Origin of the sequence: Spongiibacter taiwanensis (genome assembly GCF_023702635.1) — a bacterium.
GTDB classification, from domain to species: Bacteria; Pseudomonadota; Gammaproteobacteria; order Pseudomonadales; family Spongiibacteraceae; genus Spongiibacter; species Spongiibacter taiwanensis.
Genome location: NZ_CP098455.1, coordinates 684303 through 741507, shown reverse-complemented (window position 1 = coordinate 741507; position 57205 = coordinate 684303). Strand labels below are relative to the sequence as shown.

The following is a 57205-nucleotide window of genomic DNA, read 5'->3' as shown; positions in this document are numbered from 1 at the left end:
ATCAGCGCTGACGACCCAGCGCATCGCCAGCTGACCGACCGAATTGTCGGATCGGCCCGATACATTGCAGAGGTCACTGGTGCGACCCTGCACGGCGCCAATGCCTATAAGGGCTCGTTGGGCTTTGTCCATCCGCCAGAATTGGCCGCCAAACTTGGTATTGAGCGCCAGTGTGCCCATGTGGCTGACACCAGTCCGGAAGCGCTGCTGCAAACCATTGAGAAGGGCCTGCCCAACCCGCTGATTGTGGTGGGCTCAATTGCCCGCAGTGGTGTGTCGGGGCTGGTGGTTGGCAATACCGCTGAGCGGATTCTGGATTCAGTCTCAAGCAATGTGCTGGTAATTATCCAGGACGAGCCGGCGGTATAGCCGGCTATGTCTCGGCAGTGGTGGGCGCATTACGCTTCGGAGACCGCGTTTTAGTGTCAGCATGCCTTTAGTGTCAATAGGCCCTAGGAATAGCGCTTCAGTAGCCAGGGGATCAGGTAGCGAAGCTGCTTCAGATGGAACCAGGCGATGCGCCGGGTCTTGCGCACACCGCGCAACTGCACCGGCACGTCGACAATGCGAGCGCCCTTGGCGGCTGCCTCCAGGGACAGTACGCCGCAGATGCAGGCGCCTTCGATGTTCAGCGATTGGGCCAGCTGCCAGTGCAGGGCGCGCAGGCCCGTGCCTGAATCACCCGCCGGGGCACGGCGCCGGGCCAACCAACTGATTACCCGCTCTGAGGGGCGAGGCACCGTCGGGCGTCTTCCCTGAACCATATCGGCCCGCCCCGCCATAATCGGAGCGACCAGGGCTGGAATATCACTGCCGCAAAATTCGCCGTCGGCGTCGATCGTGACCACGATGCCGTCGTTGACCGCGGCAAATCCGGATTTGATCGCCGCAATGTAGCCGCCATTGGTCTTGTGCTGGATCACCTCCGCGCCGGCGGCCGCGGCCAGGGAGGCAGTAGCGTCCTGACTGGCGTCATCTACCACAATGATGCGCTGCACATGGGGGTGGACATCGGCGATGCTGGCCGCGATGCGCGGCGCTTCGTTGTAGGCCGGGATGACGGCGGTGATGGTGGGCCGCGATTCGGGCGCGAAGTGATACATGGTGGCCGATCCTGTGGTAGTAGATACCTGCGGCATGGGACCACAAAAGGGGGCTGAATGCTCCCATTGATCTTATCGGACGGGTTGCTGAGCGGAGGGGACCGTAGTCGGGGGCATTAGCTTGCGCCTCTCGGCGGGTACCTTTAGGCGAGCCCCTCTGGTCGAGCACCTCTAGCCGAGCGCCTCTAAGCGAGCCTCTCTAGCCGAGCGCCTCTAGGCGAGCCCCTCTAGCCGAGCGCCTCAAAACTCATAGGAGAGATCGACACCGAAGCTGGCGGGCTCGCCCCAGATGACTGAGCGATCGGCCTCGGGCAGATTGTCGATGGCACTGAGTTCGTACTCTTCGTCGAAGACATTTCGGCCCCACAGGGCCACTCCCAGGCGGCCATCGCCCAGAGGGACTTCCGTCAAACTCAGGCGGGCATTGACCAGGTCGTAGGCGCGCAGCTCGGTGTTGGCAATGTTCTGCTGCAGGGTGCCGCCATTGCGTTCATCGGTGTAGTTCCAGCCCAGATTCAGCGAGATCCGGCCCCAGGGGCGCGCCATGACCGTGTAATCGGCCGCCAGGGAAAAGGCGTTTTCCGGGGCAGAGAAAAAGACAAACTGATCGGTGACGTCCTGACCGTTGACGTCAGTTGCTTCAGTGACTTCGGCGTCCAGCCAGGCATAGCTGAGATTCACCACCAGGTCCCGGGTAATCAGGTAGGTAATGTCGGTCTCAAAGCCCCACATTTCTGCTTCGCCAGCGTTGGCGACCTTGGTGTCGGCCACGGTGCCTGCCAGCAGGAAGTTGAGTTGCATGTCGTCGTATTGGGAAAAGAAAACGTCGGCGTTAATGCGCAGGCGGTGGCGCAGCAGTTCGGTTTTGGCGCCAAGTTCAAAGGTGGTGACGAATTCGGGGGCGAAGCCCTCGGCGTAGCCAAAGCCGTAATCATTGCCATCGCTGGCGGCGCCCTGGTTGCCGTCTCGCTGTGGGTCCCGGGTGTTAAAACCACCGGATTTATAGGCCTCGACCATTTTGAAATAGACGGTGCTGTCTTCGCTCACATCCATGGCCACGATGGCGCTGAGGGAGTCGTCGCTGAAGTCCTGGGTGGCCTTGAGGTTGTCAAAGTTGCGGCAGGTGCTGGTGCCGTCGCTGCACAGGGCCATGGAACCGTCCACTGACAGGGCAGCGGTTTCAATAACGGTGATGTCGGTCTGGTTCTTGATTGCGGTGCGGGTGTCTTCGGAGTGCCGCGCGCCCAGGGTCAGATGCAGGCGATCCTGCCAAATGGGCGGGGTCCAGGTGAACTGTCCGAAGGCGGCAACGGCCTCGTTCTCTATGTTGTAGCGCTGGCTGAGCAGGTTGACCGCGCGCAGGGTGGTGTTGGGGCCGAGGAGGTCACCCAGCACACCGCCAAGAATGGGCAGATCGCCAAAAGTGTTCTCAAAATTGGGTGCGCCGAGATTCGCGGGGCCGCTGAGCTGGTGATGGAGGGGGCCGTTGTCTTCCACCGCCTCTTCCCGAAAGTAGTAGAGACCGGCGATGTATTCCAGGCGCTGATCAAAGGCCTGGCCGGTGATCTGAAATTCGTGGGACCACTGCTCCTGTTCGACAATGGGGCGGACCGTCGGGGTGCATTGGCCACTGCCCAAAACAAATTGGGCGGCCTGGCCACAGTACTCGCCGGTGTCGAGGCGGAACACCCGCTTGCTGGCATTGCTTTGGCCGTGGGGGTCCTGTCCTGGGGCAAGGCCCGCACCGCCACCCAGATCGGCATAGGATTGATCAAACAGGCTGCGGTAGGCGCCGAGGTACTTTATTTGAAAACCGTCGAACTCCTGGGTGAGGGTCAGCGAGTGGCCTTCAATCTCCGTGTAGGACGGCAAAAAGGGCATGATCGTTGCCAACTCATCGGCAAAGCCGGTGGCGTATTTGGTGTTGGCGCTGGAGTCGATCAAGTCGGCCTGGCTGCCCTGCACCGGGGTGCGGGGCCGAATATGCTGGTAACTGTTGTTGGTGTAATCCACCTCTGAGCGGTCGTAGGCGTAGTCGACGGTGAGATCGTCCGTGGCCTGCCAGCGCAGGTCCAGGCGGTAGCCGGCAACCTCCCGGTCGCCAAAATCCTCACCGGGTCCGGTATTGTCCACATAGCCATCCTGCTGTTGAAACAGGGCGCCGAATTTAATCGCCAGCTGATCGGTGATCGGCACATTCACGGTGGTTTTGCTGCTGGCCAAATTGCGGCTGCCAGCACTCAAGGTCTGTTTCACGGTGACCGCTTCGGTGCTGGGCCGGGCGGTAATCAGGTTGATGGCGCCGCCGGTGGTGTTGCGGCCGTACAAGGTTCCCTGGGGACCGCGCAGCACTTCCACCCGGCTCAGGTCGGCAACATCCATGGCGGCACCGGTGGAGCGGGCAATGTAGACCCCATCAAGGTAGACCCCAACCGGCGGGTCCTGGGTGATCTGCGCATCGGATATGCCGATTCCCCGAATAAATACCCGCAGGGTGCCATTGTTGATCGGGAAGGGGTCAATGGTGAGCCCGGGCACCAGACCGCGAATATCTTCAAGTCCGGTCACACCTTCGACCTCCAGGCGTTCCTCACCAAAGGCGGCCAGCGAAATGGGGGTTTCCTGCAAAGGTTCGGCCCGGCGCTGGGCCGTCACGGTCACCTCTTCCAGCCTGGGCAGCGCTTCCTGAGCAAGCGCGCCGGGGCTGACCAGTTGTAGCAGTGCCGTGGCGCCGCCGCTGAGCAGTAGTGTGACGTTATTTGGCTTGTGTGTCGTAGTGGGGCTGAAGAGGGGGGTAAGGGGTGTTGCCGGCGTGCTGCTGCTGCGGATCAGTGACCGCAAAAGTGCAGGGAGTCGTCGCATACTAATGCTGCTAAACCTAGTTGTTTTTTTGATCGGGGCGGCATTTTTCGCCGGGTGTGGCGACGTTCTTGGCCCGCCCTCCTGTTTTTCTACAGGGCGTTATTGTGTCCTGTTGCTGCAGGGCTGCCAATGATTAATGCCGCAAAACACGCAATTTCTTCCGCGCGCATTTTTGCCAGTTGCGTGCAGTAGTCTCAGTAAGCCGGAAAAGCCCGGCGGATAGAATAGGGGTAAATACGCTATGTTGACGGCGAGTATTAGTGGCTCCGCCTAGGGCTGGGTATAATGCCGGGCACTAAAAATTCCACTTTGACAAATTGAGAGCAGAGAGACCCTATGATCATCAAGCCCCGAGTACGCGGTTTCATGTGCGTAACCACCCATCCCGTGGGTTGTGAGGCCAATGTCAAACAACAGATCGACTACGTGAAGGCCAAGGGAGCGATTGCCGACGGCCCCAAGCGGGTCTTGGTGATTGGCTCGTCGACGGGCTACGGCCTGGCCTCGCGCATTTCTGCCGCCTTTGGCGCCGGTGCGGCCACCCTGGGTATTTTCTTCGAGAAAGAAGGCTCCGAGAAAAAGCCGGGTACCGCTGGCTGGTACAACTCTGCCGCGTTTCACAAGTTTGCCAAGCAGGAAGGGCTCTACGCGAAAAGCATCAATGGCGACGCCTTCTCTGATGAGATCAAAGAAAAGACCATCGCCCAGATCAAAGCGGATTTGGGTCAGGTAGACCTGGTTGTCTACAGCCTGGCGGCGCCGCGTCGTCAGCACCCCAAAACCGGTGAAGTGCACATGTCCACCCTCAAGCCCATCGGCAAGGATGTGACCCAGCGCGGTATCAATACCGATAAGGAAGTGATTGAGTCGGTCACCCTGACCGCGGCCAATGACGATGAAATCGCCAACACGGTGGCAGTGATGGGCGGCGAAGACTGGCAAATGTGGATAGAAGCCCTGGACGAGGCGGGTGTGCTGGCCGATGGCGCCAAGACGACCGCCTACACCTACCTCGGCGATCGCATTACCTGGGATATTTACTGGCACGGCACCATCGGCGCGGCCAAGAAAGACCTGGACAAGCGCGTGCTGGATATTCGCGAGCGTCTGGCGGCCAAGGGTGGTGATGCCCGGGTATCAGTGCTGAAAGCGGTCGTGACTCAGGCCAGCTCGGCGATTCCCATTATGCCCTTGTACCTGTCATTACTGTTCAAAGTGATGAAGGCCGATGGCAGCCATGAGGGCTGTATCGAGCAGGTGGATGGCCTGTTCCGCAACAGCCTGTATGGCAGCTCCCCGATCCGCGATCAGGAAGGCCGCCTGCGCGCCGACAGCCTGGAGATGCGGCCGGAAATTCAGGCCGCGGTGAGCGAAGCCTGGGAGAAAGTCGAGTCAGACAACATCCACGAGCTGACGGACTTCGCCGGCTATAAGCGCGAGTTCCTGCGCTTGTTCGGATTCGAAGTTGAAGGCGTGGATTACGACGCCGATGTTGATCCAGTGGTACCGATTGACGAGCTGGTGTAGTCAGTAGCGCAATAGTGGAGGGAGCCTGATTGGCTCCCTTTTTTGTGTCTGGGGCGCTAGACGGGAGACGCAAAAGCTTGACACTGCCAGCCATGCAGCAACACTAATCTGCGTTCTGCGTTCTGCGTTCTGCGTTCTGCGTTCTGCGTTCTGCGTTCTGCGTTCTGCGTTCTGCGTTCTGCGTTCTGCGTTCTGCGTTCTGCGTTCTGCGTTCTGCGTTCTGCGTTCTGCGTTCTGCGTTCTGCGTTCTGCGTTCTGCGTTCTGCGTTCTGCGTTCTGCGTTCTGCGTTCTGCGTTCTGCGTTCTGCGTTCTGCGTTCTGCGTTCTGCGTTCTGCGTTCTGCGTTCTGCGTTCTGCGTTCTGCGTTCTGCGTTCTGCGTCTTTCCAACCGCACTTCTTGCGAGCACTTTAAATCGTGGGCGGAAACAGAATCGGTCGGGGGCGAGACGGGATTTACGAAAGCCTGAAATATTGTCTTACCCGCGAACGCGGGTACCCAGTATGTTGCTAACGTCGCTGGGTTTATGGATGCCGGCTCGGGGGCCGGCATGACAAGGGTGGAAGTATTCCGGACAGCAGTGCGCGTTCGCGAGCAAGACGACATAAAATATTTCCTTACATTGTTGGGCTCGGAAGCCGGGGCGACGGCAAAAAGCGATGTTCCCAATCAACGGGAGGTGGACGCTAACCACTTAAATCGCGCAGGTTTCCACGCGGTGCTTTTGCGTCTGACGTCGGACGTTCGACCAAAAAACAGCCTCGACAGACCACCAAGCCTCGTCGCATCTGCTTTCTGCGTCTCCCATCCAGCGTTCCCCCCCCCCCCAGCGTTGCGGTAGCCCGCTGGCTGGGCTAGAGTGTCGCCGCTTTTTCAGTCGAGATCGGCATGTCACCCCAAACCCGCCAAGAGCTCAATATCCAGCTGCGTATCGCGCTGCCGATCTTCGGCGGCCAACTGGCCCAGTCTGGCAACGGTTTCGTTGACACCGTAATGGCCGGCCGGGTATCTGCGCTGGATCTGGCTGCGGTAGCGGTCGGTGCCAGTATCTGGGTGCCGGTGTTCCTGTTTATGACCGGCGTGCTGATGAGCGCCACCTCGGTGTTGTCTCGCCACCTGGGCGCGGGCCGGGACGAGCGGGTGAATCCGCTGGTGCATCAAACCGTGATTCTGGCCACATTTGTGGGGGTGGCGGCTTTTCTGATCCTGCGCAATACCGGGCTGCTGTTGTCCTGGATGGATGTGGAGCCCTCCCTGCAGCCCATGGTCAAGGCCTATCTCGATGGCCTGAGTTGGGGGATGCCTGCCATCGCGCTGGTGTTGGCACTGCGAAGCTACACCGAGGCAATGGCCCACACCCGACCGGTGTTATGGATCAGCGTGATCGGCTTGCTGGTGAACATTCCCGTCAATTACGTCCTCATTTACGGCAAGCTCGGTTTTCCCGCCCTGGGTGGTGTGGGCTGCGGCTGGGCAACCTCGGTGGTGATGTGGCTGATGGCCCTGCTGATGGTGATCTACATCGCCACTCACAAAGCCTATAAGGAAGTGCCCCTCAAGCCGACACCGGTGCATTGGGAACCCGATCAGCTGTGGTACTTATTCAAGCTGGGGCTGCCGGTGGGACTGGCGATTTTCTTCGAGGTCAGCATTTTCGCGGTGATCGCCCTGCTGATCAGTCAGGAGGGGGCAGAGGTGGTGGCTGGCCACCAGCTCAGTCTCAATTTCACCTCACTGGTGTTTATGCTGCCGCTGAGTTTTGCCCTGGCGGCCACCGCCCGGGTGGGTCGTGCCCGTGGCACCGAGCGACCGGGAGAGGTGAGCCTTGCGGTAGAGGTGGCGCTAAAAATTACCCTGGTAATTGGTGTGGTATCGGGTTTGCTATTGGTCCTGTTTCGCCATCAGATACCGCATATTTACACCGACAATGTCGAGGTCATTGAGCTCGCTTCCTATCTGCTTTTATTTGCTGCCCTGTACCAGATTTCCGATGCCCTTCAGGTCACCGCCAATGGTTGCTTGCGTGGTTTTGAGGATACCGCGGTGCCGATGGTGCTTACCCTGATTGCCTACTGGGGGGTGGGATTACCCACAGGCTATGCCTTGGCGATGACGGACTGGGTGGTGGCACCGATGGGGCCCAGCGGCTTCTGGCTGGGTTTGCTGGCCGGATTGAGCAGCGCCGCAATGTTGCTGGGGGCGCGTTTGTATTGGCGGATGCAACAGGGCCATTCCACCGCCTGCAGCAAGGCCCAGGACAATTGTTAGCCCAAAGCTGGAAAATGCCCCGTATACTACAGTTGTGTTAAGGCCCACCGGCAAATCGTTAGTGCTCAAACTGAGTCACTGCGGCTGGCGGGGTCGCGAAAAATAACGGACAGTTCAGGTAGGTGATATGGGAGCAAGGCCAAAGCAAGGTGTGCTGGGCGCATTGATTCGGCAGTGGCGTCGTCAGCGCCGGGTTTCACAGGTCGCACTGGCCGAAGAGGCAGGGATTTCTGCCCGTCACCTGAGCTTTATTGAATGCAATAAAAGCTCCGCTTCCCGGGAGGTATTGGAACGCCTCATCAGCAGCCTGCAATTGGCGCCGGTGCAGGCGGAACTGCTGATTAGCCTGGCCGGTTATTCGCCGCCGCTGCAGAGCAAACTCAACGGCGAACGGGACGAGGTTGGCGATGCCTGGCAGCTCAGCTACTCCCTGGCCTTTTACGAACCCATGCCCGCCATGATTATGGACGGCTCTACCAACGTGATTCTGGCCAACAAGGTGGTTGCCAGCCTCTGCGAGCGCTTCAATGTTGTGCCGGTACAGTTTCAGGGGAAGGACAATGTTCTGCTCACCCTGGCTTCGCCCAGTGGTCTGCGCCAGCACATTCTGAATTGGCAGGAAATTGTCCAGTTTCTGCTGTGGATTCTGCGCCACCAGAAGGACGGCAGTATTCACCCCCACCTTGAACGCTTGGAGTGGGAGTTGGCGCAAATGCCGGGTTTGCGTGAAGTGCTGCGGGGGGATCTGAGCCCTCGCAGTCTGGCGGGCTGTTTGTGGGTGGAAGTGGCTGCCGAGGATGGCGCCCAGCCTGCGGTGTTTGCCCATACATCGACTAGCTTCAGCGGTCGGGAGTTTAAGGGACGCTCTCAGCGCTACCGGGTTGAATCATTTCTACCGGTGAATCCGGCAGCCAAAAAATTGACCGATGCGATGAAGGGGTGTCCCGCGTCCTGATCCGGTTTATTTTCCTGTTTTAGTGCGGTATCGCTCCCCTTACTCTGTGGCGGTTACCGCAATTTGCGCTCCCCGGCCAAGTTACCTGACCAGCGACAGGGATTTTTCTGGAAAATCTGTGCCCTAAAGAGCGCGGCCCAGTACCATCTGGCATCAATGCAGGTAATTTTTTGCTTACCGAGTGCCACTTAACCTTCAACAAGAGCGACCACAACCATGACCGAGCTGATCGCTGGCGAACTTGCGCCGCTGCGCCCCGGGGTGCACCGAATTTTGGCGCCCAACCCCAGTGTATTGACCGGGGAAGGGACCAACACCTACCTGATTGGCCAGCGCAACATCACCTTGCTTGATCCCGGACCGGATATGCCCGAGCACCTCGATGCCATCGACGCCGGCATTGCCAAACTGGGCGGGCAGCTTGAGCGCATTGTGGTGACCCATACCCACACCGACCACTCCCCGGGGGCGGCGGCCCTGGCAAAGCGCCACGGGGTGCCGGTGGTGGGCTGTGATATTGATGATGACGGCTATCAGGATGCGAGTTTTAAGGCCGATGTTTCCCTGAGTCACGGCATGCAAATTGATGTCGACGGCGAGGTGCTGGAGGCGATCCACACGCCGGGGCATGTCGGCAATCATTACTGTCTGTTGCACCATCCCAGCGGGGTATTGTTTACCGGCGATCACATTATGCAGGGCTCGACGGTGGTGATTATTCCGCCATCGGGGGATATGGCCGATTACTGCCACTCCCTGCGATTGCTCCTCGACTACCCGCTGGCCGCGCTGGCACCGGGTCACGGCCACTTGATCGACCGCCCAAGGGACGAGATTGAGACGCTGCTCGCCCATCGTCAGGGGCGAGAAGACAAAGTGGTGGCTGCCATGATTTCGGTGGGCGAGGCCGATCTGGATACGCTCTTGCCGGTAGCCTATGAGGACGTGCCCGCCAGTATTTGGCCAGTGGCGCGCTTGTCGCTGCTGGCCCATGTGCTGAAACTGCAGCGGGAAGGGCGCGCTGTCTGTGCAGCTGATCGCTGGCGCTTGAAGTGAATAGGTCTGAACCGATGGTGGTGAGTGTGGCGACTGACCTTAGCACCGTGCAGGGGCGCTTCTGATGCGTATTTTTCTTTGCCAAAACTGCGGCCAAACCCTGTTGTTTGAAAATACCCGCTGCCAACGCTGCGGTGCGGCGTTGGGCTATCTGCCCCATGTGGGCGAACTGACGGCCCTCGACAGCGAGCCCGAGGGTTACCGGGCACTGGCGGCACTGGACGAGGGGCATTGGCGTTATTGCGCTAACTTTCAAAACGGGGTTTGTAACTGGCTGCTTCCCGCAAGTGAGGAGGCGACGCTGTGTGAGTGCTGTGAGCTCAATCGCCATATACCTGACCTGAGTGTGCCCGATCAGGCCGATGCCTGGCGGCGCCTCGAATTTGCCAAACATCGCTTGGTGTATAGCCTGAAGCGCCTGCAGTTGCCCTGGGAGTCTGATCTGCGTTTCGATTTTATTTCCAGCGATGCGCCCCTGCCCCCCGGCGCGGTGGCCAGCACCGGCCATGCCGCCGGGCAAGTGACCATTACCACCGAGGAGGCCGACCCCGCCGAGCGCGAGCTGCAGCGGCAGAATATGGAGGAGAGTTACCGGACCCTGATCGGTCACTTTCGTCATGAGGTGGGGCATTACTACTGGGAGAAACTGGTTCAGCCCGAGCCCGCCTGCCTGGCGAGCTTCCGGCAGGTGTTTGGCGACGATCGCCAGGATTACGCCCAGGCACTGCAGCGCCACTATGAGCAGGGGCCGCCGCCGGACTGGCAGCAGCACTTTGTCAGCGCCTATGCCAGCAGCCATCCGTTGGAGGATTGGGCGGAATGTTGGGCCCACTATTTCCATCTGATCGATACCCTGGAAACCGCCCAGGCCTTCGGTCTGTCAATGCAGCCTGAGAGCGCGCCGGAAATGGCCATGCGCGCGGATATTGATCCCTACTGCCACACCAGCCTGGAGGACATTCTTGCCCGGGCGTTGCCGCTGACCTTTGCCGTCAACAGTCTCAACCGCAGCATGGGGCAGCCCGACCTCTACCCCTTTGTGTTATCGCCCAAGGTGACAGAGAAATTGGGCTTTATTCATCAGCTGCTGTTGGCCTTGCGCAATTAGGGTGGCGCAGCGAGGCTGGTTCTCCAGGATGGCGATACAATGAAGCACGACCAGACTGCCCTACGGGGCTGCTCTGCAAAGCTTCTCTACAAGGCTTCTCTACAAGACAACGCAGGGATGGCAGTGTAAGGTAGCCAGCAAATTTTGAGCCTGCCGGTCGATGACGGCAGGGCAATCGTTGATCCACAAGGAGAATTTCGACAATGAATTTTCGTATGTTGGCTGCAGTGGCGCTGTTGGGTGTAAGTGGCACCGCGAGCGCGGGCGGAGTGGCATTTCAGTTTGGTGAGGACACCTTCGGCGTGTCGGTGGCGGGCGATCTGAATTCGGACACCAGTGCCCAGTTTGACTGGCTGCACCACGAGGATGGCGCAGATATGGCCGCTCTGGGGCTGTTTGCCAACGGCCAGCGCGGCACCCTAAGTGGTCGTGTTGGGGTAAAGGCCATCGGTCTGGATGGCGGAGATACCGATCTTGATGGCGGTGCGGTGGCCTTCGGTGGCGACCTGAGCTTCCCCCTCAACGAGATTGTTAATCTGCGGGCAGGCCTGTACTATGGTCCCGATGCCACCGCTTTTGGCGATGTGGACGGCTACCAGGAGTGGTCGATGAGTGCCGAGTTTGCAATTTTCCAGAATTCGGCCCTGCAAATTGGTTATGCCGAATATGAATTCGATGCCGACGAAGGCGGTAAATTCGAATTTGAGGATGGTCTTTTTGTCCGCCTGCAGCTGCGTCTGTAATCGCGGTTGGGGTGTCCGGCCCGGGCACCCCCTTCTTTGCTCAAACCCTGTCTTTGCTCAAACCCCGTTTCTGCTCAAAAGGTATAGCTGATCCCGGCGAGAGGACCCTTGCCTCGGAGCTTCAGTTCAACCTCGTTGCGCCCCCCCGGCTCGGCATCAAAATCCGACTCCCGATACCCGGCGGCCACGGTCCAGCGATCACTCAGGCGGTAGTGCAGCACGGCGATGCCGTTCCAGTATTGGTTGTAGCCGATGCCCAAACCCGCGGCATCCACCTTGGTGATAATCTGCCAGTTGTCCGACAGGGAAATTTCGGTGACCAAGCCCACGGCCGGGTCCAGCCAGCGCTCAGTGGCGGTAATCTGATCGGGGATGCCCATTGCCAACAGTAACAGGGCCTCTACACCCCCTTCGTTGAGCTGCACGGTGATATCGAGAATGGTGCGACGAAGGCCGATATAAGGGCTCAGTTGGATCTTGCAGTTCGGTGCCGGGCCAAGGCAGTAGTGCCGCCCGTAACCCAGCTCAACCATGCCGACCCGGGCATTGAGCAGCTTGTTCTGCACAGCCTCGACCCGATCCTCATATTCAAAGCCCAGCCCTTCGAGATAGAAAAAATCCTCGCCATGATGCCACTGCAGGTAACCCATGGCGCCGGCGTTGAGCCCGCCGATGAGCTGCTCGGCGCTGTAGTCGAAGGCGGCCTGGGTGCCGGCCAGTTCGGCTTCTCCCTTGATACCCGGCAGCCACAGGTAAGGTGCAATGACGAACTGATTGCCCTTGTCGACATTGCACAATTTGCTGTCACAGCCGGGCTCGGCGGCGCCGGCATTAAGTGGTACGACGATCAGTGGCACGGCAATTAGCGCCAACAGGACAATGAAATTGGACCGCATATCCATGAATACCCCATTTCTTATTATTGACTCGCGCGGGTCGGCGCGGGCGATGATCAGATAATAGTCGACTGGGGCCGGCGATGGGGTTAAAGGTTTGTCATTTGTCCCTGTGTGCCGTGCTGCGGTGCGGCTTAGGTCCCGCAGAACGTTCTCTGCACGGCCTCGTCGGGGCTGGCGGGGGCGGCGTAGGCCAGCCACTCGGTGCGCGCGTCAAAGGGTTGGGTGACCACGGCGAGCAATTGTTGGAAGGGGGCCAGGTTGTTCTCCCAGGTAGCGGCGTGAATGGCCTGCTCCACCCGGTGATTACGGGGAATAAACAGGGGATTGGCCTGCAGCATGGCGCGGCGCACTGATTCGTCCGTGTCGGGCTGGCCATCCCTGCGGCCCTGCCAGCGGCTCAGCCAAGGTGTAAACGCTTCGGGAAATGCAAACAAATCGCTGAGGGGCGCTTCATACTCCGGGTGGGCCAACTGGAACAGTCGCCGGAAGGCCAGAGTAAAGTCACATTGGTGCTCGGCCAGCAGGTCGAGAAAATCCTGGTAGAGCTGTTCGTCCCCCGCTTGCCATTGGCTGATGCCCAGCTTGGCGGCCATGCGCTGATGGTAGGCGGCAAAGAATTTATCCGGGTATTCGTTCAGCGCTTGCTGGGCCATCTCCACCGCCATATTGGGGTCTTCGTCGAGCAGTGGCAGCAATGCCTGGGCCAGCTGGGCGAGATTCCACTGACCGATGGCTGGTTGATTGCCAAAGGCGTAGCGGCCGTGGCTGTCGATGGAGCTGAACACCTTGCCGGGGTGATAGGCCTCCATAAAGGCGCAGGGGCCATAGTCGATGGTCTCACCGCTGAGGAGCATGTTGTCGGTATTCATCACCCCGTGGATAAAGCCGAGGCTTTGCCACTGGGCAATCAGTTCTGCCTGGGCGGCAACTACCGACTCAAACAGCGCCAGCGCCGGAATGGCTGCCTGGGTGGCGGCCGGGTAGTGGCGATTGATGGTGTAGTCGACCAGTTGGCTCAGGGCCTCATGGTCTTGCCGGGCAGCAAAAAACTGGAAGGTGCCAATGCGCAGGTGACTCTTGGCCACCCGGGTCAAAATGGCACCGGGCAGGGCCTGTTCCCGGTAGACTGGCTCACCGGTGCTCACCGCTGCCAGGGCCCGGGTGGTGGGCACACCCAGGGCATACATGGCCTCGCTCAGCAGGTATTCCCGCAGTACTGGCCCCAGGGGCGATTTGCCGTCGCCGCCACGGGAGTAGGGGGTGCGTCCGGCGCCTTTGAGCTGCACATCGACTCGCTGGCCATCGGGGCGGATAACCTCGCCCAACAGCACTGCGCGGCCGTCACCCAGCTGGGGGTTATAAGAGCCGAATTGATGACCGGCATAAACGGTGGCGATGGGCTCGGCGCCGGCGGGCAGTTGGTTGCCGGCCGCCATGGCCAGCCCCGCATCGCTGGCCAACCACTGTGGGTCGATCCCCACGTCTTTTGCCAGCTCAGTGTTACAGGCAATCCAGGCCGGGGCCGGGACTTGGGCGGGCGATAGGGGCGAATAAAAACGATCCGACAGTTTGGCGTAGCTGTTGTCGAAGGCGATTGGGGTCATGTGGGCCACCTGATGAATATGTTGCGCCATTGTACGCAAACCCGGCCCGGGCTGTATCGCGATGGGCTCCAGGCAGCGGAGACAGGGTTGCCTGCAGAGGATCATAAACGTGCCGGACGCGACCTGCCCGCCGATAACGGGTAAAATTCGCGGCGAGAAGGTGGCTACTCCCATTCGCTCGGGGCATATTGATAATTCGCCGGCCACCACGCGCTTACCAATCCGCCCGTCACCAATGGATGTGCACAATAATGACCTGGTTTACCCGCCTGTATTTTCTGTTTTGCCGCATGATTGCGTCACCAGTGGTGGGCTTGGTCAGACCGAGCCTGGTGCAGCTTGATGATCAACTGAGTGAAACCCTGGCGGGTAAGCCGGTGTGCTATGTGCTGCGCCAGCATAGCTGGACGGATCGGTTTCTGCTCGAAAAGGTGTTGCGCAAGCAGGACCTGCCCATGTTGCGGGCCCGGCCGGGAAAACTGCCCGATGCCGAGCGGGCAGCCTGCCTGTATTTTCCCTTGCTCAATGGCGACCTGGGTAGCGAGCGCCGCCAGCAGTTGATTGATAATTTTCTCAATCGCGGCATCGCAGAAGACGACGACTACCCCCTGCAGATGGTGCCGGTGTCGATTTTCTGGGGGCGGGACCCCGGCAGTGAGACGTCCTTTTGGCGGTTGCTACTGGGCGATGGCAATCGGGGTGGGGTGCTGCGCAAGCTGCTGGTGATTATTGCCCAACGCAAGAGTGTGATTCTGCATTTCGCCGAGCCGGTGGCCTTTGACAAACTGTTCGCTCGCAGCGAATCCCCGGAGCGGGCCGTGGCGCTGTTGGCCCGAACGTTGTCCTTTTATTTCAGCCGCAAAAAAACCGCCACCCTTGGGCCGAGCCTGCTATCCCGTCAGCAGATTATCAATGTGGTGCTGCGTCGGCCCGCCGTGCGCGACGCCATTGCCGGCGAGATCGCCAGCGGCAGCGATGCCGCCAAGGCGGAGAAATCCGCGCGCAAAATGGCTGAAGAGGTGGCGGCCAATTTCGACTCTCGCTTATTGCGGGTGCTGGAACTCATACTGGCCTGGGTGTTTCGCAAACTGTTCAGTGGCATCCGGGTTCACCATGTCGACCGCCTGCGCCGGGTCGCCAATGATCGTCAGATTGTGTACATGCCCTCTCACCGCAGTCATCTGGACTACCTGTTGATTTCCTACTCCCTCTATATGGAGGGTCTGGTGCCTCCCCATATCGCGGCGGGGGTGAATTTGAATTTTTGGCCGGTAGGCGGGCTGCTGCGCCGGGGCGGCGCCTTTTATATCCGCCGCAGCTTTGGCGGCCAACGGCTGTACTCCGCCGTTTTCAAGGCCTACCTGGATGTCTTACTGGGGCGGGGCTACCCGGTAGAGTTCTTTCCCGAGGGTGGCCGTTCACGCACCGGGCGCCTGCTCCCACCAAAAAAAGGCATGCTGCGCATGGTGCTGGAGAGCTATCTGCAGCAGCCGGCGCGCAAGGTGGCGATTGTGCCGGTCTATGTGGCCTACGATAAATTGGTGGAGGGCACCTCTTACGCCAAGGAGTTGCGCGGTGCGGCCAAAAAGAATGAATCGGCTGGCGGCCTGCTCAAGGCCCGCAAAATCTTTAAATCGTCCTACGGTAGCCCGCACGTTTCATTTGGTGAGCCGATCAGCCTGGATGAATCCCTCACTCAGGTAGCGCCCCAGTGGCGGCGCCGGGCCCAGGGCGGCGACAGCGCCTTTCTCAGCGAGGTGGTCGACGGCATCGCCCAGCAAAACATGGAGCGCATTAATGCGGCCGCGGTGGTCAATGCCATTGGCCTGGTGGCGATGATCCTGCTGGCCAGCCCCCAGCGGGCCATGGCCAAGGACGAGTTACTGAGCCAGATTGATCATTTTATTGTGCTCCTGCGGCGCCTGCCCTACAGCCATGATGTGATTTTGCCCGAGGGCAGCGCCGAGGAAATTTTTGACCAGGCCGCCCGCACGGCTGGCTTGTCGGAGATCGCTCACCCCTGGGGGCCGATCATTACCGCCACCGGTAATGAGGCGGTGATGCTGACCTACTACCGCAACAGTGTGATGCATGTGCTGGCCCTGCCCAGCCTGATCGCCCGTTTTTTCCGCCACAGCTATCAGATTGACCGCCGCGAGCTAATTGATTCCTGCGCCATGCTCTATCCCTTTTTGAAGCAGGAGCTGTTTATCAACATTCCTGAAGATCAGGTGGCAGGGGCAATAGCCGATCACATCGACAACCTGGTGGAGATCGGTCTGCTGTTCGATACCCCCGACGGCGCGCTGACCCGAGCCCGAGTCGGTAGTGAGGCCTATGCGGTGCTGACCGGACTGGGCCGCATTTTGCGGGAAACCTTTGAGCGCTACACCGTCAGCAGTCTGTTTTTGGTGGAAGATATTCGCAGTCAGGGTGCAGCCCGGGCGGAAATTGAACGGCACATCATCGAAATGGCCCAGCGCCTGGCGATTGTCAGCGGCCGCGAGGCACCCGAGTATTTTGATAAAAATCTGTTTCGGGGCTACCTGGACACCCTGATTCGCCAACGACTGCTGCGCGTTATGGAGTCTGAGGCTGGACAGTACCTGGAACTTGATCCACGCTTGGGTGACCTGGCTCAGCGCTGGGTGGCGCTTTTGGGCCCCGATGTGCAACAGAGTATGCTGCAGTTGATCCGCAAGCCAGAAATAAAGGCAAAAAGCGGCGAATAGCCCGCAGCATAACCTCCTGCATTCGTGCTATTACCTATGGGCCCTGGCGCCAAGCCTCTCTACACTTTGATGCAGAATCTAAGGTTGTTGACTGCGCATGCCCTCCAAGCCAAAGACATCTTTTCATTGGCGTGCCGGGATCACGATCCGGCTCGTCGTGCCCGTCATCGGCTTATTGGTGTTCAGTAATGCGTTGCTGCTCTACCTGACGCTGGCCAACAACCGCCAACAGCTGCTGCAGAACACGGCGACGGAGCTCGCTGCCAGTTCAGCGCTGCAGATGCAGTACTTTCAGAACTCAATGGAGGAGTTGCAGGGAGATGTCCGGTTTTTAGCGCGCACACCGCCCATTGACGGCATGATGCGAGCGGTAAAAAACCAGGGTTTTGACCGTGACGATGCGTCGAGCCTTGATGCCTGGCTGGGGCGGCTGACCCATATTTTTGTCGAGATGCTGAAAACCAACCCCCTCAGTTCCCAGTTGCGCTTGCTCGATGCCAATGGTGCTGAACTGATCCGGGTGGATCGGTATGGCCCCGGTGGGAGTGTGCGCGTGGTGCCCAAGGCCGAGTTGCAGAACAAGTCCGCGCGCTCCTATTTTTTGGTGGCCAAGACCATGGCCGAAGGGGAGGTCTATCTTTCTGATATCGACTTGAACCGGGAACATGGTGAAATAGTTAAGCCCTTTGACGCAACGATTCGGGCCTTGACTCCGATCCGGACTGACGAGGGTGAGCTGTTCGGTGTGTTGATCAAAAATCACAACCTGAATGCGACCTTTGCTGCCATGAAAAGGTTGGATCTGGACGCGCGCTACCTGATCATCGCCAACCACTGGGGCGAATACCTCGTCCATCCCAGCCCGGAGCATGAATTCCGCTTCGAGTTTGGTGAGCGCGACAATATCGTCGACCAGATTCCGCCAATGGCGCCGATGTTTGAGAATCGGGCTATGGAGGAGATCCAAAACGTGCTTGGCTGGGAGGGGACGGATTACCACTTTCATGCCCGGCGGGTGGTGTATGGCCCCGACCCGGAACGAAACCAATTAACGGTGTATGTCTCCGAAGCGGATAGCACCATACTGCTGCCTTACAAGGAATTGCGGAACCGCTTGCTGTTGTACCTGGCGGCCATCTTGCTGGTGGCGGGGGTGATCAGCGCGGCGCTGGCCCGTCATCTGGCCAGACCCATTGCCAAAATCACCGATGAGCTGCGTTCCAGACATCTGGACCTGCCAGAGGAAAATCTGCCCCTGAATGCACCCGGCGAAGTGGGTGAGCTGGCAAGGGGTTTTGCGGGGTTTTCAGCGGCCCTGCGCGAGCGGCGAGCGAGTGAATTGCGTGAAATTGAAGAGCGTAAGCAGGCGGAACGGCAGTTGATTGCCCAGAACGAAAAATTGACCCAGGCCAATGATGAATTGACCCAGTTCGCCTATATCGCCTCCCACGATTTGCAGGAGCCCCTGCGCACGGTGCGCAGTTTTGTCGATCTTTTTCGCCAGTACTACAGCGACGCGTTGGACTCCCAAGGTAAGACCTTTCTTGGTTTTATCGACGAGTCGTCAGCGCGAATGTCAGACTTGGTCAAGGGGCTGCTGGATTACAGTCGCCTCGGCAAGGAAGTGGTTCCCGAAGAGGTGAATTTACAGGAAGAGTTTGAACTGGTGTGCCAGGATCTTCATCACAAAATCAGGGCATCTGGTGCAACGGTCTATAGTGAAGGTCTCCCCACGATTTATGGATTGAAGATGGAACTGCGCATGCTGCTGCAAAATTTGATCAGCAATGCGATCAAGTTCCAGCGACCCGATGTTGCTCCGGTAGTCGATGTGAGCGTGCACCCCGGCGAGGAGGGTTATCTTATTTCCATCGCTGACAATGGGATCGGGATTGAACAGCAGTACTTGCAGCGGGTGTTTCTGATTTTTCAGCGTCTGCATACCCGGGATCAAATTGAAGGGGCAGGAATTGGCTTGGCCCACTGTAAGAAAATTGTTGAAATGCATGGCGGCAGAATATGGATTGAATCCACCTTAAATGAGGGGACCACCGTATTCTTCACGCTAAAGGAGTTTGTCCGTGAAAAAGCTTGATTTGGTACTTTTGGTCGACGATTGCAAAGCGACCAATTTCGTTCATCGCCTGCTGATAGATAACTACGGCTTTGCCAAGCAGGTCGACGAAGTGGGTAATGGCGTTGAAGCTCTGGACTACCTCACCGAAAGGGTGGAAGGGGGGTATCGCCAGCCTGACCTCATTTTTCTCGATATTAATATGCCAAAAATGAACGGCTGGGAGTTTCTCGACGCCTACCAGTTGTTGCCGGAGGAGCAGAAGGCCGGCGCAGTGGTGGTCATGCTCACCACCTCCTTGAATCCAAGTGACAAGGAAAAGGCCGATAGTTGGGATACGATCAAGGGCTTTTCCAGCAAGCCTCTCGACGAGCAGAAACTCACCGACGTCCTGAACCTCTATTTTCCGGAGTGCGTAGCCAAATAACTGCGCGCAATGACATAATTCAAATTATCGTCTTCTCTTAAGGGCGATTCCGCCCCTTTTCGTTTTCGCTGAGCGCCAACGCCCGTCGATGACAGCGATCTTACGCTGTCATAAAACTGTCCCGGAAAAGCCCCACTGCTGTCATCTTTGCGCAGTAGTCTTGCGTCAAATGCATAGAGAGGATGCATGACGTGACCGCAAGGCTTAAGTACAAGACCCTTTGGCTTTCCGATATCCACCTTGGGTTCAAGGATTGCCGCGCCGATTACCTGCTTGATTTCCTGGCCAATGTTGAATGCGAAACCATCTATCTGGTGGGCGACGTGGTCGATCTGTGGTCTCTCAAGCGCACCCTGTTCTGGCCGCCAAGTCACTACGAAGTGCTGCGCACCCTGTTCCGCATGGCCAACGCGGGTACGCGGGTGGTTTACATTCCCGGCAATCACGACGAACCCTTCCGCGATTACGTTGGCCAGATTTTTGGCCCCATCGAAATCAAACGGGAAGCGGTTTACACCACGGTTTCGGGTAAGCGTCTGCTGATGTTTCACGGCGACTGCCTCGACGAGCATATCCGCCTGAGCAAATGGGAAGATCTGATCGGCGATTACGCCTACGACCTGCTGTTGTTCCTCAACCGCTGGGCCAATTTCCTGCGCCGCCGGTTTGGTAAGCACTACTGGTCGCTGGCGACCTACATCAAGCAACGAATTCCCAACGCCCGCCAGGTTATTGAAGTGTTCGAAAAGGCTGCCGTTGAAGAAGCTGCCCGCCGCGGCCTCGACGGGGTGATTTGCGGGCACATTCACCAGCCGGCACTCAAGCATATTGACGGGCTGCTGTACTGCAACGATGGCGACTGGATCGAGAACTGCACTGCCATGGCCGAGGGTCACGATGGCAATTTGGAGCTGGTGCAGTGGACGGAAAAGCGGGTTCAGCTCGCCAGCCTCGATTCCCAGGGTAAACCCGCCCGGGCTGATGTGCTGCCCATGCGCCGGGCCAGTTAACGTTTCTTTTTACAGGTAATGCCACAGTGATTTCAGTTGATTCGGTGATTAATGAGCGGCTTCCCCGCATTGCCCAGGGCAGTCCAAGAATAAGAAAAACCGTGAGCGCACTGCTCAAGTATTTGTTCCACGAGGCCGAGTTCAAGCAGTTTGAGCGCGACTACCCCTATCTGCAGGGCCTGGATTTTGTCGACAAGGCGCTGGAGTATTTTGATTTCAGCTACGCCGTTAGCGCGCTGGATAAAGAACGTATTCCGGTCAGTGGCCGCCTGGTGATCATCTCAAATCACCCCATCGGCAGTCTCGACGGCCTGGCGCTGTTGAAGCTGGTATCCGAGGTACGGGGCGACGTGAAAGTGGTTGCCAACGAGCTGTTGTATGCCCTAAAACCTCTGCGCAGCCTGTTATTGCCGGTTGATAATATGAGCGGCAAGCGCAATCGTCGGGAGAACATCAACGCGATTCACCAGCACCTCGAAGGCGAAGGTGCGGTGATTATCTTCCCCGCGGGTGAGGTGTCTCGCTTTGGTCCGCAAGGGGTGCGCGACGGCCGCTGGCGCAATGGCTTTATCAAATTTTCCGAGAAAACCGCGGCGCCGGTATTGCCGGTACACATCAATGCCCGCAACTCGGTGTTCTTTTACGCGCTGTCCCTTTTGGCCAAGCCCCTGTCGACCCTGTGGTTGATTCGGGAAATGTTCAAACAGAACAATCGCACCGTGCGGGTCAGCATCGGGCCTGCCATTGAAGCGGAGGTTCATCGCAACCTGCCGCTCACCGCGCCGGCGAAAGTGCGCCTGTTCAAAAAGCATATTTACAAATTGGGCAGCCGCAAGCGCCGGGGCGAACCCTGCTTTATGCCAGTGGCGCAACCCGTTGCTCACCCTGAAGACCGGCAGGAATTGCGGCGGGCGATTCGCGCCTGCGATCACCTGGGATCGACCCGCGACGGCATGGAAATCTACTGTTACCAGTACAGCGGTGACTGCACCATCATGCGCGAGATTGGTCGTCTGAGAGAGATCAGCTTCCGCGCCGTGGGCGAGGGCACAGGCCACCGCCGGGATGTGGATGCCTTCGACGCCTATTACGACCATATTGTGCTCTGGGATGAAAACCAGCTGGAACTGGTGGGTGCCTATCGTCTGAAGCGGGTTGCCACACTGGAGGCCAATGAGAGCCTCTACAGCAGCACCTTGTTTGACTACAAGGTACTGGAAGCCGAAGAGGTTTTTGAGCAGGGCGCCGAGCTGGGCCGCAGTTTTGTGCAGCCGCGCTACTGGGGTCGCAATGCCCTGGATTACCTCTGGCAAGGTCTAGGCCGCTACCTGCACCGGTACCCGGAAGTGCGCTACCTGTTTGGCCCGGTAAGTGTCAGCGACAAGATGCCCAGAGCGGCAAAGGATTTGTTGGTGGCCTTTTATCGCAGCCATTTTTCGTCAACCAGCAACTGGGCCAGCGCCAAAATGCCCTATCGCATTGAGGGCGCAGCACATCACTTTGCCGGTGAAGATTACACCGCCGAATTTGCCGAGTTGAAAGAAAAGATGGCCGCCTTGGGTTGCGCTGTTCCGACCCTGTACAAGCAGTACACCGAGCTGTGTGATGACGGTGGTGTTAGCTTTGCCGACTTCAATATCGACCCAGATTTTGCCGACTGTATCGACGGTCTGGTGTTGGTGGATATTGAAAAAATGAAACCGGCCCGACGCAAGCGCTACCTGGGATCCGTCGCGGTGGATGCTGCCTGAGATACGCCGCTGGGCAATCTGCCCAGTGGCGTGCTGTTTCATCTGAGTCGCTCCTCTGCTTGCAGGTGCTGTTTAAAGAAAGGCAGGACCTGCGCCATCGCCAGAGCGACCGGCTCTTCCAGATCATACAGGTCGTAGTGTGACCACCCCTCGGCAACAAAAATCTGCTTGGCTTTTGACGCCGCACGCCCATAAATTTCCCTGCCGTCACGGTAGGCGCCAAAGCCGCCGGGTTTGTCGCCAATCACCACCAGCAGTGGCTGAGTAAGCAACGTTTCTGCATGGGCGAAGGCATCCCAGCTCATGGCGGCGCTGTTGAAAGAGAACAAGCCGCTGGTCGCGCCGTTCGCCTGTTGGCCGCGCTCGGATTTGTAGTAGTCCGTCGCTTCCAGCACATCGATATCGCTCACGCCGGCCTGTTTGCCCGCCTCAACAGAATCGGGCAGATAATTAATCACATGGCGTTGCGCCCCTTTGGCTTCGGCAGTGCGCTGCTCAGCCATGGCATTCAGCGCGCCAACAGGATCGAATTCACTGAAGCCCTCGCGCATCAGGCGGCCGAAATTCACCCCAGTGATGGACGTCAGTGCCTTGATTCGATGATCGGTGGTAGCGGCACTCACGGTGTAAGCGCCGCCACCGCAGACACCGATTGCGCCGATGCGGTTTTCATTAACAAAAGGCAGGCTGACCAGGTAGTCGATGGCATACCGAATGTCTGAAACGCGAATGGCCGGGTCTTCCATATAGCGCGGCTCACCGCCGCTGGCGCCCTGAAAACTCGCGTCGAAGGCCAGAACGATATAGCCCGCATCGGCAAGCTGTCGTCCATAAACGGCGCCAGAGGTCTGCTCCTTGCAGCTGCCAATAGGGTGGGTACTGACGATGGCCGCATAGGTTTTGCCCTCGTCAAAATCGGCGGGCAGATACAGGTCGGCCGCGCTGTCCCAGCCAAGATTGCGGTAGCTTACGTGTTTTATGGTGCTCATGATCTTGATCTCCTGTCCGGCGCGTTGACGCCGGGCTGCTGGGAAAATAATTACAAACGGCTCTGGAAGAACTCGGCCAGTACAGTCACGGCCTCGTTCACAAAGGGCTCCTTGTCGTACAGCGACATGTGGTTCGCCCCTTCGATCACATGCATTTTCTTGTCGCTGCTGGCCGCACGCGCAAGCAGGTCGTCACTCATCCACTTACTGCCCGCTTCCGTTCCCGCCACAATCTGCAGGGGCTGGGTCAGAAAGGCCTCGGCCTTGTGATAGGCGTCGTAAGTAATAATCTGCGGCAGGCTGCGAGCCGTCATAAAGCCCGGCGCATTGGGGTGCTGGGCACGGGGTGTGTGGTAGTACTCCCAGGCCTCACGCAGCTCTTCATTAGGCGCATCTTCTTCACGCATCGGCGCCAACGGCAGAATCGCTAACTCATCACTCTTGGCATCGCTGCTGCGCGCGCCGGAACCATGCTCGACATAAGGCAGGGCATCGGCATCCTCAACTGTGTTTTCCCAGCCGTTGCGGAACATCTGGCCGATATTCACGGCGCTGACGGTGCCCACCGCATTAATACGACGATCATTGATGGCAGCGTTGGCGGTGTAACCCGCGCCGGCGCAGATACCCATGGCGCCAATTCGCGCGTCATCGACATAAGGCAGTGTCGTTAGATAGTCGACCACCGCATTCACGTCTTCGGTGCGAATGTGCGGGTTTTCCAGTTGCCGCGGCAGCCCGGTGCTTTCACCCTGAAAGGAGGCGTCGAAGGCGATGGCCAGCAGGCCGTGCTCCGCCAGCTTTTTAGCGTAGAGCCCCGCCGCCTGCTCCTTAACACCGCCCCCCGGGTGAGAGACAACGACGGCGGAATACTGCTTGCTAGCATCGAAATCGGCCGGTTGATGAATAACGGCAGAAATGGTCGTGCCATAGCCGTTGAGTGTATTAATGCTGACTTTTTCCATGATCTTGTCCCCTGCTGGGAGCGACACAGCGTCACTCGATGTTGTTCATAGTAGGGAGTAGTTTGTTGTATATATATGTGCCAAAATCTAAATGACTGTTAAGTAATAATTTACAATATGCCGATTAATCCCTCACAACTTCCCGCCCTGGCCTGGTTTGTTCACATCGCCAGGCATCTCAGTTTTACCAAAGCCGCCACCGAAATGGAGATATCCCGGGCCGCCCTCTCTCAGCACCTGAGGTCATTGGAGGAGGAGCTTGATGTGCGGCTGCTGCACCGCACGACTCGGACCATGTCGCTGACCGAGGAGGGCCAACGTCTGTTTGATGGGCTCGCTCCTGCTCTGAAAGCGATCGATGCGGCCGTTGGCGAAATTGGTGAATCTCGCTCCGCGCCCAGCGGGCTGATTCGAGTCAATACCTCCCGAATCGCCGCCCGGACGCTGTTGGAACCGCACCTGGCCGAGTTTTTTGCGCGCTATCCTGAGCTGCGAATAGAAATGATCCTCAACGATGGTTTTTCCAACATCGTGGCAGACAGTACGGATGTGGGTATTCGACTGGGGGAAAGCCTGGATGAACATATGGTCGCGGTGCCGATCACACCACCGATAGAAATGGCCATTGTCGGCTCACCGGAGTATTTCGAGCGCAATGGTATTCCGGAATCACCCGCTGAGCTGACGCAACACAACTGCTTGGCGTACCGCTTCGCCGGTAGCGGCACATTGGATCGTTGGACTTTCAGTGACGAGGAAGGCCATACCCAAACCTTCGAGCCACGGGGCAGCGCCGTATTTAACGACGACGATAGTATGCTGCGAGCCGCCCTGAACGGGGTCGGCATTATCAAATACCTCGATCTTTGTATTTACCAGCAGATTAAATCGGGCGAGCTGGTTCGCGTACTAAAACCCTGGTGCCGGCCGTTTCCTGGGTTTTACCTCTACGCGCCCACAAGGGCCCAGATGCCTTCTAGGGTCAGGGTGTTGATCGACTTTCTGGTGGAAAAGAGAGCGCTGTTCCGTTGATGGTATTTAGGGCCGGTTATCGCAATTCGTTTAATCGCGAGATGGCGGCTTTTGTTTTCCTCGCGACGCTGCTCACCTTTGCCTCCCCTTTCTGCTCAGGTTTGGTTGCCCAGGCCAGGATTGGCTATCCAAGTCTAGTTTAGTTATCCAGGGCGGCGATAATGCCGCGCTCGCCAAAATCCGTTAACCAGTGCTGGATGCCGCGAGCGACCCGGGGATCGGCGGCGATCGACTCGGGCAATATGCCGCCATGCTCAAGGAATATTGCCGTCATTTTTACGGGCTCGCCGCCGCTTTCGCGAAGCCGGGCCGCCAGCGCGTCGGCGGCGGGATCATCAATAGTGTAGGGCCGGGCCCGCTCGTCCAGACCGAGCAAATATCGGCACCAGGCGGCGAGCACCGCGCAGGTCATGGTGACGGCGCCGTCGTTATTCAGCTGCCACTGCAGTATCGGCACAATGCGATTGGGCAATTTCTGGGAGCCATCCATGGCAATCTGCTGGCAGCGATGCCCAAGGGCGGAATTATCGAAGCGGGTAAGTAATTGCTGCCGATAGGCCGCGACATCAAAGTCGGGCGGCAGGTCCAGGGTGGGCTCCGCTTCTGCCATCAAGCGGCTAATAGCCCGGCGCATAACCGGCTGGGCGATCACCTCATCAACCGTCTGCGCGCCGGTCAGCATGCCGAAATAGGCGATGGCTGAATGGCTGGCATTGAGCAGGCGCAATTTCATGGTTTCGAATGGCGCGACATCGGCGACAAAGGCGGCGCCGACTTTGTTCCAGGGCGGTACCGGCCCGGCAAAATGGTCTTCGATCACCCATTGCACAAAGGCTTCGGTGAACACGGCGGCCTGATCGCGATAGCCAACGGCCGCCGCCAGGCCATCGAGATCCGCCTCGGTACTGGCCGGCACAATACGGTCAACCATGGTGGCGGGAAAACGGCAGTGGCGGTCAATCCAGCTGGCCAGTGTCGGGTCGATGAGCTGACTGAAAGTCAATACGGCGCGCCGCAGCTTGTCGCCATTGTTAGCGATGTTGTCGCAAGAGATGATGGTGAGCCCCGGCAGGTCCTGAGCCCGCCGCGCCGCCAACCCGGCACACAAAAAGCCCAGTGCGGTTTGCGGGGCGGCGGGGTTGTTTAAATCGTGTTGCACCGCCGGGAGCGCCGAGTCCAGCTCGCCGCTGCTGGCCGACAGGCAATAGCCTTTTTCGGTGATGGTCAGGGTGACCACATGGGTGGCGCGCTGGGCGAGGGCGGCAATGACCTTGTCCGGCTGGGCGGGCGCGGCGAGGACCTCGGCCAGGGCACCGATCAGCTGCCGTTGCCGCTGCTGACCGTGGCGCACTTCCAGAGTGTAGAGGCAATCCTGGGGCATCAGCTGCTGATAGACCGATTCGCTGCGCAGGCTCACCCCAATAATGCGCCAGTTGCCGCCAAAGCGGTTCAGCACCGCTTCGGTGTACCAGGCCTGATGGCCTCGGTGAAATGCCCCCAGTCCCAGATGAACAATGCCCGCGCCGTGATGCTGACGCGCATAGCGGGGTTGGCTGACGGCGGCGGGAATGGCGGTGCTGTTATTTAAGCGCATAGCGATCTACAGCCGGTAAGCTTTCTTGGCCAGCGTGTAGCTAAGCTCAATGGCCAGCTCTGCCGCCTCGATCTCGCTCAGGCGATGATCGGCCACCAACTCTGCCAGAAAGCCGCAGTCCATGCGCCGGGCAACATCATGACGGGCGGGAATCGACATAAACGCCCGGGTGTCATCATTAAAGCCGACGGTGTTGTAGAACCCGGCGGTCTCGGTGGTCTGCTGGCGGAAGCGGCGCATACCCTCGGGGCTGTCGTTAAACCACCAGGCAGGCCCCAGCTTCAGGCAGGGGTAGTGCCCGGCCAGGGGCGCCAACTCTCTCGCGTAGCTGGTTTCGTCGAGGGTGAACACAATCAGGCTGAAGTCGGGGTGATTGCCAAAACGGTTCAGCAGGGGCTGCAAGGCGCGCACGTACTCGGTGGCCAAGGGAATATCGGCACCCTTGTCGCGACCATATTGCGCCAGCAGGCTGGGGTTGTGGTTGCGAAATACGCCGGGGTGGAGCTGCATGACCAGGCCATCGTCGATGCTCATGGCGGCCATTTCGGTGAGCAGTTGGGCGCGGAACAATTCTGCATCGGCGCTGTAGTTCTGCCCCCTGAGAATCTTGCTGAATAGTTTCTCGCATTCAAAGGGCGACAGGTCGGCGGTGGCGGCGCTGGGGTGGCCGTGATCGCTGGCGGTCGCGCCGTGTTCCTTGAAAAAGGCCCGGCGCTGGCGCAGTGCCGCCAGATAGCCCGTCCAGCTGAAAGTGTCCTCGCCGGTCATGTCGGCCAGGGCCTGCACATTGTTAAGAAAGCCAGTGTAATCCGGATCGACGACCGGGTCGGGCCTAAAGGTGGTGATCACCCGGCCCGGCCAGCCGCTGTCGATAATGTCGCGGTGAAACTGCAAATCGTCCAGGGGCGATTCGGTGGTGGCCAGCACTTCAATGTTAAAGCGCTCAAACAGGGCCCTTGGACGAAAGGCGGGTGTGGCCAGCTGGGCATTGATCTGGTCGAAGTAATGATCGGCGGTGCCGGGCTCCAGGGCGACATCCAGGCCAAACACCTCGGCAAAAACATGGTCGAGCCACTGCCGGGAGGGAGTGCCCCGGAACAGTCGATAGTGCTGGGCAAACAGCCGCCAGCTTTGCCGGGGGTCGACATCGGCCTGACTGCCATCGGCCCGGGGGATGCCCAGGGCATCCAGCGACACGCCCTGGCTGTAGAGCATGCGGAACACATAGTGATCGGGCTGAATAAACAGTTCGCTGGCGTTGTTGAAGGCCTGGTTCTGGGCAAACCAGGCCGGGTCAGTATGGCCGTGGGGGCTGATGATGGGCAGGTCTTTCACCTGCTGGTACAAGGCGCGGGCGATATCCCGGGTGGCTTTTTCTGGCGGAAACAGGCGATCAGGATGCGGGGCCAGTGGTGTGGTCATGTCGAGGTCCTAGGGCCCATAAAAACCGACAAATAGGCAGATGATTGGGCCTTGTCATCGCCCTCTATGTAATGTCATTTATGTTTAACTTTTGTGACCTACATTGGACAGTCTCAACGGAATTTCTGGGAGTGATCCGGGGCTGTCATGAAAATTGTCGACGCAAAAGTGATCGTTACGTGTCCAGGGCGCAATTTCGTCACCCTGAAAATTGTGACCGACGAAGGGCTGCACGGCATTGGTGATGCAACCCTGAATGGCCGGGAGCTGGCGGTGGTGTCTTACCTGGAAGACCACGTGGTGCCCTGCCTGATCGGTCGCGACCCCCAGCAGATTGAAGATATCTGGCAATACCTTTACCGGGGGTGCTACTGGCGCCGCGGCGCGGTGACCATGACGGCGATTGCGGCGGTGGATGTGGCCCTGTGGGATATCAAGGCCAAGCTGGCCAACATGCCCCTGTATCAGCTGCTGGGCGGCCGCTCCCGGGACGGGGTGATGGTCTACGGCCACGCCAACGGTGAGGATATTGCCGAGACGGTCGACGAAGTGGGCCGCTATCTCGATATGGGCTATCAGGCGATTCGCGCCCAGTGCGGTGTGCCGGGGCTGGCGTCAACCTACGGCGTATCTGGCGACAAGCTGTACTACGAACCGGCCAATGCGAACTTGCCCGAAGAAAACCTCTGGTCCACCGAGAAATACCTCAATCACGTGCCCTCGCTGTTTGCCCAATTACGGGATCGTTACGGCTTTGATGTTCACCTGCTCCACGACTGTCACCACCGCCTGAGCCCCATCGAGGCGGGCCGCCTGGGTAAAGACCTGGAGCCCTACCGCCTGTTCTGGCTAGAGGACACTGTGCCCGCCGAATTGCAGGCGCGCTTTCGGCTGATTCGCCAGCACACCACTACCCCCTTGGCCGTGGGGGAGGTGTTTAATTCCATCTACGACTGCCACACCCTGATCAGCGAGCAGCTGATTGACTACATCCGCTCCACCCTGGTCCATGCTGGTGGCATCAGCCATGTTCGCCGCATTGCCTCTTTGGCGGAGCTCTATAACGTGCGCACCGGGTTTCACGGCGCGACTGATCTGTCGCCGGTGACCATGGGCGCGGCCCTGCACTTTGATACCTGGGTGCCCAACTTTGGTATTCAGGAATACATGCGTCACACCGAGGCCACCGATGCGGTCTTTCCCAGTGATTACCACTTTGACAAGGGCTATCTCAAAGTGGGTGACACCCCAGGCCACGGCGTGGATATCGATGAAGAGCTGGCGGCCAAGTATCCCTATCAGCGGGCTTATCTGCCGGTAAACCGTCTTCAGGACGGGACTCTCTTTAATTGGTGATGGGTATTAACCGGAAATGAGATTTAAGGGTTCGGCGAGCAAACCGGTGATTGGCCCAGGCCAAGGGGCAGGCAATTGAGTTCTGGATCAAGCATCACAACTGCAGGGCAGGCAAGTTCAACATTGCCCCGGGTACTGTGTGTGGGGGAGGTGATGGTGGAGCTGTCGCCTTCAGATAGCGTCCTTCAGCCCCAGCCGAATGCGGAGCCCCGCTACCAGTTGGCCTATGCCGGTGACACCTTCAACACCGCAATTCACCTCGCTCGCTTGGGCATCCCGACCGGGTATCTCACCGAGCTGGGTACCGACCGCTTCAGTGAGGGCATTCTGGCGTTGGGCCGGTCCGAGGGCCTGGTAATGACGGGCTGTGTGACAACCGAAGGCAGCATGCCCGGGCTCTACCTCATTGAAAATGACGCCGCCGGGGAGCGCCAGTTTCATTACTGGCGCGGCCAAAGCGCTGCCCGCAATCTCTTTAGCGGTGATGAAAAGTGCCGCCATGCCTGCGCGCTGCTGAGCCAATGGGACGCGGTGTATCTGTCGGGCATTACGCTGGCTGTGATGGCCCAGGGCAATGAGCCGGGCTTCTGGCGTTTTATCGATGTGCTGAGACAGCAGCGCAAAACCCTGATCTTTGATCCCAACTTTCGCCCACGGCTGTGGCCGGATGAAGACCTTGCGCGAGCCATCTACCGGCGATTGCTGAGCCAGTGTGATGTCTTGCTGCCAACCCTGGATGATGAGGCTCAGCTTTGGGGTTTTGATGACCCCGAGGCCCTCGTGAGTTTTTATCGGGCCTTTGGGGTGGCCGAGGTGGCCATGAAATGTCCCGGCGCCCATGCGATGGCCTGGGCGGGCGGCGAACCGGTGGCGGCGCATTCTGATTACCGTGGCCAGGTTGTCGATACCACCGGTGCCGGCGATGCATTTAATGGCGGTTATCTGGCTGCGCGGCTGGCCGGGCAGTCGCTTATTGATGCACTGGCGGCGGCCCATCGCGTTGCCGCCACTGTGGTCGCCGTGCACGGGGCGATCCCGGCTATTGAAACCGAGGCTGTCACGGGGGCGCGCTATTAAGTCTTTTGCGGTTATTCAACGCTATCGCGGGGCATTGCTAACGCAGTTGGCGATGCTGGGTCGGCGGCTGAGCGGCTTGCTGTGGCGGGTATGGCAAGGCCTGGCGGCACTGGTGTCGCCGCCCCAGGCCGGAGCCAGAGACCGGGCTACCCTGTTTCTTCCGGGGGAATCCTTGAGTGCTGAGGCCAAGGTGGCTGACTCCGAGAGCAGCGTCGGCAGCCTTTCCCACCTGAGGCCGGTGGCGGAGATCGACAAGCGCTACCTGTCATTCTCGGTGGATATTTCGGTGCTGGCCGGTGGCTTTTGGTGGGAGGGAACCAACGACAGCCGCCGGGGCCTTGGCACTCTACGCATTCCGCCCCTGAAACTGACCTCCGCCAAGCTCGACCGCTTGGTGGGCCTGCTGGGGCCAGCCTATCTTCGGGTGGGCGGCTCGGAGGCAGACAAGATTCATTACTTCGACAACCCGGAGGGCAGCAGTGACGCGCTGGTGCTGACCCGGGAGCAGTGGGATGAGCTGCACGCCTTCTTACAGCGCAATGAATTGAAACTGATTTTTACCTGCAAATACGGGCTGTTTAAGCGGGAACACCACGGCAGCTGGCAGGGCGATGAGCTGCTCAAGCTGCTCGACTATACCCGCCAGCAGGGTTACCAGATTGAGGTCTTTGAACTGGGCAATGAGCTCAATGCCTACTGGGCCTTTCACGGCTTGTTGTCTCAGCCCCGGGCAATCAACCTGGCCCGGGACTACAACCGCTTTTTTAAAGTGGTGCGCAAGGACTTCCCGGACGCGAAAATCTCCGGGCCGGGCAGCGCCTTCTGGCCCAAGCTCGGTGAAACCGTGCGGCCCATCAGTAACATCACGCCGCGCTTTCTGGCCAATCTTCGTTTCAAACTCGATATTGTCGATTGGCATTACTATCCCTTTCAAAGCGATCGCAGCCCGGTGCGCACCCGCCGGGCGCGGATTCATCATCTGCTCGATCCCAAATCCTTCGAATATTTCCACCTCTACGGCAACCGACTGCGCGCCCTGCGGGATCGCTTCCAGCCCCAGGCCGAGGTCTGGACCGGGGAAACCGGCTCGGCCCAGTGCGGTGGTCAGCCAGAACTCTCTGATCGCTGGGTATCCAGCTTCTGGTGGGCTGATCAACTGGGCATGGGTGCCCGTCTCGGCCAGCGGGTAATGGTCAGGCAATCGCTGATTGGCGGTGACTACGGCATGATCGTGCGGCTCACCCTCAAGCCACGGCCCGACTACTGGGTAAGCTGGCTATGGGGGCAATTAATGGGCACCCAGGTCTACGCCATCGACAGCAGCTCCCCTCATCTGCGCTGTTATTTGCACTCGGCCAAAAAGGGCAAGGGCAAGACCCTGCTGCTGATTAATCTGGCCCCCCACCGGGTGCGCATAGACCTGGCGCCCGCGTTGGCCAATGCCATTGAGGGTGGCTATCAGATGACGGCAAAGAACCTGACCAGCCGGCGGGTGAGACTGAATGACAAAAAGCTGCGCTTTCGGGGCGGTACCGTGACCCTGGATGACTTTGAGATGCTGCCCTTCACCGGTGACGTGGCACCCTACAGTATCAGCTTCTGGTGCTGCGCAAGCGGCAGTAAAGAGCGTGCAGAATCTGCTGAACCCACCACCGATACCGATTCGAAAGCGGATTTGTAAAAAGTCGGAACGGCCGGTGTTGATTTACACACAACACCACTACCCGCTTCACCCATCAGCTGATCAACAGCCGACCTGCCTTCGCTGTTTGAATCTCCCTAAAATAGCTCAACATTCCTTTTTCAGTTGCCGCGGGCGCGCTATTACATTCAGGTGCTGCTAAGGCGTTGATTTCTATCAGTGTGGGTATATGATCAGGGGAAAGGAATTGCAGAAAAATTAGAGGGATCGCGTCTTGCTAATATCGGCAGCGACTTCAACGGATTTTTTTCAACTCCATGACATTGCCGGGGTTTTCGCGACCTTTCCAACCCTTCCTCGAAGATAGGGAGCCAGAGTGATATAAGGCCCTGGTCTCCGCAATAAAGCTGTTATGCATTACAAGGAGATCAACATGGAGCGATGTAGCAACCCCGATTGTGAGAAGGACTTTTATGTCAATAGCATAGGAGGAGGTGTTCCCGGTGGCAAAGAGCTTGAGCCAGTTATTTGTCCATACTGCGGAACAACTGTCAGAACAGAAATGACATCGGCAACGTTTACTACCTGCAAGATCGAAGACGTCAAAAAATAAGGAGTGTTTTATGAATCAAGAATATAAAGAGAAGATAGGCCTTCCCGATAATCACGATCTTGTTCAAACGGATACCAAGTGGGAACAACGAAAGGGCCAGGATACGGATACATACTGGTACGACGAAGTAGATGAGTCCGGTAACGTAGTCGCTAAATACGTTGTAAGAGATTCCACTTCAATTTATCCACCTTTCGGAAGAAGTATCTCTTACGACAAGGTAGGCTAGGTCAAATGCATAACAAAGGCAGCATCGTCCTTCTGGATGGACGGGGGGACGGCCAAAGCTCCGCACCCTTTTGTGCAATCACTGCGCTTATTTTGCACAAAAACGCGCTCCATTTTGTCAGTTCCTGTCGTGGGCGCTAGAATTTAAAACGGAATATTCCTATGAATGAGCCTCAAGATAATCAGCAGAAAGAAAAAGAACTTGAAAGAGACGTGCTCAAATCTCTGTATGAATTGAGCATTGAAACTAGAAATTTCGAGATAGGACAGTTGATCCATAGAAATAACTTTTTCATGCTATTTCAGGGTGTTTTGTTGGCGAGTGTTCTGCAGGCAGAGAATAGTCGGCCTATGGTTGAGTTCACTATTTGTTTCGCTGGTTTATTTGTTTCTTTTTATCAAATGCAAATGGCAAGTGGTGCGAAGTTCTGGCAAGAATGGTGGGAGAGTCGCGTGGATCACTACGAAGTCCTGCTAGAAAAAAACATCAAGCATGATGGCGATAAATTTTATAAGCTCTTCACCACTTCAATGACGGATGTCGTTAGCACTGTTAGCTCGCGAATTTCAGGGAAGCGCAGGTTCACTAACTCTCTAATTCTAAGCAGATATTCTGTTGGCCGGGCGCCCATGAAAGTTAGTGTTGTGCTTGTTTTTACGTGGATGGTTTTGCTATCTACAACTTTGAACTGGTCATTTCTAGGAACTTTTCAAGAGCTAATTGTGGGATTTTCAACACATGCCATCGAGTAAAAGTTCTAACAAAAGTAGGCAAGTCGACGCCAAATTGCGGCGCGCTTGCTACTGGCGTTGAGGCTGTAGATTTTCTCTTAAAAACCAGCGTTTTTTTCTAAAATTCGGCATCCGCTCAGGGAGTGATGGCATGCCCAAGTTCAAACCCTACGACTACAACCAGAATGCGATGGTTGTGATCAATTTTGCCGAGCAAATCCTGCCTGGCACGTTCGAATTTGCCCTCTACGAGCTGATTGAGAAGTGCCATATCAGACCCAGGAAACCATCTTGAGGCTCTCAAGGGTGATCTTAAAGGATTTCACAGTATTCGTATTAACAATCAATGGCGAATTATTTTCCGTTGGAGCGAAGGAGCGGCCCATGATGTTCAAATCGTGGACTATCATTAACAGCAGGTGATTTATGATACCTTCAAATAGAATTGCTACGCATCCAGGTATTATTCTCCTTAAAGAATTCCTGGAGCCCTTGGAAGTTACCCAAAAGGCTTTGGCTGATCACTTGGGGGTGCCGGTACAGCGCATTAATGAAATTGTGCGCGGTAAACGCGGAATTACACCTGACACTGCTTGGCTGCTTTCAGAGGCGTTAAATACTACCCCTGAATTTTGGCTCAACCTGCAGTCCACTCATGACCTTTCCGCACACCGCCCTGAGCGTCATGTTCAGCCTCTTATCGCACTTGGCGCATGACAAAAACCGGCAGTCGGGCAGCCAAAACTCTGCACCTTTTGTGCTGCTCTGCTGCTCGCTGGCGCTCAAAAATTAGCACTAAAGGCTCTCCGTTCTGGCTGCCGCTGCGGTAGGCATTAAACGCCAGTGATAGCAAAGTCCACAGCCGCGATAATGTCGTCGCGAAAATGCGCTAACGAGCCAATGGGAGCTTTTAAATATTTTGCGGGAATGGCCGCTATCTGTGGCACAAGAAGCAAGAGGCGTTCACCGTCATAGTTAATTTCGGGCGTCAGCTTTGTCATTGCCTGGTTCTTGAAACTTTGTAACTTTCCAATGGGCACAACAATTCGCGTGGAAATGTCCTCTATTACCGGACTTTGAACATCAACAAGATACGGAAATGCTGTGCGGGTATTTACGCTAGGGTTTTCATAAACATCGAACTGCGCCATTAAAACTCCCTGAACTCATCCCCAAAGCATCCATTTTTTTCAACGAATTGGTTGTAGGCGCGTATGGCATTTTTATTTTCATCAGCCCAGTTCTCGGCGCTAGATTTAGCCAGCTTTTCAGCAAGAGCTTGCTCCAGGGTGGCCGAGAGGTTGATGTTCAATGCCTTACACTTTTTCAGTAAGTCACTGTTTAAACTAAGATTTGTCGGTTTCTTCGGGGCTTTCAGGTCGAATAAAGGTCGCATGTTCGAGTGCTCCAAAAATCGATATGCGCACAATTATGCGCATGATTGTGCGCCTTGTGAAGCATTCAACAAGCGGGCCGTCGGACAAATCACTCGCTGCGCCCTGCGCGGGATGCGCTAGGCGTTGCTTCGCAAGCCGCTTACATTGCTGTGATGGGCTCTAGCAGGTTGTTGATTTTCTATCTGCGTTGCCACTGCGGCGTTAAAAACAGGCTCAATATGCTCATTTACTAAGTGTAAACCCGAGGGTCGGTCCCACCGTTTTTCGCCTGTTTTTGTCCGGGCGGCGTTCCGCTTGCATTGGCCGCCTCGAAAACGAAAATCAACAGCCTGCTAGAGGTGCTGGTCCACATCCATACTATTGTGGAGAATGCGGACCACAACAATCTTGGACTCCGTGCCAGATCGATAAAATATGATATGGCTGCCTTGGCTAAACTTCTTATAGCCTGGCTTTATGTCTTCCGCAGCGTGGCCAATTTCAGGCTGCCGAGCAAGCAACCTGAAGGCATCGTCAAGTTGCTTGAGGTATTTATCGCGTTGACGCTTTCCCCACTTCTCAGAGGTAAATCGTCCAATATCAATAATGTCTTTTCGGGCAGCGGAGGTGAGCAGGAATGGGGGCATTAGTGAGCTTCGTTATCCAATTCTGCGATAACACTGTCAAGTGAGTACTCGGCTATCCCGCTTTGCTCGCCTTCATCAAGGAGGCGCCGCAACCTTTCAAGTTTGCTCTCAGTCTCTTCAAGCAAGCGCAGCCCTGCTCTCACTACTTCGCTCGCGGAGCCATAGCGGCCATTTTCAAGTTGCGCAGCAATGAATTCATCAAAATGGGGGCCGAGGGTAATGCTGGTATTTCTAGCCATGAGGAGCCTCCTGTACCAAATATTGGTATATCCTGCCAAGAAGTCCACGACAAGACAAGGCAGACCGACGCGATAAAGCGGCGCGCCTGCTTACGGCGTAGTTGGCGGAGCGTACGGTTAAGCGTACTGTTTGCGGAGCGAAGGTGACTTATGACGACACTGAACGCCACAGAAGTCCGCGCCAAGCTCTATGCCTTGATTGATGAGGCGTCGACCAGCCATCCCTTCCCGCACTCGCTACAAAGCTAAGCCTGCGCCACCAACTGCCGAATAATCCACTCCGGGTCATCCAGTGGCAGATCGTGACCTGCATCAGGGTGCAGTGTCAGTGGCCATTGGTACTCGCTGGCAAGCTTTTCACTGCAGCGCCAGGACACCATGCGATCTCCCCGGCTGGATAGCACCAGGGCTTTGCCGATGCCTGCCATCGCCGCAGCTGACGGTGAGCGGGCAGTGCTTGCGGCAAGCAGCTGCCGAAAGACGTTGCGTTTTTGCAGCCGGGCTTGCTGGCGAATTTGCACCCAGTCGCTGAGCGCGGCTTCAATTGCCGAGGGGCGATTGCTGACCAGGTTCAGAATAGCCCGCTCCTGTTGCTTGATGGAGCGGCGGCCGAGGGCAGACAGCATGGGGGGCAGGGCGCCGGGTTGTAGTCGCCAGTGCAGCGGGCAGTCGGCGGCGCTGCCGTTGATTAACACCAGCGCGGCGATGCGCTGGGGTTGTAGGTCCACCCATTTCAGGGCGGCCATGGCGCCGAGGGACAATCCCAAAATGCCAATAGGTATTTCTGGGTCAGGCCAGGGCATCCGGGCGGCCAGGTCGGCAGCGATGGCGCTCATGGTTCGGGGTGACAGCCGACGGTGCTGGTCGCCGAAGCCGGGTAAGTCCAGATGGGTGATCTGCCAGCCCAGTTCAGTCGTGCAGCGCTCGGGGAAATTGCCCCAGTGACGTTGCTCGCGGCTGAGGCCGCGCAGAAATACCCAGTGCGTTGGCCAGGCTGACGGTGCTGAGGCGGGTTGCATTGTTGCCTCCTAAAACTGACGGTACCAGAGCGATTGGGCCATTTGCTGCATCTCCCGTTGGTGATCGCCTTCGCTGCGCCATTGATGATAATTGCGCGCGGCGGAGAGCAGGAAGTCGAGCAACACCAGATGGCTGCGCAGTACCCGGGCGTGACGGTGGGGCACGGTGGGATTGAACAGTCCTGCAAAGCTGAATAGCTGGCGGGGACGCTTCTTGACCCACAGCCAGGAGCCCATCTCCAGAGTCAGCGGCAGCAGCTGCAAACCTTCCTTGCGCGTTTTGATGTAGAGGTAGTCCCAGATGTCGCCGTGGCTCAGGTAGTGCAGGGCCTGGGGGCCAAAGGCGTAATTGTGATTGGGGAAATTGCGCTCCCACAACAGCTTCAGGGAAACATAGTCGGCGATGGATTCAATGGGACTGCGCCGGTAGGCGTAGGGAATCCATAGGTGATCCTGAAAGCCAAAGCCCGAGTGAAAATCTACTGCCAGGCACATGCTGTCGGGTTTGGTGCAGCGGCGCACGACATTTTCCAGGCCAATAAACTCGGCTTCCCAGGGGCCATCCCGACGGCCGCGATACCAGGGCAGCTTGCGCCAGATTCGCTGTCCGCCGACCAGAAAAGGGACTTTGTCTTCGGCATCAATAGGCGCGTGCCGGTTGAGGTCCACGCAATTGCCGTTGCTGCGCCAGCCGCGGATCATGCCCACCGGGTTGATCAGGGGCATGGCCACAATGGCAATCTGATCTTCAAACTGGGCGCGCCAGTGTTTGTCCCAGCGGCAGCGTTCCAGCACGCTTTCCAGCCAGGCCAGCAGCACTTGCGTGCCGATGCGTTCAACTCCGTGAATACCGCCGGTGACCACCAGACAGTGTCGGGCGCGTGCGGGGTTGCCCAGGGTGAGGGACACAATGGGTAATTCCATGTCCTCGAAGGGGACCGTGGCTTCGTTGCGGGCAACGAGCAGGTCTCGGGACACCCGGTAGAGTTGCTCGGTGGCCAGAAGCTCCGGCAGCCGCCGATGCAGGCGGCCCCGGCACAGGTCCATTACCTCGGTGAAGCTGGGGAGCTCGGGGCCAAAGGCGGTGTCGGCATCAACAGACAAAATATCTCAGCTCGCCTTTGCCCTGATCAGTGGATCGCCGCTGCGTTGCCAGAGTGATTGCACCAGGTCGTCGCTGTCGTGCCAGTGGCCTTGCATCAGCCAATCGCAGAGGGCTTCGGCAACGTCGGGGTAGCGCTGGGGCATTTGCCGGGGCAGTCCGGCCAGCCATTGTTTGATTCTATCCAGGGAGAACTCCAGCATGACGCTGGCGTGGCCCAGGGCCTCAAGGGCGGCGGCATTGCCGAGCTGTTCAGACTGCCCGGTAACGGGTTTGGCCAGGGCGGGAATGCCCATGTGCAGGCATTCGCTGATCAGCTCGAAGCCGGCATTGCAGATTACGCCCTGGGCGCTGCAAAGGTCTTTTTTGAAACCGTGGAGGTTGGTGCGCCGCTGGCTGACGTTGCCCAGTTCTTTGTCTTCGAGGGTGGGGGCATACTGAATAAAACGATAGCCGGGAATTTTGTTCAGCGCTTCCAATACCTGCTGCTGATTTTCAAAGGGCAGGTACACCACAAAGTGCGGCGGCAGGGTCGGCGGTAGCAGCGTCTCTTTGGGGTTGATAATCGGCGGCACAATCGCGGCGTTAAAGTGGTGCCAGTGCAGGCCGATGCGGTATTTGGCCGGGGCAAAGTAACGCATCACCAGGCGGTTGTTAAAATCGACCCCGCGCTGGGGGACGTCGGGATGACCGAAGGCGTACTGGTGGCCGATGCCAACAACAGGTTTATTTCGCAGGCGGCCCGCCCAGGCCGTGACCGGCTCAAAGTCGGTGACGATCACGTCGATATCGTCCAGGGGGAGCGATCTAACGTCGTTGATAAACCGCAGGGGTTTGGCCTCCAGCACGGTGTGCAGGTGGCTGATCCGGCCGTTGCGGGTGGCAAAACTCAAGCCGTGGCGAAGTTGGTAGTCGCCAAACACTTCCATGTCGAAGTAGTTATCAAAGTCGCGCCCGCTAAACAGAAACTGGACATCGGCGCCCCGGGCATTGAGGTGCTTTGCCATCATTCGCGCCCGGGAGATGTGGCCGTTGCCGGTGCCCTGAACGCCGTAAAGTATCTTCATTGTGCTTCCTGAAACCCGAAGTGGTCGATCAGACCATTACCTGAGCGTGGGCCAAATGGGCGATGATGATGCCCAGCGCCGCGCCTGCCAGGGTGTCGGTGGGGAAGTGCACCCCGAGAATGACCCGGGAGGCGGCAACCGCGATGGCCCACAAAAACATGGGTGCTGCAATCACACCGAAAAACAACACGGTTAACGTGGACAGCAAGAAGGCGGCTGCCGTATGGCCAGAGGGAAAGCTGAATTCATCCGAGGCGATGATGCTGGCACTGAAGGCGGGGATGGCGGCAGGTGGGCGCCGACGGCGGCAGGTATTTTTCAGCACCCAGTAGAGAGGCAGCCAAACGGCGAAGCTGAGGGCCACGGCAATGAGGTAGTTGAGCCCCTGGCTGACGCCAATGCTGTAGAGCAGAATTGGCAACAGTAGCTGGGTGTAGCCATCACCGGTTTTTGAAATGCCGTAGGCAATGCGGGACAGACGCTGCTGATGGCGGGTTCCCACACAGGCCAGAAACATTCTTACATCGAACTGATTTATCGACTGTATTAAGCGCATAGTAGTGTCCTCATGCTAGGAACTCTACGCGGCTGACGTTGCAGCACAGTGACGTTTATATTGCAGAATTACGACATCGTGACCTGCAGATGTCCCGTAGCCTGGCGGCGCAGGTGACGGTCAATCAGGCGTTCTCAATCAGCAGAATGCTGCCGCGATAGCGGCTGGACAGGCTACTTTGCCAGGGAAAAAGCTCGGCAAATTGCGATTCAATCAGCGCATCGGCCACATCGAGAAAAGGCGGGCGATTGGGGTCGCTGATCAACACCTTCTGCACGCCTGCCTCCAACGCCCGGTTGATACAGTCGTAAAGGTCGGCGGCCATGTCGTCCCAAAAGCAGATATCGCTGCCGAGCAGCACATCAACCCCCTCGAATTGGGCCTCAGTGAGGCTCGAAAAGTCCTGAGTCAACGTGCTAACCTGAAGATCGTTGTGGCTCGCTTGGGCTGCCAGGAAAGGAAAAACGCTGTCGTCGGCATCCAGTGCGGTGACCTCGCAGCCGCGGCTGGCACAGTACAGACCGGCCAGCCCCCAACCACAACCCAGTTCCAATACCCGTGTCCCTGCGGTCAAAGGGTGCTGCTCCAGGTAATCCGCCAGTACCAGGCTGGCGCTCCAGGTTTTATTGCCGTGCAACGAGGTGCGGCTTTGACGTTTCAATCGACGAATAGTGGGGTGACGGCTGGTCATCCAGTCCAGTCCGTAAAATGCTTTGGTGTGGCTAGAAGCGGTCACGCAGAGGCTCTCGTTGGGTAATTAGACGACCCGAGGGCCGGTGGTAATCTTGCTGGATGCAGCGCTGACAAGGTCAGGGCTGAATGGACAGCGCTTACGTTAGATAAGTATCACCCAGATTGTCATTCCCGCGAAGGCGGGAGTTGAGGCTGACTGGGGTATTATCGTTGCTGGATACTCGCCTTCGCGCACTAGTGTCCGGAATAATTTTTATGTCGTCATGCTCGCGAATGCGGGCATCCAGAAAACCCAGCACGTTAGCAATCACTGGATACCCGCGTTCGCGGGTACGACGATATTCGGTAACCCCTCTGGCCGGTTGTGCATTTAGGCTTTTATAAATCAAGTCTCGCCTCTGGCAGGTGCTGTTTGTGTCCACGATGTAAAGTCCTTGCAAGCCGTGGCGCAAATTATTCCGGACAGCAGTGCGCGAGGGCAGAAATCCAGGTTTGCCGGGGTATTATGGTTGCGCAATACCCGGCTTCACCGGGGTGACAGGCTTAAGTCAGTGCCATTCGGGTCAGAGCTTACACCAAAGTCGAGATTACCAACGCCCCTGAACACGGGATAATTGCCGCAAATGAGTGGGTCGCTTTGTTGATTTTGGCAGGGCGGCAAGCAGAATCGATGCTGATACAGCGAGGAGCATTATGGGCCAGGATTACGATGTGATTGTGTTGGGCAGTGGCCCGGCGGGGGAGTCGGCAGCGCTCAATGCCAGCAAGCGCGGTCAGCAGGTCGCTGTGATCGAGTCCCAGTCGTTGGTGGGAGGGGCCTGCACCCATCAGGGCACGATTCCTTCCAAGGCCCTGCGGCATATGGTTCGCCAGGCCATTCGCTTTAATCAGGCGCAGATCTTTCGGGATCTGGGTGATCCCCGCACCCTGACCTACCCCAAGCTCCTCAGCCATGCAGAGGAGGTCATCGCCCAGCAGGTTGCCATGCGCAGCCGCTTTTACTATCGCAACAATATCGAGCTGATTCACGGCCAGGCCAGCTTTGTGGACAGGCATACCCTGTCGGTGCAGCGCCAAGGTGGCCGAAGCACCCAGCTGCGGGCAGCCCAGTTTGTGATCGCCACCGGGTCTCGTCCCTATCGTCCCGCTGATATCGACTTTGATCACCCCCGGGTGTACGACAGTGACACGATTCTGAAAATGACCAACACCCCGCGCAAGATGATCGTCTATGGCGCCGGGGTGATTGGCTGTGAATACGCGTCGATTTTCTCCGGTATCGGTATGAAGGTGGAGCTGGTCAATACTCGCGACCGGCTGCTGGAATTTCTCGATGACGAAATCTCCGACGCCCTGAGTTACCACCTGCGCCATATGGGGGTGATGATGCGCCACCGGGAAGAGGTGGATCGGGTAGAGGCAACGGACCTGGGGGTTACCCTGCATTTGAAATCTGGCAAGCGCCTGCACAGCGATGCGCTGCTGTGGTGTAACGGCCGCAGCGGTAATACCGACGCGCTTAACCTGTCAGCGGTGGGACTGGAGGCCGACCATCGCGGTCAACTCCAGGTGGATGAGCACTATCAGACGGCCGTTCCCGGCATCTTTGCTGCGGGCGACGTGATCGGTTGGCCGAGTCTGGCCAGTGCCGCCTACGATCAGGGCCGGGCTGCGGCGGCCTCGGCCCGGGGCAAGGAGCAGTGTCGCTTTGTCGACGATGTGCCCACCGGAATTTATACCCTGCCGGAAATCAGCTCTGTGGGCCTGACCGAGCGCGAACTCACCGAGGCGAAGATTCCCTACGAGGTGGGGCGCGCGTCTTTCAAGGACACCGCTCGGGGGCAGATCAGTGGCGAGACGGTGGGTATGCTCAAGTTGCTGTTCCATGTCGATACCCTGGAGATTCTCGGCATTCACTGCTTTGGCGCCGAGGCGGCAGAGATTATCCACATTGGTCAGGCAATCATGAAGCAGCCCGGTGAGGGCAATAATCTGCGCTACTTCCTCAACACCACCTTCAACTATCCCACCATGGCCGAGGCCTATCGCACGGCGGCGTTCAACGGCATCAATCGCCTCTGACACGCTCTCGACTGTCTCGGTTTTCCCATAGCTTTGCTTCGGCAACTCCCGGCTTTTTTGCAGCCGGGCAGAGGCCGTATTTTGCATTCTGAAAAAAATGACTTAAGCCGCAACTTTTTGATTGACACAGTTCCGTTCTAGGAATAAATAGTGCGACTTAAGGCGGCATGGGTTTGGTGGCTTTGATCCCGGCCTCCGGGTTTCCGATTTACCAGTAGCAGTGGAGTGGAATATGGCAGACGACTTGGCTGACGATGATCTGGAAGAAGGCTTTGAGGAGTCCGAAGACAGTGGTTTTGAAGAGCGCGCAGCAATGGGCGGCCGTGACCACAGTATTCGCCGAAAAATCGAAGAGCGTTTGGAACGCAAGCGCTTGATGGAAGAGCTCGACCTCCTCGACGACATCGACCTGTAAAACCGGGGCGCTTTGGCTGCCCGGTGATTGCTCGCCCAAGAATGCCGCATATTGCGGCATTTTGTTTTTCTGCTCCCGCAAAATTCCCCGACGCCCCAGCGGATCGCCCTGGTTGCCCGTAATGCGGGGCGGTTATACCATGTGAAAGTTGAATCTAGTTTACACTGACAGGCTTTTGAGCTGATGGGGTCTGGCGGTGTTGAGCATCCAGCCGGGGAACCAGTTGTCGCTTGCGACAACAAAAAACAATAACGTATTAAATCCACAAACGGGGTTGTCTAATGAATTGGAAAGCAATATCGGCAGTAGTAGCGATCGTAGCGGTAGCGGCGTTTGTCTGGTATGTCCTGGAGCGGTCGGCTACCACCGTCACTGAGCCGCCAGCACCCGGCGATGAATTGGTGGAAGATACCAAGCCGGTGAAGACGGTCAAGGAAACCCTCGCGGTGGAGTCTGACCCCGAGTATCAGCAAAAGGCAGACAGCATTGTTGCGCCGCCGACCTCTGTCGACAACAGCGACGAGAAAGTGCGAGAAGCTGCCGCCGACCTGTCGGAGCCGATGGCCGCCTGGTTGACGCCGGTAGAGCAGATCCGCAAGTGGGTCGCTCTGGTCGAGCAGATGGCATCCAACAAGCTGCCCAGCCGAAATTTGCCGGTGGTATACAACAAAGACAGCTTTCTGGTGATTGAGACCGAGCAGGGCTTGATTGCGGATCCCGCCAATTACAAACGCTGGGACCCGCTGATTTCAACCATTACCGCGCTGGACCCGAAGCAGGTCGCCATCTATTACAAAAAGTGGTCGCCCTTGCTGGAGACCAGCTACAACGAATTGGGCAACCCCCAATCATTTGATAATCAGTTCCGGACCACCATCGAGCACATGCTGTTTGTGGAGCCGATTCCGGCCAATGCCAAGTTGAAACAGCCCAAGGTATTTTACGAATACGCCGATGCCAAGCTGGAAAATGCCGACGCGCTGAGCAAATGGATGTGGCGGCTGGGGCCTGACAACATGGCAGCCCTTCAGGCCTGGTTGAAAGAACTGCAGAGCTACCTGTAAACCGCTGAGTTTGCCAGTAAGGCGCCCCTGCGGCGGCTTACTGGCAATACACGGGCCTAATCCAGATCCCGCAAATAGCCATCCAGATGGGGGCGGTCACCGCGCTCATTGCGCAACGCAAAATCGATTCCTTTATCGCCTTCCTGTTGGCAAAACTGCACCTTGGCTGGCAGGAAAATCGGTGTCTTGAACTGCGCGAAACATTCACTGCGCTCACCCACCTGATCACTCAGCGCGGCGATACAGGCTGCCTGACTCCACATGCCGTGGATGACCATCTTTTTAAAACCCAGAATCTTGGCGCTGAGATTGTGCAAGTGGATAGGGTTGAAATCACCGGATGCCCGGGCGTACTGGCGGGCCTGACGGGGATGCAGCTTCCAGATTTCAGCGTCGTCAAAGGGGCGCAGGGCAGGGCGTGGGCTGCTGTCGGCGGGCACGCTGGTTTTTGCCCGGGACAGATACAGACTCTCATCCTCCCAGACTTTGTCCTGATCCACGTAGGCCCGGCAAATGAACTGGAATTCAATCCCTTTGTCGTTCAAGCGTGTTTCGCCAATGCGGCAGTCCAGGGTGGGGCGCTCGCCGAGTTCGATGGGGCGGAACTGGCGCAGGGTGTTGGTCAGGTGAATACAGCCCATGGGGGTTACCGGAAAGTCTTTCTCCAGCATCATCGACATTTGCAGGCGAAAGGCGAGCACGTGAAGAAAGCTCATGGGCAACAGATTGCTTTGGGTGTCAAAGCCACAAACTTGTCGGTAACGCTGTAATTGGCCTTTGTCGATGCGCAATTTCTCCGCAGAAATTCGCGTGTCGGGAAAGGCGGGTGGTGTACTGATCTGCCGACCAGGCGACTTGCGGGTAAAGGCGGCCCGCAACAGCAACGGCGGTGTGCTGGGCAGGGATTTCATCTGGATTTGATTACTTGCGGTCATGCTGGGCTGCCTCCATACTTTAGCCGGTCCGGGTGCTGCCGGGACTGTTAATGCCAGTATAGGAAATAAGTCTGGCAGTGGAATTTGCCAGGATGCAGTTTATTGACGTTTTTGCGGCCAATGCGCAGTGGGTAACGAAACCAATCATAATGAATGACACGAGCAGAACCGACGTTTCCGATTTGAGTGATTCCAGTTTTCTGGTGCAACTAGTCTACCCCGCCATGGAAAAGCTCGGACTTGATGTGGCGCGCATCGTCGATGAATGCCGAATTTCCCCCGAGTTATTGAAGGATCGCACGGCCCGGTTTCCCCATGCCGCCCAGGCGCGGTTTTGGCGGGTGCTGGAGGAAGTCAGTGGTAACCCCCATATCGGTTTGCATATTGCTGAAGTGGTGCCGGTGTATCGGGGGCAGGTGCTGGAGTACCTGTTTTTAAGCAGCCCGAATTTTGGTGAGGGCCTGAAGCGCGCCCAGAATTATCAGCGTCTGGTCACTGATGCCATGCAGTTCGAACTGCAGCTGGGTGAACCCAGCTCCCGCCTTCGCCTGGACTTTGCCGGTGAAGACGATCCCTTTCTGCGGCATCGCAATGAGTGTTTTGCCCGCTTTCTGATCCGCTATTTTCAAGCGGTCACCGACGGTGCTTTTGCCGCCGAGCAGGTGACGTTTAGCCATCAGTTGGTGGGGGATGCAGACGAGTACCAGCGCCGCTTTGGCTGCCCGGTGATCTTTGATGCGCCGGAGCAGGCGCTGATCTTTGCCAGTGATATTCTGGCAACACCGTCGAGCCATGCCGAGCCCGATCTGTTAAAACTGCACGAAAAGCTCGCCAGCAAGCAGCTGGAGCGGCTGGAGCGGCAGGATATTGTTGCCGAAGTAAAGCGGGTCATCGCCGAGATTCTTGAGTTGGGCCAACCCAGCCTGGAAGGGATTGCCGAGCGGCTGAATATGAACGAGCGAATTCTTCGCGCCCGCCTCACCGAGGCGGGTACCAGCTTTAATCAGGTACTAGCCGATTATCGCTGCATTCTGGCAAAACGCCTGTTGGCCAGAACCGAAGAAAGCGTGTCTGACGTGGTGTACCTCACCGGCTTTTCCGAACCCAGCACCTTTTATCGGGCCTTTAAGCGCTGGACCGGGCTGACACCGGTGGAGTACCGCCAACAGAAGCAACAGCTCTAATCAGGCGCCAATCCAGGCCTGACCACACACCCGAATGGTGTTGCCGTTAATCGCTCTGGAGGCCGGGTTGCCAAACAGGGCGATTGTTTCAGCCACATCCAGGGGCAGACCGCCCTGCGAAAGCGAGTTCAAGCGACGGCCAAACATACGCGTCATCAGCGGCACGGCGGCGGTCATGGCGGTTTCGATAAAGCCCGGCGCTACCGCGTTGACGGTGATTCCCTTGGCCAGCAGGGCCGGATCTTTGGACATGTAGTCCACGTAGCCAATCACCCCGGCTTTGGATGCCGCATAGTTTGTCTGCCCCCGCTGACCGGCAATGCCGTTCATGGAGGAGACACCTACGATGCTGCCGCCGTCGTTGATCACCCCACCGCTGAGCAGTGCGTCGGTGATTCGCTGAGCGGCCGCCAGATTGATATTCAGGGTCAGCTGCCATTGCTGCTCGGTCATATTGGCAATGGTCTTGTCCCGGGTGACCCCGGCGTTGTGCACTATCAGATCCGCGCCACCCATCTTGCGAAGCTGCTCGCCGATCAACTCGGCGGCGTTATCTGCGGTAATGTCGGCCACCAGGGCTTCGCCTTTGATGGCCGCCATGGCTTGATTCAACTCAGCGGCCATCGGCGCGACATCGACACCCAATACCGTGGCGCCATCACGGGCCAGGGTTTGGGCAATGGCCAAACCGATACCCCGGGAGGCGCCGGTGACCAGCGCGACCTTGTCCGCCAGGGGTTTGTGCCATTCGGGCAGCTCCGGGCAGCTTGCAGCGCTGATTCGCAGCACCTGGCCGTCGACATAGGCCGATTTCCCCGACAGCAAAAAGCGCAGGCCGGAATCGATATTTTCTTCGCCGCCCTCAGCCACGGTGATCAGTTGAGCCGTTGCGCCTTTTTTGCCGACCTCTTTTGCCAGCGAACGGCTGAAGCCTTCCAGCGCGCGCTGGGTTGCCGCAGCGCTGGCGTCGGCCGCGTCCAGGTGGGGACGACCCAGCAGAATGATGCGACCGCTGGCGGCGAGTTTGCGAATGTTCTGATTAAAAAAGGTATAGGCCTGAATTAACTCCAGGCTATTGGTCAGGCCGCTGGCGTCGAAGATCAGGGCCTGGTAGCGCTCGGCACTGCTGCCACCCGTTTGTCCGGTGAGTGAGCTAGCCCGATGACCGAAGTGAACGCTGGCCGTGCTGTCGCTGAGGTTGCGCACCACGGGGCCGAGCAAGTGGGCATTGTCTCCCGCATCGATCATCACATCGCCGCTGATAAAACTGTCTGCATTGCTGTCGTAGCGACGCAACTCGGCGGGCGTCGCCACACCCAGGGCGCCGAGAATTTTCTTACCGGCTTTAGAGTTGATAAACGCTTCGATGCGGTCGGTCATTGCCTTGTCTCCAGGGTTCATGGAACTGCAGTTATTGTCGGGCTAGTCTATGCTCTCCATGGTGATCGACGTTACCAAGCGAGCATCACAGTGTGCAATTGATTGACTCACACGCTGTGAGTTCAGCGCGTGAGTCAGTCGCTGGCGTGCTGTGTTTACAGGATAGCCGACCCGACAGAAAGGTCGCATTGTAGCGTCTACTGTCGGTCAACCAATTGACAGCTTTGTGCTGGCGGGCCGTCGAATCAGCCAATGTGTCCCGGGGCACCCTTGTTACACTGCCCAGCCTTAACCGGGAAGCCCGGACGCGATTGAACAGGCGCAACCCGTTGTTATTGTCCATTCAATTTTGAGGTCGACGTTATGTCATCCACAGCCACTACCGTTCGCCGCGTCGCCATTATTGGCGGAAACCGCATCCCCTTCGCCCGGTCCAATACCGCCTATTTTGGTATCAGCAATCAGCAGATGCTGACCGCGGCCATCGAAGGGCTCAGCCAGCGTTATCAGCTGCAAGACAAGCAGTTAGGCAGCGTGGTCGCCGGCGCGGTAATGAAGCACAGCCGCGATTTCAACCTGACCCGGGAAGCCGTGCTGGGCACCACCCTGCATCCCCATACGCCCTGTTTTGATATTCAGCAGGCCTGTGGCACTGGCCTGCAGGCGGTGAACGTGGTGGCCAACAGTATCGCCCTGGGACAGATTGAAGTGGGTATTGCCGGTGGTGTGGATACCACCTCTGATGCCCCCATCGGGGTGAGCGAAGGGTTGCGCAAAGTGCTGCTCAACGCCAACCGGGCCAAGACTACCGGTGACCGCATTAAAGCCTTTCTGAAATTGCGCCCCGGTCACATCGGCGTGAACATTCCTGCCAATGGTGAGCCTCGCACCGGGATGTCGATGGGGCAGCACACTGAAGTGACCGCCAAAGCCTGGAATATTGCCCGGGATCGTCAAGACGCGCTGGCGGCGCTGAGTCATCAGCATTTGGCTGCGGCCTACGAACGCGGTTTCTTCGATGATCTGGTCAGTCCCTTTGGCGGCCTGGCGAAGGACAACATTCTGCGTCCAGACACCACGGCGGAGAAGCTTGCCAATCTGAAACCCGCCTTTGATAAAACCTCCGGCAAGGGCACCCTGACCGCAGGGAATTCCTCCACCCTGACCGATGGCGCTTCGGCGGTGTTGCTGGCCAGTGAGGAATGGGCCGCCGCGAATAACCTGCCGGTGAAGGCCTACCTGACCATTGTGGAAACAGCGGCGGTGGATTTCTTTGGCAAGGGCAGCAACGACGAGAAAGAGGGCCTCTTGCTGGCGCCGGCCTACGCTGTGCCGCGCATGCTGGAAAAGGTCGGATTAACCCTGCAAGATTTCGATTTTTACGAAATTCACGAAGCGTTTGCCGCCCAGGTGCTGGCCACCCTGGATGCGTGGCAGGATGAAAAATACTGCCGTGAAAAACTCGGATTGCAGGCGCCTCTGGGAGCGATTGATCTGTCTCGTCTGAACGTGAATGGCAGCTCCCTGGCAGCGGGTCATCCCTTTGCCGCCACCGGCGGTCGTATCGTGGCGACGCTGGCCAAAATGCTGGAGGAGAAAGGCAGCGGCCGCGGGTTAATCTCCATTTGCGCCGCTGGCGGCCAGGGTGTTACGGCAATTCTGGAGCGCTAATCATCGCCTGATTGATGGCAGGGGCAGGGACGCCCCGATCAAGGTAACTGCGCTTCGCGTATCGGCGTTATTTACCGTAGCTTTCGCAACTGCCCTGTTCAAAGCCGATAACGCTATTGTCTGCACACGCGGTGCAGGCATTGCCGTAGGTCTTGTGTCTCGCTGTTGCGGGACAAGGGGTGGTGACGCAGCGAATGCCGGTATCAATGTGACCGCAAACCGGTTGAAATTCCCGGGTGCACATTTCTGGTCTGGGAGTTTCGCAGGAGGTGAAGCCGGGCTGCACGGCGGCGGTGTCCTCTTCTACCGCGGTGGAGCAGGCTTGCAGCAGGGCCAGTAACAGACCGCCAAACAGTCCTGTCAGTGCGACACCGCGAGGTGAGAGGCGCACCGGAAGTAGCCGGTTGCGTGCTTGGCTGCGAGCGGGTGACGCGCTGGGTGTGGGGGACGCAGGGTTGGGCATGTCCATTTCCTCAGCAATCTCCTTGGCTTTTCAATGTACCTGTTATTGTCGCCAATGTGGCCGATAATTGTGTCTTTTCTGCCAAATTTGTCTGTCTGGATACGGCAGTTGTCCAAGACGCTCGGGCGGACTTTGCCAGACGAGTGTGTCGTTAGGGCTTGTAAGGGTAGGGCAGCAGGCCCTGCGGTGCTGAGAGCAACTTCACAGCCTTGTGTCATAACCTAATCCTGTCGCCCGCCTGGTTCGTTAAATCTGGCCTATCATCGGCATCGTCAAATTCTATTTAGCAATCATCCGGCGCTTTGCTAGAGTATGAGTCCTACAGTTTACGTCGCCGTTTCCTCAGTCATTAACAGCACGGTCTGTTAGGACACTGTCTTTAAGAGCAAAAGGGGAACGGTAGATTGGTAACGCGGTCGGACAGTTCAACCACCGTGTTTTTCGGCAGATGAAAAGGAGTTGGTTCATGACGAAGATCGACATTGGTATTAGCGAACAGAATCGCGAGCAGATCGCCCATGGCCTCAAGCGATTGCTGGCAGACTCTTACACGCTGTACCTGCAGACGCACAACTTTCACTGGAATGTGATTGGTCCCCGGTTTCGGGAGCTGCATTTGATGTTCGAAGAGCATTACACCGAGCTGGCGCTGGCGGTTGACGATATCGCCGAGCGGATTCGTACGCTGGACGTTGCCGCGCCCGGCACGTACAAAGAATTCGCCAAGTTGAGTGCCGTTGAGGAAGTGGATGGTGTGCCCGAAGCAGCGGCGATGGTCGATATTCTGACCAAGGGGCATGAGCAAGTGGTGAAAACCTGCCGCGAGGTGCTGAAAATGGCGCAGGAAGGTGATGATGAATCGACCCTTGCGCTGGTCTCAGACCGCATGCGCATCCATGAGAAAACCGCCTGGATGCTGCGCGCCCTGAACAAGTAATTGCCAAGCGGCTGTCGAGCGCCCCGGGTTTGTAACAAACTCGGGGCGTTTTCGTCTCAGCGTTTGTAATTCGACACGCTCGGCGATGTTGCCCATACGCGGCGGCGCTGCGCTGGGTAGTGCGAAACACGGGGGATGAAAAGCGGGGATGAAAAGCGGCGGAGTTATGTGGAGGCGGGGTGAAGTACAGCAGCAGGATAGCGCAAACGATGCGCATTAAAGCGCGCCGAGCAAATGGCAGTCGGCAGCCGAGTTCCCCATTGCGCAGAACTTTATTGATTGGCCTGTTTGCCAGTGTGCTGGTATCACCAGTGTTGGCGCTCGAGCTGAAAAGTCCCGCCACACCCATGCTGGTAGTGGAGCTGTACACCTCGGAGGGGTGCAGCAGTTGTCCACCGGCAGATGCCTGGTTGGCGTCCTTCAAACAAGATCCGCGATTGTTTGAATCGCTGCTACCCCTGGCCTTTCATGTTGACTACTGGGATATGCTCGGTTGGTCTGATCCCTTCGCCAAACCCGCCTATTCAAAGCGGCAGCGGGATTGGGTGTCGGAGCGGCGAGTGTCCCAGCCCTACACCCCCGGCTTTGTCGTGAACAGTCAGGAGTGGCGGGGGTGGTTTGGCCAGCAGCTTGGGTTGCCCGCCACCGAGGGCAGCCCTGGTATTCTGCACGTTAGCTGGCCCGACAAAACCCAGCCATTGGCGCTGCGTTTTGATACCGAAAAGGCGGCTTATGAACGCCTGGCCGTGAATGTGGCTGTGTTGGGCATGGGCCTGGAAACCGAGGTGCAAGCGGGAGAGAATCGCGGCAGAACCCTGCGCCACGATTTTGTGGTGTTAAGTCATCAGCGTCATGTTATCTCACGTAAAGGCAATGGCTACGCGGCACAGATCGCCGCGCCTGACATTCCCGCTGTTGGGCAGCGCCGCTCGGTGCTGGCGGTGTGGCTGTCGCCACTCACATCCCAGCGAATTATTCAGGCAGCGGCGGGCTATATGGCGCCGTGATCGGACGGCAAACGTTGAGTGCCGCGCCCTATCGCAAACAAACAACGAAGACTGCAACGTCGATGCCCATGGCCAGCAGGAGAAGATGTTCGATGGTTCGTCCCCGCCTGACGGATAAATACCTTGAAAATCTGCCCGACGGCGAACTTCTTTGGATCGGCCTGCGCCCGGCCCGCAAACAGCCAATGACAACCGTGGAGCACTGCCGGGCCGTTGCGGGGATGGGCTTGGAGGGTGACCGGCGTATGGCCGGGCGCAGTGGCTCAGCTCGACAGGTGACCCTGATCAGCCGGGAATTTATCCAATGCATCGCCCAGCATATGGCGGCAAGTCGGCCGCAAACCTCGTTGGCGCTGGCGGAACCGAACACCGGAGATGCCTTAATTTCAGCAATTGAACCCGCGCTACTCAGGCGCAATCTGGTGGTGTCCGGGATTAACCTCAACGCGCTGCGCTATCGCAAGTTTTGCATTGGCGAGGCGGTGTTTGAGGCGACGGCTTATTGTCACCCCTGTTCGCGTATGGAAAGTGCGCTGGGCGTGGGGGGCTTCGCGGCCATGATGGGTTTGGGAGGCTTGTGCGCCACGGTCCTGGTCAGCGGCGAGATTACCCGCGGCGACAAGGTTATTCCGCTTCAACTCGAGGACTAGCGCCTGCAGCGGGTGGCGTTGCCTCTGGCTTGCGGGTCAGCGCTGGTACGTAAACCAGAAAACTCAACACGCTGAAGAGCGCGGGTGCAAACAGACACAAACGAACCAGACCGGCCACCAGCGTCTCACCACTCAAGCCCGCGACCACACCAAACATTTGCACTGGATAAGAAACCGCAATCAGCAGTAGGGCAATCAGCAGGCGCCGCCCGGGTTTGCTGCGCCAGAAAATAATGGCAAGCAAAATATGGATGGCCACAGCCAGGGCAGGAAGAACGATGAGTAGTGACACGGCGCTGTCCCCATAGTCTATTGCCGACGCTGTCCTTGTCTTGAATTCACGCGGCCAGTTGAGCAGCGCGACCGAATTATCGCGCCAAGGGCAGTGTAACCCCTGCTTTCCTGCACTGCCAACGGCGGATGAGCAACGGTCAGGGGCCGGTGCCGGATCTGGAACTAACCATCAAGCTGGCGCGTGTTTTCCTTTTGGGGCGAAGCGGGATAGCAGGGCGGGCAGCAGGGTGAGGTCAGCGATCAGGGCAATGATCACCGCTGCCGCCGTGAGCAAGCCAAACATCACGCTGGGGATAAAGTCTGAGCCCATCAACAGGGCAAAGCCCAAGGCGATGATGGTGGAGGTGTACAGAAGGGCATAGCCGACGCTTTGATGGGTGTTCTCGATGGCCGTCTCGACAGAATGTTGGCGGCGCTCTTCCAGAAAGCGATGGGTGTAGTGGATGGTGTCATCCACGGCAATACCCATGGCGATGGCCGCAATGGTCATGGTCATAAAGTCCAGCGGAATGCCCAGCCAGCCCATCAGACCAAGTATGCTCAGGGACGCCACCATATTCGGCACCATAGCTAACAGGGCGATGCGCAGGGAGCGAAATACCAACCAGAAGACCAGGGTCAACACCGCGAATACGGCGCCCAGAGTAAGTATTTGCGAGGCGAACAGCCGCTCCAGCATGGATTGATACAGCACAAATAGATTGCTGATTTGATAGTGCTGTTCGGTGATGCCGAGTTCTGCCATGCCCTGGCGAATATCGGCGAGCAGCTGCTTGCGGTTCAGCCCTTCGGTGCTGTCCTTTACCCGCGCACTGATGCGCAGCTCGGCGGGGTCAGGCAGAAACAAACTGCCGAGCAGGTCCTTGCGGATCGATTTGTCGAGGGTCCAGTACACCGCGGCCAGTTCGTACTCGGTGAGGGGGCGGTTGCCGTTGAGTTGCTTGGCCAGCTTGGTGAAATTGACCACCGATAAGGTGGTGCCCATGCCAGTCTGCGCGTCGAGCATATCCTGAATGCGATGGGTGTTTTGTACTTCAATGGCGCGCAGGGGGAGTTGGGAGGGTTGTCCCGCTGGCCGCTCCGGGCGGTACACAATATCCAGCGGAGTCGAGCCGCCAAAATGCTGATCGATGAAAGCCAGCTCGCGATAGACATCGGTGTCTTTTTTGAAGTAATTGATAAAGCTGTTTTCAACGCTCAAGCGCAAACTGCCAACCACACTCAGGGCGAGGAGAAGGGCGCCGAAGAGGATAACAGGCGTGCTGCGGCGCAGGCTAAGTCGGCCGCTGGCAGTAAGGGGGCGCCGGCTCCAGTGACTGGATTCCCGCGACTGCTCTCGGGGGAACAGCATCAGCAGAGAGGGCAGCAGCAATAAGGTGCTGACCAGGGTAATGACCATTGCCAGCATCATCATCAAGCCGAAGGACGAGACGGGCTTGATGTCACTCAACAGCAATGAGGCAAAACCCACTGAGGTGGTCAACCCGGCAAAAAAGCAGGGTGCCAGTTTGTTTTTCAGGGTGCGTTGGACCAGCACGTACTGGCTTGCTTCGGTGTCGGCTGCCAGCTCCTCCCGGTATTGCACAATGAGGTGAATGACAATTGCCAGAGTGAGTATCAGCAACAGGGCGATAAAATTGGCGGAGATCACCGTCGCTTTCAGCCCGGCCAGGGCAAAGCAGCCCGTGGTGATCAGCACACTGGCACTGCAGCAGCAGGCGGTAATGAGCAGCCAACGCCAGCGCTTGAAAATCAGCATGATTAAGGCGGCGATTACCAGGGCGATTGCCGTACCGAACAGGCTCAGGTCTTTCTGAACGATATTGATTAACTGGTATGCCAGTACATGGGGGCCGCCCATGTATATTTCGGCGCGGCTACCATAGCCAGCAATGATGTCGCGGATCTCATCAATTTCTTTATCGCGCTGTTCGCGCAGGGTCTTCTCCAGTCGCGACTGCTTCAGGGCCAGGGTCTGCAGTTGGATTTTTTGCTCGTGAGTCAGCTCGCCTTCAAGGCGCTGCTCTTGCAGGGCGAGTGATTCGCGCTGCACTCGGTTGAGTTCAGGGTCGGCCTTGAATAATACCTGGATGCCGCTGATGGTCTGCTCGGGATTAATCAACAGACCTTCGTAAACCGGGTGGCCCTTAAAAATGGCCCGAAGACGGGCGGGCGGTAAGTTGAGTTTGCTCTGGGTCAGTTGATCCGGTTGCGTGTCACTGCTGAGGGCTTGTTCGCCGGCCTGCAGCAGCGGCACCGACAGAATGGAGCGCACTGATTGCACCCGTTGCAGGGCGCGGATTTGGCGGCTGATGTCGGCGACATCCCGCTGGCTTTGGCGCGAGAAAATATCGCCGTCTTTTGGCTGGTAGGCCAGGATCAAAAACTCTTCCGGGGAAAATTTTTGAGTGATCTTCTGGCTGCGAATGAAGTCGCGATTTCCCTCAGATATCAGGGTGTCGGCCGAGGCGTTAATTTCAAACCGGCGGCTCTGATCGGCCAGCACCACCGTGAGCACCAGCATTATAAAGACCCATAATTTGGGGTGGTTCAGTAGCCACTTCACTGCGCGACTTCCCTTGGTGTGTGCTCGGTGTCGTCCCGGCCGGCGCTATCGCCTTTTTTGCGAGTGCCAATCGCGGGAAATTGCTTGTCGCGCTGTTTTCCCTGCAAATACATATTGCGGAAAAACACATAGGGGTCCTCTGCCTCGGCGCGGATTTTTTCGTAGGCTTCGGCTTTGTCAGAAAAGTTTTGCATGGCATCGGTTGCCATGATGATCGCGGTTTCGGGCTGCTCGGTGAGGTAGGGGATGGGGTTGAGAAAGTAATCTGCAACCAGGCCGGTGCTGCCACGTAGGTCTGAGGGACCGAGAAAGGGCAGTACCACAAATACGCCCTGACCGGTGCCATGTCGCTCCAGGGTGTCGGCAAAGCCGGTGTTGTCCTCTTCAATTTCCCACCAATCTTCAGCGGGGTCGAAAATGCCGACAATGCCAACGGTGGTATTGATCAAAAACCGCAGGCTGGTGTTGCCCGCCTTGCTGCCTTCGCCTTGCAACAGATGGTTGATAATGGAGATGGGCGATTTGATGTTGGCAAAGAAATTGGACACGCCGCTGCGCACTGGCTGGGGCAGGGTGTGATTGTAGGCCTTGGCAATCGGGATCATCACATAGCGATAGCTGACATCGTTGAAGGCAAACATAGCCCGGTTAAAGCCGATCAGCGGATCGTCTATCTCTTCTTCTTTGTCCGGGTAGGCGACCACGGTGGCCTGCTCTGGTGGCAAGACATTGGCCTGACTGTATTCGGCCGCTACGTCCTCACTGCGGGCTTTTGCGTCGTCCTCTGGCGTACTGCTGCATGCTGCCAGAATCAGCAGCGCACCGATCACCGCGAGATTTACCCCAATTTTCGCCAGGCGAACAAGGGGGCGCAGTGCCCGCGCCAGACGGGGCCGGGGTGGTGTGTCGCCGGTTGCCCCGGGCAAGTCCTGCTTTGCCGGTTGTCCCATAGTTGCGTCCATCATCCGGTTTTTGTTGTATTGCTGAGGCTTAGAAGGTGGCAGTCGACGTTTGTTCATTGTTCATATTGCCAGTTTTATCTGTCATCTACCTCGCGGACTATGGCGGTGAACGGTCGCCACTCGGTGATGGTTGTGGAGGGGGGATTTTCTGGTGGCCTGTGTGATCTACTCCAAAAAATCAGCCTGAAGGTGACACAGCTATCAAAAATAACGTCATAGTAGTGGTTCAGCGCTGGCGTCAGATTTGTCGGGATAGTGTTTATGGCCACCTGGCGACGCGTAAGGGATGACTAGCGAATTGTGGTAGTGCGCTGCGCAAGGCGGCGCGATCAGGGACGGTTCTGAGTTCCCAAATTTTGATTTTCCAAAATCAACGGGGAGAAAGGTATGGCGCGGCCAAGGGTTCGAGAACGTATTCTTGATGCGGCCCAGCAGTTACTTCAGCGGGAAGGTGTGCGTGCGCTCACCACGCGCAATGTGGCCCAAGAGGCTGGCACCACCGAGGCGAGTGTATTCAATAATTTTGTCGACAAAGCGGGCTTGTTCCGCAGCCTGGTGGACGAGCGTATCCCTGCCGTTCACCAGTTGCGCAAGGTCATTGACGACCGCTCAATCGAAACCCGTCCCTGGCTGGAGGCGCTGCATACCCAGGCCCGCCTGTACTACCTGGAAGTGATCCCCCTGTTTTCAACTCTGCTCGGCATGTCGGCCGATGCGGAAAAAGTGAAGCGCCTGGGCAATTTTGATCCCCACGCGGCATTAACCCTGGCGTTGACTCGCCGTCGCTTGCTCCCAATCGATGCCGGACAGGAATCCGCGGCCTGGATGGCAGCGATGCTACTGGGCGCGGCAATGCATGATTCATTGCGCAATGTGATGGCTGGTGAGAAGCCCGCCGGGGATGACCTCGGCTCGGAGGCCCTTCACTTTGTTCAAACCCTGACCAGCACCATCCGGCGCTAACCACACCCTGCGCGGCGGCGGGTATTGTTGCCGGCTAGTGGCCTCGTCCGCCGTATTCCTGTGGTGCTTCGCCAACCGGAAAGGTCGCGGCGCTGGCCCTTTGCAATCTGTGTTGGCATCTCTGGACTTGTCCCTTCACCGACAATTGCGCAAACTCCTCGCTGCT

The 57205-nt window shown here is 57.7% G+C and carries 54 protein-coding genes (1 of these 54 running past the window's edge); 31 read left to right on the top strand and 23 right to left on the bottom strand.

What is annotated here, in order from left to right; genetic code table 11:
- Nucleotides 1-369, top strand: the 3' end of a protein-coding gene (locus NCG89_RS03590; RefSeq protein WP_251088406.1) for a universal stress protein. 489 nt of this gene lie to the left of the window's left edge; 369 of the gene's 858 nt are visible here — the last part of the coding sequence; its start codon lies off the left edge, out of view; it ends in the stop codon at nt 367-369.
- Nucleotides 370-452: 83 nt separating this feature from the next.
- Here NCG89_RS03590 and NCG89_RS03585 read toward each other — a convergent pair whose 3' ends face one another.
- Nucleotides 453-1103, bottom strand: coding sequence for a glycosyltransferase family 2 protein (locus NCG89_RS03585; RefSeq protein WP_251088405.1), 651 nt, complete (start codon nt 1101-1103; stop codon nt 453-455).
- Nucleotides 1104-1343: 240 nt separating this feature from the next.
- Nucleotides 1344-3965, bottom strand: a complete 2622-nt coding sequence (locus NCG89_RS03580; protein WP_251088404.1) for a TonB-dependent receptor — start codon at nt 3963-3965, stop codon at nt 1344-1346.
- Nucleotides 3966-4301: 336 nt separating this feature from the next.
- On the opposite strand from NCG89_RS03580, the gene fabV reads away from it, so the two are divergent.
- From fabV to NCG89_RS03550, 6 genes are all read left to right on the top strand, one after another.
- Complete coding sequence (gene fabV, locus NCG89_RS03575) at nt 4302-5492, top strand: enoyl-ACP reductase FabV (protein WP_251088403.1); 1191 nt, start codon at nt 4302-4304, stop codon at nt 5490-5492.
- An 886-nt stretch (nt 5493-6378) separates the two neighbouring features.
- The gene (locus tag NCG89_RS03570) at nt 6379-7758 is read left to right on the top strand and encodes an MATE family efflux transporter (protein WP_251088402.1); all 1380 of its coding nucleotides are present in this window, start codon (nt 6379-6381) and stop codon (nt 7756-7758) included.
- Nucleotides 7759-7885: 127 nt separating this feature from the next.
- The gene (locus NCG89_RS03565) at nt 7886-8713 is read left to right on the top strand and encodes a helix-turn-helix domain-containing protein (RefSeq protein ID WP_251088401.1); all 828 of its coding nucleotides are present in this window, start codon (nt 7886-7888) and stop codon (nt 8711-8713) included.
- A gap of 216 nt (nt 8714-8929) precedes the next feature.
- On the top strand, nt 8930-9769 hold the full coding sequence (locus NCG89_RS03560; RefSeq protein WP_251088400.1) for an MBL fold metallo-hydrolase: 840 nt from the start codon (nt 8930-8932) through the stop codon (nt 9767-9769).
- Between the two features lie 64 nt (nt 9770-9833).
- A complete protein-coding gene (locus NCG89_RS03555; protein WP_251088399.1) occupies nt 9834-10877 on the top strand; it encodes a zinc-binding metallopeptidase family protein in 1044 nt (347 codons plus the stop codon).
- A gap of 203 nt (nt 10878-11080) precedes the next feature.
- Nucleotides 11081-11620, top strand: coding sequence for a YfaZ family outer membrane protein (locus NCG89_RS03550; protein ID WP_251088398.1), 540 nt, complete (start codon nt 11081-11083; stop codon nt 11618-11620).
- A 74-nt stretch (nt 11621-11694) separates the two neighbouring features.
- Here NCG89_RS03550 and NCG89_RS03545 read toward each other — a convergent pair whose 3' ends face one another.
- Entirely contained in the window at nt 11695-12522 is an 828-nt protein-coding gene (locus tag NCG89_RS03545) for a hypothetical protein (RefSeq protein WP_251088397.1), read from the bottom strand.
- A gap of 128 nt (nt 12523-12650) precedes the next feature.
- Nucleotides 12651-14123, bottom strand: coding sequence for a protein adenylyltransferase SelO (locus NCG89_RS03540; protein ID WP_251088396.1), 1473 nt, complete (start codon nt 14121-14123; stop codon nt 12651-12653).
- Between the two features lie 251 nt (nt 14124-14374).
- Between NCG89_RS03540 and plsB the strand changes: the two genes are divergently transcribed.
- The 5 genes from plsB (at nt 14375) to olsF (ending at nt 22117) form a co-directional block, all read left to right on the top strand.
- Nucleotides 14375-16855, top strand: coding sequence for a glycerol-3-phosphate 1-O-acyltransferase PlsB (plsB, locus tag NCG89_RS03535; RefSeq protein ID WP_251088395.1), 2481 nt, complete (start codon nt 14375-14377; stop codon nt 16853-16855).
- A gap of 157 nt (nt 16856-17012) precedes the next feature.
- Complete coding sequence (locus NCG89_RS03530) at nt 17013-18950, top strand: ATP-binding protein (protein WP_251088394.1); 1938 nt, start codon at nt 17013-17015, stop codon at nt 18948-18950.
- Nucleotides 18937-19356, top strand: a complete 420-nt coding sequence (locus NCG89_RS03525; RefSeq protein WP_251088393.1) for a response regulator — start codon at nt 18937-18939, stop codon at nt 19354-19356. Before NCG89_RS03530 ends, NCG89_RS03525 begins: the two co-directional genes overlap by 14 nt.
- A gap of 191 nt (nt 19357-19547) precedes the next feature.
- Nucleotides 19548-20366, top strand: a complete 819-nt coding sequence (locus NCG89_RS03520) for a UDP-2,3-diacylglucosamine diphosphatase (protein ID WP_251088392.1) — start codon at nt 19548-19550, stop codon at nt 20364-20366.
- Nucleotides 20367-20392: 26 nt separating this feature from the next.
- Nucleotides 20393-22117, top strand: coding sequence for a bifunctional ornithine lipid synthase OlsF (olsF, locus tag NCG89_RS03515; RefSeq protein ID WP_251088391.1), 1725 nt, complete (start codon nt 20393-20395; stop codon nt 22115-22117).
- A gap of 38 nt (nt 22118-22155) precedes the next feature.
- On the opposite strand, the gene NCG89_RS03510 is transcribed toward olsF, so the two are convergent.
- Entirely contained in the window at nt 22156-23106 is a 951-nt protein-coding gene (locus NCG89_RS03510; protein WP_251088390.1) for an alpha/beta hydrolase, read from the bottom strand.
- 50 nt (nt 23107-23156) lie between these two features.
- Entirely contained in the window at nt 23157-24071 is a 915-nt protein-coding gene (locus NCG89_RS03505) for an alpha/beta hydrolase (protein ID WP_251088389.1), read from the bottom strand.
- A gap of 117 nt (nt 24072-24188) precedes the next feature.
- On the opposite strand from NCG89_RS03505, the gene NCG89_RS03500 reads away from it, so the two are divergent.
- Nucleotides 24189-25103 (top strand): LysR family transcriptional regulator, encoded by a 915-nt coding sequence (locus NCG89_RS03500; protein ID WP_251088388.1) that lies wholly within the window; start codon nt 24189-24191, stop codon nt 25101-25103.
- Nucleotides 25104-25242: 139 nt separating this feature from the next.
- Here NCG89_RS03500 and NCG89_RS03495 read toward each other — a convergent pair whose 3' ends face one another.
- Both NCG89_RS03495 and uxaC read right to left on the bottom strand, forming a co-directional pair.
- On the bottom strand, nt 25243-26697 hold the full coding sequence (locus NCG89_RS03495) for a mannitol dehydrogenase family protein (RefSeq protein WP_251088387.1): 1455 nt from the start codon (nt 26695-26697) through the stop codon (nt 25243-25245).
- A 6-nt stretch (nt 26698-26703) separates the two neighbouring features.
- Nucleotides 26704-28119: a glucuronate isomerase gene (gene uxaC / locus NCG89_RS03490; RefSeq protein WP_251088386.1), complete on the bottom strand. Its 1416-nt coding sequence runs from the start codon at nt 28117-28119 to the stop codon at nt 26704-26706.
- A gap of 147 nt (nt 28120-28266) precedes the next feature.
- Here uxaC and manD point away from each other — a divergent pair, with 147 nt between their 5' ends.
- From manD to NCG89_RS03450, 8 genes are all read left to right on the top strand, one after another.
- A complete protein-coding gene (gene manD, locus NCG89_RS03485; protein ID WP_251088385.1) occupies nt 28267-29475 on the top strand; it encodes a D-mannonate dehydratase ManD in 1209 nt (402 codons plus the stop codon).
- Nucleotides 29476-29550: 75 nt separating this feature from the next.
- Nucleotides 29551-30552 carry a sugar kinase gene (locus tag NCG89_RS03480; protein ID WP_251088384.1) on the top strand — a complete coding sequence of 334 codons (1002 nt, stop codon included), beginning with the start codon at nt 29551-29553 and terminating at the stop codon, nt 30550-30552.
- Between the two features lie 34 nt (nt 30553-30586).
- Nucleotides 30587-32233, top strand: a complete 1647-nt coding sequence (locus NCG89_RS03475) for a glycosyl hydrolase family 79 N-terminal domain-containing protein (RefSeq protein WP_251088383.1) — start codon at nt 30587-30589, stop codon at nt 32231-32233.
- 584 nt (nt 32234-32817) lie between these two features.
- Complete coding sequence (locus NCG89_RS03470; protein ID WP_251088382.1) at nt 32818-33036, top strand: hypothetical protein; 219 nt, start codon at nt 32818-32820, stop codon at nt 33034-33036.
- A gap of 161 nt (nt 33037-33197) precedes the next feature.
- Nucleotides 33198-33788 (top strand): RipA family octameric membrane protein, encoded by a 591-nt coding sequence (locus NCG89_RS03465; RefSeq protein WP_251088381.1) that lies wholly within the window; start codon nt 33198-33200, stop codon nt 33786-33788.
- 130 nt (nt 33789-33918) lie between these two features.
- Complete coding sequence (locus tag NCG89_RS03460; protein ID WP_251089398.1) at nt 33919-34062, top strand: hypothetical protein; 144 nt, start codon at nt 33919-33921, stop codon at nt 34060-34062.
- The gene (locus tag NCG89_RS16910) at nt 34025-34180 is read left to right on the top strand and encodes a type II toxin-antitoxin system RelE/ParE family toxin (protein ID WP_251088380.1); all 156 of its coding nucleotides are present in this window, start codon (nt 34025-34027) and stop codon (nt 34178-34180) included. Before NCG89_RS03460 ends, NCG89_RS16910 begins: the two co-directional genes overlap by 38 nt.
- Before the next feature lie 13 nt (nt 34181-34193).
- Nucleotides 34194-34484 carry a HigA family addiction module antitoxin gene (locus NCG89_RS03450; protein WP_251088379.1) on the top strand — a complete coding sequence of 97 codons (291 nt, stop codon included), beginning with the start codon at nt 34194-34196 and terminating at the stop codon, nt 34482-34484.
- A gap of 116 nt (nt 34485-34600) precedes the next feature.
- Here the strand turns inward: NCG89_RS03450 and NCG89_RS03445 are convergent, their stop codons facing one another.
- The 4 genes from NCG89_RS03445 to NCG89_RS03430 all read right to left on the bottom strand — a co-directional run bounded on the left by NCG89_RS03445 (nt 34601) and on the right by NCG89_RS03430 (nt 36029).
- Entirely contained in the window at nt 34601-34918 is a 318-nt protein-coding gene (locus NCG89_RS03445; protein WP_251088378.1) for a CcdB family protein, read from the bottom strand.
- Nucleotides 34918-35163 carry a type II toxin-antitoxin system CcdA family antitoxin gene (locus NCG89_RS03440; RefSeq protein ID WP_251088377.1) on the bottom strand — a complete coding sequence of 82 codons (246 nt, stop codon included), beginning with the start codon at nt 35161-35163 and terminating at the stop codon, nt 34918-34920. Before NCG89_RS03440 ends, NCG89_RS03445 begins: the two co-directional genes overlap by 1 nt.
- A 333-nt stretch (nt 35164-35496) precedes the next feature.
- Nucleotides 35497-35790 (bottom strand): type II toxin-antitoxin system RelE/ParE family toxin, encoded by a 294-nt coding sequence (locus NCG89_RS03435; protein ID WP_251088376.1) that lies wholly within the window; start codon nt 35788-35790, stop codon nt 35497-35499.
- Nucleotides 35790-36029 (bottom strand): type II toxin-antitoxin system ParD family antitoxin, encoded by a 240-nt coding sequence (locus NCG89_RS03430; RefSeq protein WP_251088375.1) that lies wholly within the window; start codon nt 36027-36029, stop codon nt 35790-35792. Before NCG89_RS03430 ends, NCG89_RS03435 begins: the two co-directional genes overlap by 1 nt.
- Nucleotides 36030-36179: 150 nt before the next feature.
- Between NCG89_RS03430 and NCG89_RS03425 the strand changes: the two genes are divergently transcribed.
- On the top strand, nt 36180-36278 hold the full coding sequence (locus NCG89_RS03425; RefSeq protein WP_251088374.1) for a type II toxin-antitoxin system Phd/YefM family antitoxin: 99 nt from the start codon (nt 36180-36182) through the stop codon (nt 36276-36278).
- Here NCG89_RS03425 and NCG89_RS03420 read toward each other — a convergent pair.
- From NCG89_RS03420 to NCG89_RS03400, 5 genes are all read right to left on the bottom strand, one after another.
- Nucleotides 36275-37048 carry an alpha/beta fold hydrolase gene (locus tag NCG89_RS03420; RefSeq protein WP_251088373.1) on the bottom strand — a complete coding sequence of 258 codons (774 nt, stop codon included), beginning with the start codon at nt 37046-37048 and terminating at the stop codon, nt 36275-36277. The two genes, NCG89_RS03425 and NCG89_RS03420, sit on opposite strands and share 4 nt — an antisense overlap.
- Before the next feature lie 9 nt (nt 37049-37057).
- Nucleotides 37058-38152 carry a DUF2817 domain-containing protein gene (locus NCG89_RS03415; RefSeq protein WP_251088372.1) on the bottom strand — a complete coding sequence of 365 codons (1095 nt, stop codon included), beginning with the start codon at nt 38150-38152 and terminating at the stop codon, nt 37058-37060.
- A gap of 6 nt (nt 38153-38158) precedes the next feature.
- A complete protein-coding gene (locus tag NCG89_RS03410) occupies nt 38159-39217 on the bottom strand; it encodes an MJ1255/VC2487 family glycosyltransferase (RefSeq protein ID WP_251088371.1) in 1059 nt (352 codons plus the stop codon).
- 28 nt (nt 39218-39245) lie between these two features.
- Nucleotides 39246-39773, bottom strand: coding sequence for a phosphatase PAP2 family protein (locus NCG89_RS03405; RefSeq protein ID WP_251088370.1), 528 nt, complete (start codon nt 39771-39773; stop codon nt 39246-39248).
- Nucleotides 39774-39897: 124 nt separating this feature from the next.
- Nucleotides 39898-40509 (bottom strand): class I SAM-dependent methyltransferase, encoded by a 612-nt coding sequence (locus tag NCG89_RS03400; RefSeq protein WP_251088369.1) that lies wholly within the window; start codon nt 40507-40509, stop codon nt 39898-39900.
- Between the two features lie 650 nt (nt 40510-41159).
- Between NCG89_RS03400 and sthA the strand changes: the two genes are divergently transcribed.
- The 3 genes from sthA (at nt 41160) to NCG89_RS03385 (ending at nt 44027) form a co-directional block, all read left to right on the top strand.
- Nucleotides 41160-42548, top strand: coding sequence for a Si-specific NAD(P)(+) transhydrogenase (sthA, locus tag NCG89_RS03395; RefSeq protein ID WP_251088368.1), 1389 nt, complete (start codon nt 41160-41162; stop codon nt 42546-42548).
- Nucleotides 42549-42780: 232 nt separating this feature from the next.
- Entirely contained in the window at nt 42781-42963 is a 183-nt protein-coding gene (locus tag NCG89_RS03390; RefSeq protein WP_251088367.1) for a PA3496 family putative envelope integrity protein, read from the top strand.
- Nucleotides 42964-43244: 281 nt separating this feature from the next.
- Nucleotides 43245-44027 (top strand): DUF3014 domain-containing protein, encoded by a 783-nt coding sequence (locus NCG89_RS03385; protein WP_251088366.1) that lies wholly within the window; start codon nt 43245-43247, stop codon nt 44025-44027.
- 56 nt (nt 44028-44083) lie between these two features.
- Here NCG89_RS03385 and NCG89_RS03380 read toward each other — a convergent pair whose 3' ends face one another.
- A complete protein-coding gene (locus NCG89_RS03380) occupies nt 44084-44962 on the bottom strand; it encodes a MaoC family dehydratase (protein WP_251088365.1) in 879 nt (292 codons plus the stop codon).
- Nucleotides 44963-45111: 149 nt separating this feature from the next.
- Between NCG89_RS03380 and NCG89_RS03375 the strand changes: the two genes are divergently transcribed.
- Nucleotides 45112-46146, top strand: coding sequence for an AraC family transcriptional regulator (locus NCG89_RS03375; protein WP_251088364.1), 1035 nt, complete (start codon nt 45112-45114; stop codon nt 46144-46146).
- On the opposite strand, the gene NCG89_RS03370 is transcribed toward NCG89_RS03375, so the two are convergent.
- Nucleotides 46147-47526 carry a 3-oxoacyl-ACP reductase gene (locus NCG89_RS03370; RefSeq protein WP_251088363.1) on the bottom strand — a complete coding sequence of 460 codons (1380 nt, stop codon included), beginning with the start codon at nt 47524-47526 and terminating at the stop codon, nt 46147-46149.
- A gap of 363 nt (nt 47527-47889) precedes the next feature.
- Between NCG89_RS03370 and NCG89_RS03365 the strand changes: the two genes are divergently transcribed.
- The gene (locus NCG89_RS03365; RefSeq protein ID WP_251088362.1) at nt 47890-49197 is read left to right on the top strand and encodes an acetyl-CoA C-acetyltransferase; all 1308 of its coding nucleotides are present in this window, start codon (nt 47890-47892) and stop codon (nt 49195-49197) included.
- A 67-nt stretch (nt 49198-49264) separates the two neighbouring features.
- Here the strand turns inward: NCG89_RS03365 and NCG89_RS03360 are convergent, their stop codons facing one another.
- Entirely contained in the window at nt 49265-49660 is a 396-nt protein-coding gene (locus NCG89_RS03360) for a hypothetical protein (protein ID WP_251088361.1), read from the bottom strand.
- A gap of 466 nt (nt 49661-50126) precedes the next feature.
- On the opposite strand from NCG89_RS03360, the gene NCG89_RS03355 reads away from it, so the two are divergent.
- The 3 genes from NCG89_RS03355 to NCG89_RS03345 all read left to right on the top strand — a co-directional run bounded on the left by NCG89_RS03355 (nt 50127) and on the right by NCG89_RS03345 (nt 52254).
- Complete coding sequence (locus NCG89_RS03355) at nt 50127-50597, top strand: Dps family protein (protein WP_251088360.1); 471 nt, start codon at nt 50127-50129, stop codon at nt 50595-50597.
- Between the two features lie 260 nt (nt 50598-50857).
- Nucleotides 50858-51604, top strand: coding sequence for a DUF1223 domain-containing protein (locus NCG89_RS03350; protein WP_251088359.1), 747 nt, complete (start codon nt 50858-50860; stop codon nt 51602-51604).
- 92 nt (nt 51605-51696) lie between these two features.
- Complete coding sequence (locus NCG89_RS03345) at nt 51697-52254, top strand: MOSC domain-containing protein (RefSeq protein WP_251088358.1); 558 nt, start codon at nt 51697-51699, stop codon at nt 52252-52254.
- Here NCG89_RS03345 and NCG89_RS03340 read toward each other — a convergent pair.
- From NCG89_RS03340 to NCG89_RS03330, 3 genes are all read right to left on the bottom strand, one after another.
- The gene (locus NCG89_RS03340; protein ID WP_251088357.1) at nt 52229-52546 is read right to left on the bottom strand and encodes a hypothetical protein; all 318 of its coding nucleotides are present in this window, start codon (nt 52544-52546) and stop codon (nt 52229-52231) included. The two genes, NCG89_RS03345 and NCG89_RS03340, sit on opposite strands and share 26 nt — an antisense overlap.
- 171 nt (nt 52547-52717) lie before the next feature.
- Complete coding sequence (locus NCG89_RS03335; protein WP_251088356.1) at nt 52718-55072, bottom strand: efflux RND transporter permease subunit; 2355 nt, start codon at nt 55070-55072, stop codon at nt 52718-52720.
- Nucleotides 55073-55110: 38 nt separating this feature from the next.
- Nucleotides 55111-56064: an MlaA family lipoprotein gene (locus NCG89_RS03330; protein WP_251088355.1), complete on the bottom strand. Its 954-nt coding sequence runs from the start codon at nt 56062-56064 to the stop codon at nt 55111-55113.
- A gap of 399 nt (nt 56065-56463) precedes the next feature.
- Between NCG89_RS03330 and NCG89_RS03325 the strand changes: the two genes are divergently transcribed.
- Complete coding sequence (locus NCG89_RS03325; RefSeq protein ID WP_251088354.1) at nt 56464-57039, top strand: TetR/AcrR family transcriptional regulator; 576 nt, start codon at nt 56464-56466, stop codon at nt 57037-57039.
- The last annotated feature ends 166 nt before the right edge of the window (nt 57040-57205 follow it).

Bases quoted from the DNA above. Each gene is read 5' to 3' on its own strand.
- NCG89_RS03585 (WP_251088405.1), bottom strand. From the start codon at position 1,103: ATGTATCACTTCGCGCCCGAATCGCGGCCCACCATCACCGCCGTCATC.
- NCG89_RS03580 (WP_251088404.1), bottom strand. From the start codon at position 3,965: ATGCGACGACTCCCTGCACTTTTGCGGTCACTGATCCGCAGCAGCAGC.
- fabV (WP_251088403.1), top strand. From the start codon at position 4,302: ATGATCATCAAGCCCCGAGTACGCGGTTTCATGTGCGTAACCACCCAT.
- NCG89_RS03570 (WP_251088402.1), top strand. From the start codon at position 6,379: ATGTCACCCCAAACCCGCCAAGAGCTCAATATCCAGCTGCGTATCGCG.
- NCG89_RS03565 (WP_251088401.1), top strand. From the start codon at position 7,886: ATGGGAGCAAGGCCAAAGCAAGGTGTGCTGGGCGCATTGATTCGGCAG.
- NCG89_RS03560 (WP_251088400.1), top strand. From the start codon at position 8,930: ATGACCGAGCTGATCGCTGGCGAACTTGCGCCGCTGCGCCCCGGGGTG.
- NCG89_RS03555 (WP_251088399.1), top strand. From the start codon at position 9,834: ATGCGTATTTTTCTTTGCCAAAACTGCGGCCAAACCCTGTTGTTTGAA.
- NCG89_RS03550 (WP_251088398.1), top strand. From the start codon at position 11,081: ATGAATTTTCGTATGTTGGCTGCAGTGGCGCTGTTGGGTGTAAGTGGC.
- NCG89_RS03545 (WP_251088397.1), bottom strand. From the start codon at position 12,522: ATGGATATGCGGTCCAATTTCATTGTCCTGTTGGCGCTAATTGCCGTG.
- NCG89_RS03540 (WP_251088396.1), bottom strand. From the start codon at position 14,123: ATGACCCCAATCGCCTTCGACAACAGCTACGCCAAACTGTCGGATCGT.
- plsB (WP_251088395.1), top strand. From the start codon at position 14,375: ATGACCTGGTTTACCCGCCTGTATTTTCTGTTTTGCCGCATGATTGCG.
- NCG89_RS03510 (WP_251088390.1), bottom strand. From the start codon at position 23,106: ATGAGCACCATAAAACACGTAAGCTACCGCAATCTTGGCTGGGACAGC.
- NCG89_RS03505 (WP_251088389.1), bottom strand. From the start codon at position 24,071: ATGGAAAAAGTCAGCATTAATACACTCAACGGCTATGGCACGACCATT.
- NCG89_RS03500 (WP_251088388.1), top strand. From the start codon at position 24,189: ATGCCGATTAATCCCTCACAACTTCCCGCCCTGGCCTGGTTTGTTCAC.
- NCG89_RS03495 (WP_251088387.1), bottom strand. From the start codon at position 26,697: ATGCGCTTAAATAACAGCACCGCCATTCCCGCCGCCGTCAGCCAACCC.
- uxaC (WP_251088386.1), bottom strand. From the start codon at position 28,119: ATGACCACACCACTGGCCCCGCATCCTGATCGCCTGTTTCCGCCAGAA.
- manD (WP_251088385.1), top strand. From the start codon at position 28,267: ATGAAAATTGTCGACGCAAAAGTGATCGTTACGTGTCCAGGGCGCAAT.
- NCG89_RS03470 (WP_251088382.1), top strand. From the start codon at position 32,818: ATGAATCAAGAATATAAAGAGAAGATAGGCCTTCCCGATAATCACGAT.
- NCG89_RS03465 (WP_251088381.1), top strand. From the start codon at position 33,198: ATGAATGAGCCTCAAGATAATCAGCAGAAAGAAAAAGAACTTGAAAGA.
- NCG89_RS03460 (WP_251089398.1), top strand. From the start codon at position 33,919: ATGCCCAAGTTCAAACCCTACGACTACAACCAGAATGCGATGGTTGTG.
- NCG89_RS03450 (WP_251088379.1), top strand. From the start codon at position 34,194: ATGATACCTTCAAATAGAATTGCTACGCATCCAGGTATTATTCTCCTT.
- NCG89_RS03445 (WP_251088378.1), bottom strand. From the start codon at position 34,918: ATGGCGCAGTTCGATGTTTATGAAAACCCTAGCGTAAATACCCGCACA.
- NCG89_RS03440 (WP_251088377.1), bottom strand. From the start codon at position 35,163: ATGCGACCTTTATTCGACCTGAAAGCCCCGAAGAAACCGACAAATCTT.
- NCG89_RS03435 (WP_251088376.1), bottom strand. From the start codon at position 35,790: ATGCCCCCATTCCTGCTCACCTCCGCTGCCCGAAAAGACATTATTGAT.
- NCG89_RS03430 (WP_251088375.1), bottom strand. From the start codon at position 36,029: ATGGCTAGAAATACCAGCATTACCCTCGGCCCCCATTTTGATGAATTC.
- NCG89_RS03425 (WP_251088374.1), top strand. From the start codon at position 36,180: ATGACGACACTGAACGCCACAGAAGTCCGCGCCAAGCTCTATGCCTTG.
- NCG89_RS03420 (WP_251088373.1), bottom strand. From the start codon at position 37,048: ATGCAACCCGCCTCAGCACCGTCAGCCTGGCCAACGCACTGGGTATTT.
- NCG89_RS03410 (WP_251088371.1), bottom strand. From the start codon at position 39,217: ATGAAGATACTTTACGGCGTTCAGGGCACCGGCAACGGCCACATCTCC.
- NCG89_RS03405 (WP_251088370.1), bottom strand. From the start codon at position 39,773: ATGCGCTTAATACAGTCGATAAATCAGTTCGATGTAAGAATGTTTCTG.
- sthA (WP_251088368.1), top strand. From the start codon at position 41,160: ATGGGCCAGGATTACGATGTGATTGTGTTGGGCAGTGGCCCGGCGGGG.
- NCG89_RS03390 (WP_251088367.1), top strand. From the start codon at position 42,781: ATGGCAGACGACTTGGCTGACGATGATCTGGAAGAAGGCTTTGAGGAG.
- NCG89_RS03385 (WP_251088366.1), top strand. From the start codon at position 43,245: ATGAATTGGAAAGCAATATCGGCAGTAGTAGCGATCGTAGCGGTAGCG.
- NCG89_RS03380 (WP_251088365.1), bottom strand. From the start codon at position 44,962: ATGACCGCAAGTAATCAAATCCAGATGAAATCCCTGCCCAGCACACCG.
- NCG89_RS03375 (WP_251088364.1), top strand. From the start codon at position 45,112: ATGAATGACACGAGCAGAACCGACGTTTCCGATTTGAGTGATTCCAGT.
- NCG89_RS03370 (WP_251088363.1), bottom strand. From the start codon at position 47,526: ATGACCGACCGCATCGAAGCGTTTATCAACTCTAAAGCCGGTAAGAAA.
- NCG89_RS03365 (WP_251088362.1), top strand. From the start codon at position 47,890: ATGTCATCCACAGCCACTACCGTTCGCCGCGTCGCCATTATTGGCGGA.
- NCG89_RS03360 (WP_251088361.1), bottom strand. From the start codon at position 49,660: ATGCCCAACCCTGCGTCCCCCACACCCAGCGCGTCACCCGCTCGCAGC.
- NCG89_RS03355 (WP_251088360.1), top strand. From the start codon at position 50,127: ATGACGAAGATCGACATTGGTATTAGCGAACAGAATCGCGAGCAGATC.
- NCG89_RS03345 (WP_251088358.1), top strand. From the start codon at position 51,697: ATGGTTCGTCCCCGCCTGACGGATAAATACCTTGAAAATCTGCCCGAC.
- NCG89_RS03335 (WP_251088356.1), bottom strand. From the start codon at position 55,072: ATGCTGGTGCTCACGGTGGTGCTGGCCGATCAGAGCCGCCGGTTTGAA.
- NCG89_RS03330 (WP_251088355.1), bottom strand. From the start codon at position 56,064: ATGGGACAACCGGCAAAGCAGGACTTGCCCGGGGCAACCGGCGACACA.
- NCG89_RS03325 (WP_251088354.1), top strand. From the start codon at position 56,464: ATGGCGCGGCCAAGGGTTCGAGAACGTATTCTTGATGCGGCCCAGCAG.